Origin of the sequence: Acinetobacter sp. YH12218, from assembly GCF_013417925.1 — a bacterium.
GTDB lineage: Bacteria > Pseudomonadota > Gammaproteobacteria > Pseudomonadales > Moraxellaceae > Acinetobacter > Acinetobacter amyesii.
Window position 1 is genome coordinate 1 of sequence record NZ_VPDB01000021.1, and the last position, 49257, is coordinate 49257.

A 49257-nucleotide genomic window follows, 5' to 3' on the forward strand; every position below is an offset into this window, starting at 1 on the left:
TTTAGGCCTTTGGATTGGAATTTCTGTGGCATCCACGATCACAACATTCCAATCGATGCCTTCGCCCTCGGGTAAATCTTTGGGTAAATTAAAGAGATTGGACCGAATCAGGCAGTCTTCAACATGACGGACAATTCTTGAGGCTGTGGGCTCTGAAACCCCGTAGCTCGTCGCAACGTGAAATAAGGTTCGGTATTCCCGCCAATAGCTTAGACAGAGCAGAACCTGGTCTTCCAGGCTTAACTTGGGCGGTCTGCCTTTGGCAGGGACATGTTTCTTCAATTGCTCAACCATCAAATAGAAAGTTGACCATGAGATGCCTGTGTATCGCTTGAACTGAGGATCAGAAAGCTTGTTTGAATCGATGTATTTCATCCGCAGATTATGCACGAATGCTAAGAAATCCGGAGTGCAAATATTAACCAAAAAGAAGATCGTTTTTTGATTTATGAAAGAGATCTAATATTCAAACTATAATTAACTATACATCCATAAAAAATTAAAATCATTTTCAGGACTTTACAATGAAAACATACTTTTCGATGCTTTTTCTAAGCTTGGCCTTAGCCGCATGTAGCCAAACACCTGCGCCTGATTTTTCAGGGGAATGGAAACAAACACCTGACACGGAGAGCCTACGCAAACTTTCCATTAGCAAACAAGGCGATGACTACCAAATTAAAGACGAATTTTGGCTCGATAAAAATAATACTGAGCGCACTTCTAGTGCTTCATCCAGTATGGCCGAAGTGAATAATGATGTTTTGAAATATAAAGAGAGCAATAGCATTGAAATGAAACTCAGTGATGCAACTCACCTCACTCTGACAGATAAAGCATACGATGCTGTTATTCATTTTGAAAAGATTAACTAAAGCAAAGCCCCGAGTCCTTGCACAGGCTTCGGGGCTTTTTTTATAATTCACACCGACTATTCAGACGCTTCATTGGTTACACGTAAAACCTCTTCTATCGTGGTTTTACCTGCCAAAACTTTACGCAATCCATCATCACGAATTGAACCCGCATTTGCACGTACATGATTTTCTAACTCAAACTCAGCAGCATTTCCATGAATCAGACGACGTGTTTGCTCATCAATTGGAACGATTTCATAAATTGCGGTACGCCCTGTAAATCCAGTATGCGAGCATTGTTCACAGCCTTTAGGTTGTGGCAATTTTAATTCGGTCGATGTATCGAGATGCTTAAATAAGTCTTTTTCAAAATCATCGGCATCATGCCAAGTCGCACAGTGACGGCACAAGGTTCGAACCAAACGCTGTGCCACCACACCGATCAGTGAGCTTGAAAGTAGAAAAGGTTCAATCCCCATGTCTTTAAGACGGGTCACTGCACCGATTGCTGTATTGGTATGCAGCGTTGAAAGTACTAAATGGCCTGTTAATGATGCCTGTACTGCAATTTCAGCAGTTTCTAAATCACGAATCTCACCGACCATCACCACATCTGGGTCTTGGCGAAGCATAGCTTTTAATGCACGAGCAAAGGTCATATCCACTTTGGTATTGACCTGCGTCTGCCCGATCCCTTCAAGTTGATACTCAATTGGATCTTCCGCAGTCAAAATATTTTTTGAACCATCATTTAGATCAGACAATGCCGCATATAAGGTTGTGGTTTTACCCGAACCCGTTGGTCCCGTAACTAAAATAATGCCATGCGGACGATGTACCAGTTGTTTCAATCGATCATAGTCATGCTGCATCAAGCCCAAATGGGTCATGTTTAAACGCCCAGCTTGTTTATCGAGTAAACGCATCACCACACGTTCACCATAGGAAGATGGTAAGGTTGATACACGAACATCAACTTCTCGGCCCGCCAAACGTAGTGAAATACGACCATCTTGTGGAATTCGCTTTTCTGCAATATCGAGTTTGGCCATGACTTTGATACGTGACACCAACAGTGGTGCTAGTTCACGACGTGGCTGCACAATTTCACGTAACTGACCATCGACACGTAAGCGGACAGACAGCTTTTTTTCAAAAGATTCGATATGAATATCTGAAGCCCCGACACGGATCGCTTCAGACAATAAGGCATTGATTAACCGTACAATCGGCGCATCATCCTCCTGATCCATCAAATCTTCAGCTTCTGGTACAGAGTCCGCAAGGCTAAGTAAATCAGGATGATCTTCCAGACCCGCTGCCACTTGTTGAGACTCACCGGTGTCTCCGGCAAAGCTTGCACTGAGTAATTGATTAAATTCTTGCTCGCTACATAATTGATATTGTGCAGGATGCCCTAAATAGCGACGTGCTTCCTGTAAAGCCAACAGTGGCGTGCTGTCACGACGTACAATAAAAGCTTGATCACCCTCATATCGAAGCAATACGCCATGACGTTTGGCAAAACTATATGGTATTTGTAATTGTTTAAGTACTTGCATCACGCATTATAATGATGAAAAAAGTTGTTTTGAGTGTACTCTAAGCATCTGACAGCGTGAAGTCTGTTTTTAGGATTTATCAGGACAAGGGATATACGCATTGCCATTAGAAAATGATTTAACTGAAAAGGAATCCCCAAAACGTAAATGGTGGGGGGAATATCAATTTGAACTGAATCACCCGCGCAGTTGGCAGTTTGGGTCTTTATTGTTTCGTGTGACGCGCGGCATGCAAGAGTGGCGTATGGAATATCATCGCCCGACCTTTCAGTTTGACTATGAGCAACAATGGCATCCGATACAAGACCCTGAATTTGGTTTTCCACAACCCATTAAAATGGAACGTTATATGTTCCGCCAAACGCATGACAAAATTCAAATCATGCCACGTTTGGCCGATCGTTCTGTGGTGATTAAACCGGTCGATCCGATTTATATTCCTGCGGGACAGCGCGGAACACTGTATATAAGCACACCGCTGTGGATTGCTGGCTTTGTCGAAGGTCTTAGAGAACCCTTGTTTGATATACCTGTTATTCTACCAAAAGATACCTGGTTTGGTCCGAATCATCGAATGGGTGAAATTTGCTATGCCACAGCAGTTGATGGTCGTACAGAACTTAAACAACTCAAACCTCGTGCTTTTCGTGCTGTAACCCCTATTGAGTTTCATAACGTGAGTAATCAACAGATTCGCTTTGACCGTATGAATGTCCCTGTACCGGCTTTGCCATTATTTTATAGTGAAAGTACAGGACGTTTATGGACTTCACAAATTCGGGTCGTGCATGAGGGTCATGACAAACCGCCGCGGGTCAAAATTGAAAACCGTACACCGCCACAAGCCGGTGACGTGACTTATCTGCATCCGCCACGCGAGTCAGCCAATGTACTATTCAATATGTTTGATTCATTTTTCTAACGGTGAGCCATGGCAGATTTAAATATTTCGACAGAAATTACCAGCAGCCTAAAAGGAATGGTCGCCAATCTCAATACCGATCGGCTGACAGAATTATTGGTGGCTGTTTTACTGGCAGTCATCGGCTTTCTGATTGCACGTTTTATCTCAAACACCTTTATCCGCACTGTAGGTATGCGTTTCAATGCCCATCAGCAGTTGGTTTGGCGTCGCGGGATTTTCTATTTCATCTTTTTAATCTTTGTGATGGCAAGTTTAAAAGAAGCCGGCTTTAAACTCAGCGTCTTCTTGGGTGCAGCAGGTATTTTAACGGTCGCACTGGGTTTTGCCTCGCAAACGTCCGCATCTAACCTGATCAGCGGGATGTTCTTGATCGGTGAAGGGTCTTTTGAGGTTGGTGATACCATTCAATTGACACTGATTCGCGGGCATACCATTGAAGGTGAAGTGATCTCGATTGATTTACTGTCGGTCAAATTACTCACGCAAGACAATGTCTATGTCCGTTTGCCGAATGAACAACTGATTCGGGCACCTGTACATAACCTGTCTAAGTTTCCAATACGGCGTATTCCAATTACCCTTGCAATTAACTTTCATGAAGACATCATCAAAGTCCGTGAAGTTCTATTAGATGCCGTTAGTAAATATCCATTGGTCTTGGCCGATCCTAAACCTGCCGTGACCGTCACTGCCTTTCGTGAATCTTCCATTGAGCTGCTTTTTGCTATTTGGTGTCAAAGAGAGAATTTCCTGAAAGTCCGTGATGAAATGCAGGAACGGATTCGTAATGCCTTTGTCGAAAATAAAATTGAAATCCCAGTCCCGAAAATGGGTTTTGTTGACCACCCGCTTTCTACACAAGCAAGCGATGCTAACGTCGATCAATATGCCAATGCGCAAGAGATTCAACGAGAGCCTCAACTCAAATAATGGTCTATCGACTTGATATGAAAGGCTCTGCATATCTTCAAATGTGCAGGGTTTTTTTATCATGTACTTTTATAGCCATCGACCTGTACAGCTTAGTGATCTCGTACCTTTAAGAATTTCATCATGGTTCAACCTTGTCATTCGGCATGGGTGCAATATAGGCAATCAAAAGCATGGCAAAACCTGCCGCCATAAATGAAATCACTCGCATGAGAGTGCCGACATGAGATAAATCCAGCAAGACCAATTTCAAAGTAACCAAGACCAAAATACTGCCACCAAGTAGCCAAACTGAACGTAATTGGCGCTGAGTGGCAAAGCGCATACTCACCAAAGCCAATAACACCCACAGCACGGTAAAACTTAGTTGAATGGTCTCATCGCTCCAAATGTCTAAACTGTTATAAGGCGTATCCAGATACCTATGTAAGGCACGAAGCACGACATAGCTACTTAACCAAAGTAGCCCAAGGACACTCAACACGGCAGCCAAGCTACGATCTAAACCAGCTTTTAACTGTTGATTCAACATCCATAAAAAAGCCGCTAACAACAGCAAACTCACAGCATCAAAAGGATTTAATATGGGCAAGATATATCCCACAAAGGCCTGCTGACTAAATAATTGCGAACTAATGATCCAACTCAAAGCCAAAAACAAACTGCTACGCGCTTGCCAAAACATTTTCCAGACCGGTTGCTGCGCTTGCCAATAACACCATGCACAAAATATCAGCGGCAAAATTACCACACTGATATACGGCATACTGGGTATCAGCGTCAGACTGGTCCACGCCAAGCTACTCAAAATTCCGAGACTGACCCATTCTTTTTCTTCACGCACACCGAGTAATGGTCGTAGCCAAAGCAGCGTCAAGCTCAGCCCAGCGAATGCAAAATAAATCTGCTCCATCGCTGAATGCCAAAGTAACTGACCGTTCTCACTCACTGAAATAACTTGGTACAGCCCCATCACATAAACAGGCACTAGACCCGTCCACTTAATGATGGACCAACTCCACGAAGCTTTTCGTTTTAACAAGCCTTCATTCACCAACAGATAGGCCACACTGACAATCAATAGACTCAAAGCCAATTGATGACTACTCTGCAGCCGATCTAAGAGCAACATGATGAACATAGTAGTTGCTGAGAGCATTTGCACACATTGAAAGGCAATACTCGAACTTGAAAGCTGTTTATGAAATGCAGGAACAGCGTGCGTCACGATAATGGCCGCCAAATAGCTCAAACACACGCCCCAATACATCTGTGCAGGGAAATGTGGCAGTTGAACCAAATAATACAGACTTGAACAACCCGCCATCACCAAGAGCGCCATGCCTAAATAACGGCTGATATTGGACTGCTTGTATAAAGCATATATAAATATCAATGCACCTTCAACTGCCCAACCGACCACACTCCACTGCTCTTTCAATACTATTGGTGGAATCAATGCCAAGAAAATTAAGGTCAAACTCAAATAACTTTGTGCAATCAGTGGGATCACAGCACTACGTTTACTGATGCTATACAGCGCGGCAAATAGCGCCGCAAATAGCAAGCTATACCCCGCCTGCCATACCGTTTCCTCAAAATACATCAAATACAATGCCAGATAAGCAAGCACTGGTGCAGCAAAAATCAGTGCAATATCCAAGGCAGGTTTAAGCTGAAAATGCGCAAGATCCTGTTTCGCCAATAACTGGCTAAAACGAAAACCTAGCCAGATAAAAATCGCAGCGTGGGCTAAAACCAGCACGCTCATCATCTGACGTTCGGTGGTGTATCCGTGGTAAAAAGCATATCCACCACCCATGATTACCGTCATCAAAAATGCTATTTGATTTAGATATTTCCACGGTCTTAAAGTACTCATGACTGCAACAGCCAGATTAATTACAAGATAATAGGCAATAAATTCCGTTGCAGTTGCATCACGAACAGGCAAGGTAAATGGCGCAAGATAGGCGATCAGCATTGCCATAATTGCCAGTTCTACCGACTGTTGTTTCAGACTGAGCCAAATCGTCAATGCCATAAGTGCAGCATATAATAGACAAGCTATGCCAAAGCCCGGAATGACGGCATTGTAATAGGCAAAAAATAAAGTCAAAAACAGCGCTGCAAGACCTAGACCTTCTAGAGCCAAGGCAAAACTGCGATTTTTGGTTTGCAGCCAAAAACCCAGTCCGACAACACCTGCACTGCTCAAACTCACGATCAGCAGTTTCATGGCCAAGCTTAGTTGCCAATGCTCTGTGGCAAATCTAAGTAAGAGCACCACGCCGATCACCAAGACCAATACCGCCACTTTTAACACGGGATTGCCTTGGAAAAGCCATTGCTGAATTTGACTAGATAGATTTGGCGCAGACTTGGATGGTGTATTAGAAGGCATTGAATTGAATGATGCCTGATGTCTAGCTTTACCAACTGCCGTCGCGGGATGTACAGATGGTGTATCGTTAGAATCAAAATTTTCAGGACGGTCTATTGTCGACGCTGATATTGAAGTAGCCGTTTGGCTGGATTGCGAATGAAGCACCTGTCCTTGCAATAGATGCAGTTGACGTTCTAATCGTTTCAGCCAACGCAGAAAAAAATAGACCCACAGGCTAATCCCAATCGCAACCAAGTATCCCAGTTCTGTTAACACTCCAACGACCGTTAATAACGATGCAATATATAACGGAACCTTTGATGCCACTTGAAATGATTGTTTTGATGAGCTCAGTGCATCAGCGCCGTGCTGTAAATCATCGACATAATTCATCACACTGAGCATAAAACCAATGCCGCTGATATAACTCAGGATACGGAGGTCTAAGTACCATGCCCCGATCCCCACCATAATCAGCGACATCAACCAAATCATCTTGATTTCATTATTCTGTTTCAGCATACCTGCTTCGTCATTTTCCTGAATGTTTTGATGATACATGAGCCCGACGGATGGATTAAAACTATTCATCAGTGATTCGGTAAGTTACATATACAATCTAGACTCAGCGTACGGGCAAAAAATCACGTACAATAAAACCGTTTTTAGGATTAGGAAATTATCAATGCCACCATTTGTCTTGGTCGATGGCTCATACTTTTTATTTCGTGCCTACCATGCACTGCCACCATTAACCACTTCAACCGGTTTGCATACCAATGCAATCCGAGGTGCCATTTCTGCCATCCAAAAATTAATGCGTCGTATTCAACCGACGCATATGGCCGTTATTTTCGACACACCTGAACCAACCTTCCGTCATGAATTATCCCCGATTTATAAGGGTGACCGTCCAAGTATGCCTGAAGAATTATCACAACAAATTCCATATCTTCATGCATTAATTCGTGCTCTTGGAATTCCGCTGCATATGTTGCCGGGCGCTGAAGCCGATGACATTATCGGAACTTTGGCCAAACGCGCTGAAGCAGCCGGCCATCAAGTTTTGATCTCCACCGGTGACAAAGACATGGCGCAGCTCGTTACTGAGCGTGTCACTTTAGAAGACAGCTTCAAAGACAAACCGATGGACGTTCAAGGCGTTTTTGAAAAATTTGGGGTGTGGCCGAATCAAATCATTGACTACCTCACGCTGATGGGCGATGCCTCTGACGGCATCCGTGGTGTACCCGGTGTTGGCGCAAAAACAGCAGCGAAACTTTTAACCGAGTACGGCTCGATTGGCGGCATTTTAGAAAATGTCGACAGCATTAAAGGTAAAGTCGGTCAAAACATTAAAGACAATGTTGAAGGAATTGCTCTTGACCATCAACTGGCGAGCATCGTTTGTGACCTCGACATGGGCCTTAAATACGAAGATTTGAAACTTGCCGACCCAAATATTCCAGCACTGCGTGATTTATATACGGAACTAGAATTCCGTAACCAACTGCAGTCTTTAGATCATCCGAACAACCCCAATGGCGCAACCTACAAACAAGCAGCCAAAGCCATCAACACCACGGCGACTGTAGCCAATGCACCTGAAGTTGAAGATCAAGCGAACAAAACCAGTGTTGATGACTTACTTGGTGAAGCACGTTATCACACGGTATTGACTCAAGAAGATTGGGATGTGTTATTTAAACGTCTAAGTACTGAAAAGCGTTTTGCCTTTGATACTGAAACCACCAGCCTCGACTACCGCGTGGCGCAGATTGTAGGTTTCTCGGTGGCTTTAGATGCACATGATGCCTATTACGTGCCGCTTGCGCATGATTATGAAGGTGCGCCGAAACAACTTGATCGCGACACGATCCTGAATCAACTCAAACCTTTACTTGAAGATTATGACGTACAAAAAATTGGTCATCATCTCAAATATGATGCACATGTCTTAGAAAATCATGGCATTCATTTGGCAGGTTGGTATTTCGATACCATGTTGGCCTCTTATGTCCTTAACTCTGTGGCTACACGTCATGGGATGGATGACGTCGCACGTTTGTATTTAAGTCATCTCACTACGACGTTCGAACAAGTGGCGGGCAAAGGTGCAAAACAAAAGACCTTTAACCAAATTGAGCTTGAAACGGCAGCCCATTATGCCGCAGAAGATGCCCATGTGACCTATCGTCTGTATGAAGTACTCGATAAAAAGTTACAAGCCCATCCGGAACTGATCAATATTTTGCACAATATTGAAATGCCTGTTGCCCGTGTTCTAACCTCTATGGAAGAAAACGGCATTGAGCTAGATATGGACTTCCTCGACCAACTCGGTGTGGAATTTGCCAATACCATTCAAAATTTAGAAACAGAAATTACCGATCTTGCGGGTCAAAGCTTCAATGTCAGCTCACCAAAACAAGTCGGCGAGATTCTGTTTGATAAATTAGGTTTAAAAGGCGGTAAGAAAACTTCTACAGGTCAGTACAGTACCAGTGAAAGTGTGTTAGAAAAAATCGATCATCCGATTACTGATTTAATTTTGGAATATCGTGGTCTCTCTAAACTGAAAAGCACCTATACCGATGGTCTGTTAAAGCAAGTGAATAATGACACACATCGTGTGCATACCAGTTACCACCAAGCTTTAACGGCTACAGGTCGTTTGTCATCTACCGATCCAAACTTACAAAACATTCCTGTCCGTGAAGATATTGGACGTCAAATCCGTAAAGCCTTTATTGCACCTGAAGGTCGCATTTTATTGGCAGCCGATTACTCGCAAATCGAATTACGTTTAATGGCGCATTTCTCGCAAGATCATGCCTTGGTCGATGCCTTCAATCATGGGCAAGACGTACATAAACGTACTGCGGCAGAAGTTTTGGGCATTCCACTCGATGAAGTGACCAGCAACCAACGTCGTCAAGCCAAAGCGGTGAACTTCGGTCTGCTCTATGGTATGTCAGAATTCGGTTTGACCCGTCAACTGGGTTTCACTCGAGAAGAGTCGCGTAACTATATTGGTAAATACTTCCAACGCTACCCTGGTGTTTTGGAATATATGGAACGTACTCGCCAAGTCGCACGTGAACAAGGTTTTGTGGAAACCATTTTAGGTCGTCGTCTGTATACACCGGACATTATGGCGAGCAACAAAATGGTGAAACAAGGCGCTGAACGTGCAGCGATCAATGCACCACTACAAGGTTCTGCAGCGGATATTATTAAATTGGCCATGATCGCCGTCGATAAAATCTTACCGAAAGATCAAGCCAAAATGTTACTGCAAGTACACGATGAATTGGTGTTTGAAGTTGATGCTGCAATTGCCGATGAACTCTCTGCCCAACTGGCTGAAGTCATGCAGTCTGTGTTGAAAATTTCCGTTCCACTGATTGTGGAAGTCGGTCAAGGTAATAACTGGGACGAAGCACACTAATTCATTCACGTTCATTCACGCCTTTCTCCCTCTAGGAGGAAGGTTGGATGGAGGTGAGATATTGCTACTAAATAAGAAATTTCTTGTTTTAGACCTCAATTTAAATCCACAAAAAAGGACGCCTCGGCGTCCTTTTTTATTCAACTCGTCTTAGCTCAGATTAAAGACCAGTCAATAATGCAATTGCGACTTGCTTCATAATGGTTTCCGCAACCAACAATGCCAAAATCGCAAAAATTGGCGACAAGTCAATCATCCCCATATTTGGAAGAATACGACGGAATGGCGCAAGTAGCGGTTCTGCCAATTCTTGAACCACTTCAATATAAGGCGAACGTGACTGACTAAACATCACGACCCAACTCAAAATAATCGATGCAAAAATTAAGTAACGACAGAAACGGATTAAATCCTGAATCATGGTCACAAAGGTCATAATGATCAGATGGAATGGACTATTCACCGCCACGCCTGACAAATACATCAAACCAAACATTTTTAACAAATACAGAATCACCACCAACACCAATGCTGCGGTATTCACTCGACCTTTGGCCAAAGTTGGGAAAATTCGGCTAAAGATGTCGACAATTTTTGTTGCTTTTGCTGTTGCCAAAACCACAGGGTTATATGGACTCACGGCAGCAAGCTGCATTAAAAAACGGAAAAATACGAGCAAAATTGCAACGTTAATAATGATTCCAAAAATTTGAGCAGAGCCCATACTTGAACTTTCCTAAATCAAATCGAATTATTTGGTGCTTTCGCTTAACTCTTGTGCCAACTCTTGGCTACGCTTTTGCGCTGCGGCTAAAGCAGCCTGAATATTTTGTGAAATCTGAGCACGATCAAATACTTCAATCGCGGCTTGTGTTGTACCGTTTGGAGAAGTGACATTTTTACGTAACTCCGCAGGACTGTTGGCACTGGTAATCGCCATTTGTGCGGCACCTAATGCAGTTTGCAAGGTTAATGCTGTAGCCACTTTTTCATCCAAGCCCATGTTTTTACCTGCACGGATCATACTTTCCATCATATAGAAAAAGTATGCAGGGCCTGAGCCAGAAACAGCTGTTACTGCGTCAATCTGCGCTTCTGAGTTTACCCAAAGTGTTAAACCCGTTGAAGCCAAAACTTGACTTGCAAGATCACGATCTTCAGCTGAAACCGCTTCACCTGCATACAAACCATGCGCACCGGTTTGAACTAAAGCCGGTGTATTTGGCATGACACGAACAATACGCTCTGTGCCTAATAATTTTGAAATCGTTGTAATTTCTGCACCTGCAACAATTGAAATCACCAACTTCCCTTCTAGCAAACCTTGTAATGGTGCCAAAACTTTTGCCAACACCTGAGGTTTAACTGCAAAAAGAACAATGTCAGCATCTCGAATTGCTGCAACATTATCATCCGTCACATGCAAATCTTTTTCTGCCAAAAGCTCACGTACTTTTTCTACGGGATCTGAAACTGTAATACGTGTAGTCGGGACACCACGTGCAATCAGGCCACCAATTAAAGCCTGTGCCATGTTGCCGCCACCAATGAAACTGATATTACAATTTAGAATTGCGCTCATGATTGAAGATCCGATATTGCAGATTTAGCGTTAAGAGATAATGTTGGTTGCCAGCCAGCTTGAGTACAAAATTCAGACTGCGCCAACCAAAAGCCCTGAGGCGTAAAGACGCCTAGCATAACATTATCTCGGCTTAATATTTGAATAGTATGACGCTGCCATGGAAAAATTTGCGCCTGCTGAATGGCTTTTTTCAACGGCCAACTTCCGACTCGTCCATATAAATGAATTTTTTCACCGCCAAGGCGTGGGCGAATCTGCAGTTGCTGCCCCAATAATTCTGGTGATAAGCCAACCTCTGAGGGTTGAATCACAAAATGTCCTGCAGGCAACTTGAGGGACTGACCTGCAACACAAGTTACAACCTCAACCTCTTGAATGGGTTCAGTTGGCAGATATTCCGCTTTGGCAATCCGATGAAGTTGCTGTTGAAAGCGCAAATAATAAAACCCATTCCAGTGTAATGCCGCTTGCGAGTCTTCGCGTGAGCCAATCACTTCTGAAAATAAACGCTGTACCATTTCAAAACTTGGACGATATTGCCCCTCACCTTTCATCCAGTGCGATAACAACTGACGCTGACGTGCCTGACTGAGCTGTTGTAAAGCCGCCAAAGATAACGCTTGCGATGAACCACAGGCCGCTAAATCTTGTTGCAACACCTCAAGTAAAATTTCATCAGCATCTTGCATCAAGCAACTGGTTCTACTCAAGGCTTGCTGCATTTTAGGAAAACGCTCACTGAGTAGTGGCCACAAAATTTCACGACTCCACGCACGGTCATAGTCGGTATCAAAATTGGTGAGGTCTTGAATATTTTGCACATGCAGCTTTGCTGCCCATTGGCAAATTTGCTCACGTGAAAGATTTAATAGCGGACGCCATAATGTAAAATCTTCACGTACATCGAATTTTTTCATCGCAGCAAGGCCATGGACACCCGCACCTGAAAGTAGTCGCAACATCAGTGTCTCGGCTTGATCTTGCTGATGATGCGCGAGTACCAATATTTCATCTGCTTGTAAATGTTGGGCAAAGGCTTGATAGCGGGCTGAGCGGGCTTGGTTTTCAAGATTACCTTGCGCAACCTGGACTTTCTGTATGATGAAAGGAAGATTCAGCGCTGCACACTGAGCACGTACAAACTCGCCCCAAGCATGGCTACACGCTTGTAGTTGGTGATCAATATAAATCACCCGTATTTTTTCAGGGCACAAAAACGACATAAGATGCAGCAGCAACATGGAATCCATGCCACCACTACATCCTATTAAAAATCGGCTTTGTTCAGGCAGCGCCTGAATTTGACTTAAGCAGTCAGCCCTAAATTGTCGCTGCCAAACTTCATTAAACGCTGATAACGCGCTTCGCATCGTTCGTTTGCATCCATTGGTTGCAGTTCTTCTAAAGCTTGCTTCAAGACCACTTTCAAATCCTGCATGACTTTTTCAGGGTTTAAATGTGCGCCTTCCGCTTCGTCCACCACGTATTCCACAATGCCCATCTTCTGCAATTTATCTGCCGTCAATGCCAATGCTTCACTTGCTTGTTCTGCTTTCTCTGCAGTTTTCCACAAAATAGATGCACAGCCTTCAGGTGAAATCACTGAATAAATACTGTGAGATAGCATAATCACACGGTCAGCCACGCCAATACCGAGCGCACCACCCGAACCACCTTCACCCAATACCGTTGCCACTACAGGCACTTTGAGTGAAGAAAGCTGAGCTAAGCTGGTTGCAATCGCTTCGGCCTGACCACGTTCTTCTGCACCCACACCTGGGTACGCACCCATGGTATCAATAAAGGTAAAGACTGGCAGATTAAAACGCTCGGCCATATCCAATAAACGCTGTGCTTTACGGTAACCTTCGGGGTTACTCATACCAAAATTATGTTGTAATTTTTCACGTGTACTACGACCACGGTGCTGACCTACAATCATCACAGGCTGACCATCTAAACGAGCCAAACCACCAATCATCGCGCCGTCATCACCAAATAGGCGGTCACCATGCAAAGCATCGAACTCTGTAAAAATTTCGCCAACATAATCCAAAAACTGCGGACGTTCAGGATGACGTGCGATCTGAACCGTAGTCCAGGCTTTAGATTGAGCTGCTTTATTTTTCATAGGTCGATCATTATCCCTAACTTAACTGGTCTGTTAATTGATAAATTGTTCCGACTGGATATTCAGTTCAATATCCCAATGCTTAAATTGCACCTGCTCATCATGCAAGTCTGCAACCAACAAAGGCCACTGTTTGGCATCACCAGAAACACTAAGTTGCCATTGTTGCGCATTGTCCACGCTTAATTCAATGGCAGGAAGCATCTCATCGCTGCGACTATGATTTAATAAAACTGCTAAACGAAGCAATAGACATAAGTAAACAAGTTTGTTACCACCGACTTTCATCACATCGACACGTGCATCACTGCGTAACTTACGACGATGATGCGCCACTAAATGCGACAAATGATTTTGATCAATTTGCGAGAAACCCGGAATATCCGAATGTTGCAGTAAATAAGCACCATGACGATGGTATCCACTATGACTGATCGCTAAGCCAATTTCATGCAAATACGCGGCACGACGCAGTAAATCACTGTCATCACTGGTCAAATTCAGTGCGGTCGCCACACCATTAAACAGTTGTTGAGCGGTATTTACCACACGTTCAGCTTGTTTCATATCTGCGTTGTAGCGCCCCATCAACGCATGTACAGAACGGTCACGAACATCTTCATGTTGGAAACGTCCCAATAGGTCGTACATCACGCCTTCACGTAACGCGCCATCAGAATAAACCAATTTATCGATATTCAGCACATCAAAGACTGCATACAAAATGGCAATGCCGGCTGGCAAAACTGCTCGACGGTCTTCTTTTAGACCATCAAATTCCATTTCATTGACATGCTTATATTTAAGCAATTTATCTTTGAGTTTAAATAAACCGTCACGTGTCAGTTCTTCCTGATCGTTGCTCCAGCCCATATTGACACAAATCTGACGACACGCTTTGATCGTGCCACTTGAACCGACAACAGTATCCCAGCCCGCAGCTTTATAAGTGTTGGCAATGCCTGCGATTTCCTTGCGAGCAGCATTTACCGCTTTATCAAAACTTTTCAGGTTAATTTCACCATCAGCAAAAAACGCTTTGGTAAAAGCGACACAGCCCATTTGCACAGATTCTGTATGAATAGGTTCAAACTCTTCACCAATAATCAACTCTGTTGAACCCCCACCGATATCAATCACAAGGCGGCGACCACTATTTGCCATGGTATGTGAAACTCCCAAATAAATGAGACGGGCTTCTTCACGACCAGCAATGATTTCAATGGGTTTCGGTAAAATTTCAGCGGCTTTTTGAATAAATTCATGACCATTTTTTGCTTGGCGCAAGGCATTGGTCGCCACAATACGTAAACGGTTGGCTTGGACAGGATTTAAACGCCCTACAAAACGTGCTAGGCAGGCTAATCCTCGTTGCTGTGCGGCTTCGGTCAAATTTTTATTTTCGTCTAGACCTGCGGCAAGCTGTACTTTTTCTGACATTGATGCAACTTTTTTCACTTCACCATGGTCTACACGTGCGATAGCCAAGTGGAAGCTGTTCGATCCCATATCGATAGCAGCAAGTAATTCTTCATCAATCAAAAAATCAGACATTATTCAAAAAAACCTGTTCAGAATTGTGCTTAGATTAATTCACATACATGCAATTTAAAAGCCATTTATGAGTAGTTCGGGCGGAACTTATCGATTTTTTATCTGAAGCAATGATAGTCATACACGATCATCGGCATCGTGATCATCCATTAGACAAACTGACCATTCAGGTCGAAAATTTACATAACCCCCTACATTGTTATAGTTGGCTATGTAATACTTATAAACATAGAGTCAACTTAAAAATTAATTCCGGAGCAAAATCCATGTCTGGCAATATCGTAAATACAACTGATGAAAACTTCCAAGCCGATGTACTAGAGTCTGATACTCCTGTACTTGTAGATTTTTGGGCAGGTTGGTGTGCTCCTTGTAAAGCCATTGCACCTGTACTTGAAGTACTTTCAACTGAGTTTGAAGGCAAAGTTAAAATCGTTAAAGTAGACGTAACTTCTTGCGAACAAACAGCTGTAAACTACAACATCCGTAACATTCCTGCATTATTAATGTTTAAAAATGGCGAAGTTGTAGCAACCCAAGTCGGCGCAGCACCAAAATCTAAATTGACAGCTTTCATCGAAGAAAACATCTAATATTTTTCCGATAAAAACACTCGAAAATACGCTGTTTTACACAGCGTATTTTTTTGGTTGATAAATTGACAAATGCTGTGTTCTCTCTTATATTGTTTACTCAAGAAATTAAGGATCTCAAATCCTGTCATTTTCTTACAACACAACACATAAAATGCCGCTCGGCAACAGAATTGTTTTTCACATCTCTCTTCATATAACGAATCAGATCTCTGAATTGTTTTGTGCAAACCAATTGCTATCGTTTCTTGCATGATCGCGGCACATTTGTTGCTCCCTTTTCCAACCTGTACCTCAGAATTTTAGATTCTATCTGACCACCTATGAACTTAACCGAACTCAAGAAAAAACCGATTGGCGAACTCATCAAGATTGCCGAGTTTATGGGCCTCGAAGGAATGGCTCGTAACCGTAAGCAAGATATTATTTTTGCCATCTTAAAGCGCCACGCAATGAACGGCGAAGAGATTTTTGGTGATGGCGTTCTAGAAATTCTGTCGGACGGCTTTGGTTTCTTACGCTCTGCAGCGGGTTCTTACCTAGCCGGCCCTGACGATATCTATGTGAGCCCATCACAAATCCGTCGCTTCAACCTTCGTACTGGTGACACTATTACAGGTACGATTCGTCCACCTAAAGAAGGCGAACGTTACTTTGCATTATTAAAAGTTAATCAAATTAACTACGACACACCCGAAAACTCACGTAATAAGATTCTTTTCGAAAACTTAACACCTTTATTTCCAACCGAACAATTGGTAATGGAATTAGGTAATGGTACAACAGAAGACTTAACTGCGCGTGTGGTTGACTTGGTTGCTCCGATTGGTAAAGGTCAACGTTCAATTATCGTTGCACCGCCAAAAGCCGGTAAAACCATGTTGTTACAAAACATCGCACAGTCGATTGTTCGTAACAATCCTGAATGTTTCTTGATTGTCCTTCTGATTGACGAACGTCCTGAAGAAGTAACAGAAATGGAACGTACTGTTCGTGGTGAAGTAGTTGCTTCAACATTCGATGAATCACCAGCTCGTCACGTACAAGTTGCAGAGATGGTGATTGAAAAAGCTAAACGTCTTGTAGAACACAAAAAAGATGTAGTGATTTTACTTGACTCAATTACTCGTTTAGCACGTGCTTACAACACTGTAATCCCTTCATCTGGTAAAGTTCTTACTGGTGGTGTGGATGCCCATGCTTTAGAACGTCCAAAACGTTTCTTCGGTGCAGCACGTAATATCGAAGAAGGTGGTTCACTGACAATTATCTCAACTGCGTTGATTGAAACTGGCAGTAAGATGGATGAAGTGATCTACGAAGAATTCAAAGGTACAGGTAACCAAGAAATTACCCTAGACCGTCGTATTGCTGAAAAACGCGTGTTCCCTGCGATGAACATCAAAAAATCAGGTACACGTCGTGAAGAGCGTTTGATGTCTGAAGATAACCTACGTAAAGTTTGGATTTTACGTAAATTGCTTCATACACAAGACGAACTTGCAGCGATGGAATTCTTGCTTGATCGTATGAAAGAAACCAAAACCAATGATGATTTCTTCGATCAAATGAAACGTAAAGCATCCAACTAAGTTGAATGTTTGACTGAAAAGGCCATCTATAACGATGGCCTTTTTATTTGGTTGACTTTAGTTACACAAAGAAACATTTGATGGATTTCCATGTAAACTTATTTTCAAGCTTCTGATTATAAAAAATATATTTTAAAAAACCCTATTCTTTTTAGTAGTTTATTTGCTATTTCGCCAATATAAAACTTTCTCTTAATTGTTATTTTCTGTTAAAAAATGGTCGTTTTTCACCTATTTTTCACGGTTTTTTCAAAGTCGCTAGTAGCATTTCAAAATACTCAGTGATAGCATACACGCAGACCAGTTAGACTGCTCTATGCATTTTTAATACCTATTCAAATTAGGCATAATAAAAGCACACAACAGACTAACGCAGGTTATTTTTTAATCTCATATTTTAGAGAGTGATGCCATGTTATTCAAAAAAATCGCTATTGCTGCTGCAGTTGCTACTACTTTAGCTTTCGTTGGTTGTGCTAAAAAAACTGAAGAAGCTGCTCCTGCTGCTGCATCTGAAGCTGCTGCTTCTGAAGTAGTTGCTGCGTCTGACGCTGCTGCTGTTGAAGCTGCTGCTTCTGAAGCTACTGCTGCTGCTTCTGAAGCTACTGCTGCTGCATCTGAAGCTACTGCTGCTGCTTCTGAAGCTCAATAATCTAACCGATTATTCAGCACAAAAAGAGAGCCCTTTGGCTCTCTTTTTTATTGCCTGAAACTTTAAACCCTAGTTAATAAAAAATAGCTAATATTCAAAATACTAAACCCATGCTTATTGAAAAATAAAAACTGAAGATTTAGCTCAAAGAAAGCCACAATCAATCTTTACGACAACTCAACTCAACTCAACTCAACTCAACTCAACTCAACTCAACTCAACTCAACTCAACTCAAGTATATCGTCTCATTTTAAAACGAATATTCTTCAACATGACTTGTGCGATAGATGATGAACACTGCGCCTACTAAATCAAAGGCAAAAAAAAAGCAGATCAATCGATCTGCTCATTTCCAACACGTTGACGGAATTTTTGTCCCGCACGGAAGGTCACTACACGACGGGCAGAAATCGGAATTTCTTCACCCGTTTTCGGGTTACGGCCTGGGCGTTGACGTTTATCACGCAACTCGAAGTTACCGAAACCAGAGAGTTTAACTTGTTCCCCAGAGATTAGCGCTTGGCTAATCTCATCGAAGAATAACTCGACCATTTGTTTTGCTTCACGACGGTTTAAACTCGTGAGCTCACTTAAATGATCAGCCATTTCTGCTTTTGTTAATGCTGTCATGAAGCCCTCAATGTCGCCTGGTAAGTGTTTTCCAACACCTGAAGTATGTTATCCATACCGGTTTTGATTTCAGCATCTTCTAATGTACGTGTTGGATGTTGCCATTGAATTGCAAATGCCAATGAGCGCTTGCCTTCTTCGACACCTTGACCAGTGTACACATCGAACAACCAAACTGCGTCTAAAAGTTCACCGCCTGTTTTTTCGATAAGTTGCTGAATTTCACTAACATTAATCTTATCACTAATTAAAAGCGCAATATCACGTCGAACCGACGGAAAACGTGATAATTCTGTAAAATTAGATACATAAGTTTGCAAAACAGCCAATTGATCCAATTCAGCTACCCAAGTAGTCGCCAAATCCAACTCATCTTCTAAAGATGGGTGTAAACGACCGAAGTAACCAATTGATTGACCATTGACTAAGATTTCAGCAGATTGGCCTGGATGCAACCACGTACGTTCTGAACGTACATATTCAACATTTAAACGTGCAGAATTTAAAATCTCTTCTACATCGCCTTTAAAGTCAAAGAAATCCATAGGCTGTGCTTTACCATGCCAAGATTCAGTCGTACGCGAACCTGTTGCAACTAGTGCAAAGGTTGGGATCTGTTTGAGATCATGAATGCTGTTCGCACCTTGATAATCAAAACGTAGACCAAGCTCATAGAAACGCACACGGTTTTGCTGACGGTTCACGTTGTATTGCACACATGGGATCAAACTTGATAATAAGGTTGAACGCATCACTGCAAGGTCGCTAGAAATCGGGTTTGCAAGCGCTAGTGGTTGAACCTGTGGATTCAATTGTTTCTCTAGTTTCGCATCTGCAAAGCTAAAGCTAATCGCTTCTTGATAACCCAAAGCCACTGCAGTTTGACGTAACTGAACCAATTCAAATTGGTCTTGGTATTTCGCTAGTTTGACATCAATCACCGGCAAGCTGATTTGAATATTGTCGTAACCGTGAATACGTGCAACTTCTTCGATGAGGTCTTGATAAATTGCCATGTCAAAACGGTGTGATGGTGGTACAACTGTCCACTCACCTTCTGCTTTCACAGTGACATTACAACCCAAACGCGTTAAAGCATCGGTAATAAATGCAGATTCAACTTTATAACCGAGCAGTTGATCGACTTGCGCTTGGTTCAGTTCAATGGCTTCACGTTTTGGTAATAACTCTACTTTTTCAGCAACAGTAATTGGACCAAACTCACCACCAGCTAAATCAGCAATAAGCTGTGAAGCACGGTGCATTGCCGTCATCGGCAATTCAAAGTCTACGCCACGTTCATAACGCTGAGATGCATCGGTATGCAAACCAAAACTACGCGCACGACCTGCGATATAGAGTTGATCAAAGAACGCCGACTCAAGGAAAATTTCAATGGTGTCATCAGAAACCGCTGAACTTAGGCCACCCATGATTCCTGCAATCGCCAAAGCTTTTTGATCATCCGCAATCACCATCACGTTTTCAGATAATTCAACTTCTTGTTCATTCAACAACGTTAATTTTTCTGCTGCTGTTGCTTGGCGTACACGAACAGAACCTTCAACTTTACCGCCATCGAATGCATGTAGAGGTTGACCCAGCTCCATTAAAACGTAGTTGGTAATATCGACCAAAATACTGTGCTGACGGATGCCCGCACGAGCCAATGCACGCTCCATCCACTCAGGAGTTGGTGCTTTGGTATTGACGTTTTTGATTACACGGCCTAAGTAACGTGGGCAACCATCAGTTTCAACAACAACGTTCTTCTCATCAGTAATTGTTGCAGCAACTTCTTTAATTTCAGGGGCAGTTACAGGAAGTTGATTGATCACACCAATTTCACGTGCAATACCACGAATACTGAAGCAGTCACCACGGTTTGGCGTGATGCTGATATCAATCACATTGTCATCAAGATCTAAATATTCACGCACATTTACACCAACAGGTGCATCGGCAGGAAGCTCTAATAGACCGTCGATTTTATCTTCAAGATCAATTTCAGACGCACCGCACAGCATGCCTTGTGATTCAACACCACGAAGCTTGCCTTTTTTAATTTTGAAATCGCCCGGAAGTACTGCACCAATGGTTGCTACAGGAGCTTTCATGCCTACACGTACGTTTGGAGCACCACAAACGATTTGTAACGGCTCGCCTGAACCGATGTTTACAGTAGTGACACGTAAACGGTCAGCATCGGGATGTTGAACCACTGTTAAAACTTCACCGACTACTACACCAGTAAATGGTTTTGCAGCAGGAGATAAATCATCAACTTCTAAACCTAACATGGTCAGTTGGTCAGAAAGTGTATCGCTATCAATGGCTGGGTTAACCCATGTACGCAACCAATTTTCGCTAATTTTCATTGTATAAAAACCTATTAATTCTAAATTTCTAATCCCCTCTAGCGCCCCTTTAAAGAAAGAGGACGAACCCTAAGTCATGATGGACACCCCCTCTCCTTTTAGGAGAGGTTAGGGAGAGGTATAAAACTGTTTAAGCAAATTGGCGTAAGAAACGCACATCATTTTGGTAGAACATACGCAGGTCATTAATGCCATAACGCAACATTGCAAAACGTTCTACACCTAAACCAAAGGCAAAGCCTTTGTATTTTTCTGGGTCAATGCCAGCGGCTTGTAAAACGTTTGGATGCACCATACCGCAGCCTAAAACTTCCAACCATTTACCACGTTCATCCATGATATCCACTTCCGCACTTGGCTCTGTAAATGGGAAATAAGATGGACGGAAACGTACTTTCAAATCTTTTTCAAAGAATTCATTTAACAAGTTCACCAACAAACCTTTAAGTTCTGCAAAGCTGGTGTTTTCAGCCACATACAGACCTTCGATTTGATGGAACATTGGAGAATGCGTTTGGTCCGAGTCACAGCGATAAACACGACCAGGACACACAATACGGATTGGTGGCTGGCTAGTTTCCATGGTACGAATTTGCACGCCTGAGGTATGCGTACGAAGTAAATGATTCGCATCAAAATAGAAAGTGTCGTGCATCGCACGTGCAGGGTGATGCCCCGGAATGTTCAATGCTTCAAAGTTGTGATAATCATCTTCAACTTCTGGACCGGTCGCAACAGTAAAGCCAGCTTTGGTAAAGAATTGGCAAATACGTTCTTGAACTTGAGTCACAGGGTGAATACTACCCACCGTTTGACCACGGCCGGGTAAAGTAATATCAATCGTTTCGCTAGCAAGCTTTTGTTCTAATGCAGCTTTTTGTAATTCAGCTTGACGAGCAGTCAGTGCGCCAGTAATCGATTCACGAACGGCATGAATTTGAGCACCAAAAACTTTACGTTCTTCTGGGTCCATTTTACCGAGCGACTTCGATTGTTCCGCGAGCTGGCTTTTCTTCCCTGTAAATTGCACTCGCACTTGGTCGAGTGTAGCAAGGTCCTCTGCTGCTGCAATCGCAGCGAGCGCTTCAGTGGTCAGGGCTTCCAGTGACATAGTAACTCTCAAAGCAACAATTTAAAAAAATAATATAAACCCCTTATTCTAACAGTTTTTAGCCGTTATGATGAAGCGCATTCACAAGTTAAAATTGCATTAGCATCAAGTTTTAAAAAAAGTATAAGATAAACACAATATCAATGGGATCCAATCTTTATGGCACTCGATCCAATCTGGAAACAACAGCTCACACTCGTCACTTATGGCAATGAATTTCTCAACCAAGGTTTGAGTTTTCAACGTTGGTTGAATCACCACATTTTTGATCAGCACAGTTTCCATTTTCGTGATTTGCTATCACAGCATTTATTGGCTCAACATTTCCAAATTTGGCTAGAAGGCTTAAAAAAACACGGGGTACAACGCTTAAGCTTACATAGCTCTAGCTTGCTAAATGATGAACAAAATCCGAATGCTAACGTTGAACTTCTTCCCTTTGCCCATTTTATTGTGAGCCACGAACAAAATAAAAAGCAGGCATGGATTTTTGGTAAAGAACTTGCCGAGTGGTATAACGCAGAAAATGACTATGAAGCACCTGTATCCCAACAACTACAAATACGTCGCGAAACTTTTTGGCGCTATGAGCTGAACCATAAACTCATTAAACGCATTGAAGCGGATATGCAGTTACCAAAATGGGATGATATTCATAACTTCACTGAAGCAGAATTATTTTTACAAAAACCTGCGGAAGGTTTTATTGAGCCGGAGGTGTTAGGCACACCTTATTATGGTACGCAGCCCGATCTAAGCAGCGAATCAAATGAATCCGCAAAACTCGCACTCTTGCCAACGGATGCACAAGCAGATTTCGCACATGACAGCTTACATCGCTTAGATGCATTAAACCGCCATATACAGTCTAAAATTCAGCATCCCTATCATGCAGATGGCAGCATCTATACACCTGAAGAACAGTTAAATTTACGCCATTTTGCTCAAAAAACTGAAGATTTAACGGCTAAATTTATTGTAAAAGTCGCCAATCACTATAAAACTGCACGTTTAACTCCTGTGGTCGAAAGCTCTCCTCTGGATGGATTTAAAACTGAGCAAAGAAAATCAAATCCTCAGCATGCACACACGCCAAATCCAACCCATAAACCCGGTGCAGGTGGAGTGATTACCTTAATTATTATTACGGTAGTGATTTGCTTATTGGCTTATTACTTCGGACTTTAACTGTATAAATGTGATCAACACTAAAAAGCCCTTCTCATGGAAGGGCTTTTTTATGAACATGCTTATGTATGAAAGACCTCAAAATTATGAGGTCGTTAAATAATTAAACGGACGAATTTCTAATCGAACGCGATGCTGATCGGCATGTTGATTAATATAATGACTGACAGAGACTACTTCCCCCTCAAGCTCTGCGTCTGCACCATACATGATTTTGACTGCCTCACCTTTGCGGGGAATCATTTCGAGCTCTACAGTAATGCTACCTTGACCCATACCAACTATTTCAGCCAACATTTTATTTTCCTTTTGTTCTTTTCTATCCATACATTAGGCATGTCGCAAAGCGCGGTATAAAGATTATTTCTGTAACTTAACTGCACTTTTTATTGATAAAACATCAAAACTTAAACATCAAAAACATAAGAGTCCAATTGTTCTAAAAATGCATCAACTGCATTTGCAGACTTTAAACGAATCCATTGAATATGTTGATATTCAGGTGCATTCATCATCTGTAGATATTTTTCACGATTCTTTTTATGGGTCTTAATCATCCACCAGACAATGGAATCTCGACCAAACATCCGCCATAAACTTTCCTGATTATTTGAATCTGGCCAAAGATCTTGTTTGGACTTAGCCCGAGAAAATGCGCGCTTTACAGAGCGGTATAAATTGACTGGAAACGGAAGGTCTAACCATATCACCGTATCTATTTCCGACCATTTCACCGGAATCGCCCGAGTATAGTTGCCATCAATAACATAACCATTTTTTGCTTTGGCAATTTCAGCTTCGATACGTGCAAAAAAGATTTCGTCAGGACACTCCTGCCAATCATCCAGCCAAAATAGGTTATCCAGTTCAATATAATGTAACCTTAATTTTTCCGCCAAAGCTCTGGAAAAGGTTGATTTTCCAGTGGCTGATGTACCGACTACGTTTATTCTTTTCATTGTCATGATGATCTACTTGAGTCTGGTGAATCTACTCCAAGATAACAGCATTGGATCTGTAGGTTAACTTTTATTCTTTACGATAATCCAAAAGATCTGCATCGATATTGATAAAATCAGGCTTTGGGGTTTGTTCAAATTGAACGGCTAATATATCTGACTGATTAGAAATGCAGGCTTTCGCGACTCGATGCATCCCATCCATCACTCGACCACTGGCACATAAAATAATGGGATAACTTAAGTCTGCATCATTTACCAATTGCAGATGTTCAATAATTTGCTGTGTGGTCGGTACAGATTTTGGAAACCAATATGCTTCATTTAACTCTTGAATGTCATTTACAGGGATTTGCTGAATCTTAAAATTTTGACTGAGTTTTACTAAACGATGTACATCCCAAATATACGTATCATCACCTACTTGGCGGAAGTGATACTGTTTGCGCACCAGGCCGTTACCTTTTGAATCAAATTCAAGCTAAGATAACTTACAATTGAAAAATAAAAAAATGATTCATTATGCTAGATCATTACGAGCAATTTATTCTTGGTTTGCAATATAACGCTCAACGCTTTTTTAACCAGAAAATTTACTATGACGAGATTTTGCACCCATGGTGCGGCCAAGCTTGCGACATTTTCTTAATTCGCGATTTTAAAACCAATGCATTACTACATGACTCAGTTGATCATTTGATTATGTATATGGCTGAAAAGCGGATTAGAACATGCTCACTTTATCCATTTGATCTTCTTTTTGAGCATGCAAAACTTAATCAACATCCTCATTTTGACTTTGTAAAAACCAACTACCCTCTTGCTGTTTTCCACAACAATTTAAATCAAGCCTTTGCACTGGTTCAAATCCAATCTGAAACGAAAATTTTAGATATCAGCCCTATTGGTGATCCTCGGGAGTTTTGGGGTGCAAGTTCCACACAATTTCATGACGCATTCGGACTGTTTACATTAATTGAGCTCAATCAACAACAGCGGAACGATTGCTTTTGCTTTGATAAAAAATCGAGTTGGAGCAGTTTAGTAAATAGCATTCAACTGGATTTATTTGAACATCCGTTTTCTACCCACATTCAGCCTCAATTTAAACTAATCCATAATTTGTATTATTATGGCCTTCTGGATGACTCACTCCCTCTTTTGGAGAATCCTCAAGCTTCACCTCAAGTTGGATTAAGTCTGCTTGAAATGCTCAATTCAATCGAAGCTGCTATCCAAAATTTAAAACATGTAAAAAACGAAAGCTCACCGATCCATTTATTTACAACCGAAGAATATGCACAACTATTGGATTATGAGTACAAACTGTCAGAACACCATGTAGATGTCACGTGCTATACAGCCAATCATTTCAACCGCGAAAATTTAGTCAATGATGAAGAGAAAGCTTTACTCAAACAACTACAGAAAAAATACCCCAAAGTTAATTATTTCAACGCAACATCCGATCAAGCTCTTTCCGCCACCAACACTTCAACAGATAAAGAGCCTGAAAAACCATGGGTTGCATTTTTTTCTTTAGTTTTAATTTTTGCCATGCTATTCGCTTTACTTTATGGCTTTTATTTACTTTTTAAACAATTTGAGTTTATAAAATTTGCCGCAATCACAATTGGCATCATTGTGTTTTTAGCCATATGGTCGAAAAAATAAGATGTCTAATCAAATTCGTCCATAAAAAAAGACCGCTAAAAGCGGTCCCTTTTTAAGTCATAAAGACTTATGCAGCTAATGCATCTTTAGCTTTAGAAGCTAAAGCAGCAAACGCAACTGCGTCATGCATAGCGATGTCAGCAAGTACGCGACGGTCGATAATCACTTGAGCTTTTTTCAAGCCAGCGATCATACGGCTGTACGACAAACCATTTTGACGAGCACCGGCATTGATACGCGCAATCCATAGAGCACGGAATTGACGTTTCTTTTGACGACGGTCACGGTAAGCATATTGACCTGCTTTGATTACTGCTTGGAACGCTACGCGATATACGCGTGAACGAGCGCCGTAGTAACCTTTAGCACGAGCAAGAATTTTTTTATGACGGCGATGAGCCTGTACACCACGTTTAACACGAGCCATTTATAATCTCCTTAGATGTATGGGCACATACGGCGAACTGAAGCAACGTCACTTACGTGAACCATTACACAGCCGCGTAATTGACGGATACGCTTAGCAGATTTTTTGGTCAAAATGTGTCGTTTGAACGCTTGGTGACGTTTAAAACCGTTTGCAGTTGGCTTGAAGCGTTTAGCTGCACCACGGCGAGTTTTCATCTTAGGCATAAGAACCTCTTTTGAACACCTGTTCGGCACGTCTGCACCATTGCAAAGACGCCCTGCAGGTAAGGGAGCGAGTATTCTAAAGCATCTTTGCTCAAAACAAAAGCGAATCTTTCTACCGAATATCGAACTTAATTAATTTTCTGATATAGATTTTCCGATGATTTTATAAGCGATGCCCAATAAGGCTTATATAATGTCGGCACGCCAACTATTAATGTCCATTATGAAACCTGCACAGGATGCTTTTGCAGCCCTACGTTATCGGGATTTCTCGATTGTTACGCTTAATCAATTTTGTCTGACCTTAGCCATTTTGATTCAAGAAATTATTGTTGCTTACTCACTGTATCAAATCACTAAAGACCCGCTAACACTGGGCTTAATTGGTTTAGCCGAAGCAATTCCTTTTATTGCTCTCTCTTTGTGGGGAGGATACTTTGCAGATCGTTTCAATAAACAGACCATTATGAAAATTTGTCTGTTTTTTTCTGTACCGATGCCACTGATTCTTTGGGGGTTATTTCACCAATACGGTCTCGGCCAAATTGATGTCACCCAACTGTCTTGGGGTATTTATGCGGTCATTTTTGGGCTTGGAACGATCCGTGGTTTCTATAATCCCTCGGCAACGTCGCTTAAACCTTTTTTAATCCCGCGGGAGCTCTATGCCAATGGTGCAACATGGACAACGATTGGTTGGCAAAGTGGGGTGATTATTGGGCCAATGCTTGGCGGTTTTATGTTGGCATTTTTAGGCCGTGAAACCAGTTTGCTCAGTGTTGCAGCACTACTAACGGTCTGCTTCGTCCTCATTAATCTGCTCAGTAAACGCAGTTTCCCTAAAATTGAATCTGACAATTTAAAAGATAGTTTAAGTGAAGGCTTCCGCTTTATTTGGAAAACTAAAATTGTGTTGTGGGCAATTTCACTCGATTTGGTTTCTGTCCTATTTGGTGGTGTGATTGCCCTGCTGCCTATTTTCGCTGAAGATATTTTAAAAGTCGGGCCTGAAGGTTTAGGCTATTTACGTGCAGCGCCGTCGATTGGCGCCCTGATCACCATGATTGCATTGACCAAATTCCCTCCAACTCATCATGCATGGCGTAATATGTTATTGGCTGTAGCAGGTTTTGGTGTATTTACCATTATATTCGCATTTTCAAGCCATCTTTGGTTATCACTCTTTGCACTAGCAATGACCGGGGCATGTGACAGCGTGTCAGTGGTGGTTCGTCAGACCATTTTACAGCTCTACCCGCCGGAAAATATGCGGGGTCGTGTTGCTGCGGTGAATGGCATGTTTGTCTCCAGTAGTAATGAACTTGGTGCATTTGAATCTGGATTGGCTGCAAAATATATGGGCACGATCATGGCGACACTGTTTGGTGGCTGTATGACCATGGCTGTAGTTGCGATCAGTTGGGCAAAAACACATGATTTATTTAAAGTAGATATCACCCAAAGTAATGAAAATTTAAAAAAATAAATTTACCGATCATATTAAGGGCAAATATTCATTTTGCCCTTTTTTTATGGATGATTTACACTCTATTTTTCTCCTTTATTTTAATAATTTAAGATTTATTTTATGAAAATTAAAACATTGATTTTACTGAGCAGTATTTTATGTGGCTATTCCTATGCTGATACTAACCTAAACACCATGCCCAAAGAAGTTAAATTAAAATCTAGTGATGTTAGTTGGCTTAGAACACCAAGAATTGACTTTAATGCAAATGATCTAAAAGGTAAGTCTCGTGAATTTCTTGTACGTTTATATGTAAATGAGACTGGTAAAGTGACTCAAGTCGAAACTCTCAAAAGTACAGGCTTAGATTCTTTGGATCGAAAAATCAGCGTATCCTTAAGATATGCAAGATTTAAGCCTTATATAGAGCATGGTCAAGCCACTTCATTTGTTGCTGACCTACCTATTAAACTAGAAACTATTGAAGAAAATACTGATTCCCCAAGTCGTATTTCACCTCAATGCAAAATAGAACTTCATTCAAATGTTTATGAAGCTCAAGACAAAGGCGCAAAAACCGCATTTAAATATCAACGAACTTTGCAATCTATCTATTTAGATCGAAGTCTGTTCACTAAAACTAGTCCGTCTATCTCCATAACATTCACAATGAAAAAAAATACAGCAACCACTCCAGACATTACACTGATAGAAAGTTCTGGTAATCAATATATCGATGAACAAATCAAACAAATCATTTCCCATACAGCAGTTCAATCTAAAAAATCATGGTTTCCATTTTTTAAAATGACAGCTACAGATCAAATTCGTCTCGATAGCAGTGATTGTGAAAATAATTAAATCATTAAAATTAGCCTATAAAATGTAGCTTGATAAAAATATATCTACCTGCATTTGCTAGAGTGACCATGAATAAAAGTCGCCATTTTTTTCATTTACTATGCCTGCTATAAACCTCATGGGATCGCGAATCATGAGCATCCAGCTCATCGGCAAAGACCAATCTTCCTATGTGGTGGCTGTATGACAATGGCTGTAGTAGCAATCAGTTGGGCGAAAACACGTGATTTATTTGGCGTGGACATTACTCACCAGTCGAAAAAATAAGAGAATATTTTTCATTTACACCTTGCCAGTATTTTCAATACAGGAAATACTGCGCAGCAATATCGACTCAATATCACTCTACGACGTGATGCAAGAATAGACTTATGAAACAATATCTGTGCTTAACCCTTTTGGCCTGCGCTCCATTTTCTACAGCGTTTAGTGCTTCAACCAAAACCCATCAACTTCCGGCACAGAATATTGAAGTTGCTCCTGCGCATTTAACCACGCGTTTAAATTGGTCGGTTTTCCCAAAACCATTATATGCCAATGAAGACCTCAAGCAACGTGACCGCGCGGCCATTATTCGTGTTACAGCAAATGCAAAAGGCACCATTACCGATGCAAGTATTGAAGAAAGTACAGGGGTCGATCAACTCGACCGAATCTTAATTTCTGCTGTCAAAAAAGCTAAAGTCAAGCCACATTTAGAAAATGGTGAATCCAAAGCCATTATTGGCTATCAAGCGTTTAATTTGAGAGTTAAAGGCAATACGCCTGAATGTGATTTCAACTTTGATTCAAAAGTTTGGAATGCACAAAGTGCAAATAAGAAAACGCCATTCCAATATGTATCTCAACCAAAATTAGATCTCACTAGTCATGAGTTGAAACAGCACGATCGTAAAGTCAAATTTAACTTTAAAGTGGACAAACACGGACAAGTGAAAAAGGTCAAGATCAAGCAAGGCTCTGGCATTTATGCACTCGATCAGAAAGTCGTTGAAGCACTAAGAAATAGTCAGATCTCGGTTAAACGTACTGCGAGCACCCTTTGGATCTACAAAAAGTCGAACTTTAAAGATGAAATTCAGTTTCAAGTAAATGGCTGTAAATAAGTAATAGATTCAACATTTCAAGCAGGGATTGAATGTTTCAATGCCCTGTTTTATCTCAGAAGAAACCTAAAAATATAAGATAAATACAGAGATAACGCCCGGTTTTCGCTACGGTCACCATGAACACAAAGCGCCAGAAGTTTTCTTTCATTAAACCCGCAATTAAAGTAATAGGGTCTCCAATCATCGGCAGCCAACTCAGTAGCAAAGACCAATAACCATATTTGTGATAAATACCCTGTGCCTGCTGCATTTTCAGCTCTGACACGGGAAACCATGTTTTATTTTTATAATGTTCTACTTTTAAACCGAGCCACCAATTCACACAAGAACCGAGAATATTACCAATACTGGCCACCACAATCAGCAGCCATGGATTATGTTGACCATAGCTCAACAAGCCGAGCAATACGGCTTCGGACTGTAAAGGAAGTAAGGTCGCAGCCCCAAATGCCGCGAAGAATAAAACTAAAAATGACCACATCGAAACGAATGCTTAAAGACCTAATTTTTTCTTCGACTTCAAATATTCAAAATTTGACCAAAGCACTGCTGCAACAATTACAACGATTCTCGACCATTTATATTGTGAAGAAATCGGTTCAATTGCAGCCCGCATGAAGTTTTGATCTTTGGTATGTAAATCTGCAAGAATATTTTGAACATGCACAATTTCAGCGACAAATAGCACTAAGCAGCCTGCAATACCGAAAATAATACTCCAATAGATTCTTGGGTTATTTTCAACAATACGGGTAAAATTTAAGAAAAAGTCTTTCATCGCAAAATCGTCCAACTAAGCCGTCAACAACGCGTTCTTTTCGGCAGCGCCGCATTCTAACACAGCGTTAGAATTTTCTTCTGTCCTATCTAAAATCTTAAGGGGAGTCTTTCCGCACTTTACTTTTATACATGAGACTTCTAATCTGCCACGCAAATATTGAATAATTTTAACTCACTTTATGAAAAAAATTCTTTGCTTAAGTTTTATCGTGTTATTACAAATTTTGACCGCTTTATATGCACAAAGTCCTTCTGAAGTTGCCAAACAACACGTGATTACACAAGATCAAATGATTTGGCAAAAGCGACCTTTCTTTAACTTCAACAATGACGATCTGGGCAATCAAAATCGTGACCTTAGTTTTAAATTGTATGTTTTAGCCACCGGCGAAGTTCAAAAAGCTGAATTAATCAAAAGCTCTGGACTTACACACATTGATAAGCGGGTTGAGCAGTCACTTTTACGTGCCAAGTTCAAACCTTATATCGAAAATGGTGTAGCCTCCCCTTTGTTGCCTTACAGCCCTTCTCACTCAAGACCCTGAAAGAAAACCAAAGACCTTGGTGGAAAAAGCTTCTATTTATTTCGTAAAAAAAGAGCATGTTTCCATGCTCTTTTTTTAAACGTGTATTGCTAAGGCTTTTTGTACCGCTGGACGGGCCGTCAGTCGATCGATATAGTCTTTCACGTATGGATAATCTTCCAGCTGAATTTGCTGCCATTCATGACGCAGTGCCCAAGGCAGAATAGCCATATCTGCAATCGAATACTCTCCAGCCACAAATTTTTGACCAATCAACTGATGGTTCAAAACTTTATATAAGCGTTTAGATTCATTTACATAACGTTCAGTTGCATACGGAATACGTTCAGGTGCAAAACGACTAAAATGATGATTTTGTCCTAACATGGGCCCAAAACCACCCATTTGCCACATCAACCATTGTTCAACTTCAACGCGCTCAAACTCATCTTCTGGATAAAACAAACCTGTTTTACGTCCAAGATATTGCAGAATCGCACCAGACTCAAAAACTGAAATTGACTCTCCTCGTGGGCCATTCTGATCCACGATTGCAGGGATTTTATTGTTCGGAGAAATTCTCAAAAAGTCTGGCTGAAATTGATCATTTTCCAAGATATTAATCGGAAAAATTTGGTATTCCAAACCCATTTCTTCTAAAGCGATGGTAATTTTATGTCCATTGGGTGTACCCCAATAGTAGAGATCAATCATCTATATTCCTTTTTAATTTTCAGTAAGGCAATCTCATTTTGCTTTATGTATAACATGTTTAACCCAGTGAAAGCTTGTCAGTTTTTCTGAAAAGTAACGTTAAAATGTGAATTATCACTTTGCTTTTAAAATCACTTAAGGTACAAAAATTCAAAAAATATAATTTTTTTATAAAAATCCCTTGAAAAAAATCAGCACAGACCGATATTGATACATGTACAAGGATCAAACGATCTTGTTAGTGAACAGTGGATGCCTAGCATCACTGAACATTTCTTATTGTTACAACTTTGCTTATTAAAGAGAGTTCTAATTATGAGTAGTTTAAATCTTAACCCACTTTTCCGTCGTAGCATTGGTTTTGATCGTTTCAACGATTTATTTGATTATGCCATGCAAAGCGACACACCAAATTACCCGCCATACAATATTGAAAAAACGGCTGAAAATAGCTATCGCATTGTGGTGGCAACCGCAGGTTTTACAGAAGATGAACTTTCGCTAAACTTAGAAAATCAAGTGCTAAGCATTTCAGGTAAACCAACTGAAGCGCAAGATACAACTGTGGAATTCCTGCATAAAGGCATTGCTCGTCGTACATTTAAACTGTCTTTACGCTTAGATGAACATATAGAAGTGCAACAAGCCCTATATGAAAATGGTTTATTGACAGTGGACTTACAGCGTATTATTCCTGAAGAAAAACTACCACGCCAAATTCCAATTGGCAAAAAGGCATTGATAGAAAGTCCTGTCCAAGAAAATAGCGCTGAATAAGCCCTCATCTAAAAAGACCCTTCGGGGTCTTTTTTATATTAAGAAAATTAGTTAGATTCAAAACATGACAAACAAGAATAAAAAATCATGCCATCTCAAGAATATAGTGTCTCGATTGCAAATTTTATGTTCTGATTTTCTATTCCAAACTAAATACTCCCTATAGGTGTTTTTAATGAATCTTTGGTGGGTCTGGCTTACAAGCTGTTCATCCACTCTTTTTCATTTTTGGCGTATCTTGCAAAAAATAATCCTACTCTGTATTACTATCTATTTATATGAAATGTACTTTGTTCTGATTGCTTTTATGACATGGAATATACGACCTAATATTACCAAGATGAAACTCTATTGGAGGGTACTGAAAATTCCTATTTCACAGCCTGTTTTATGTAAATAGATCTCACATAGTTAGCTCAATAAAAAGCTTTGCTCACTTTATACCTACATTAAAACTAAATTAAAGCATTTCAAAACGTCTGAATCGAAACAACGATTGAATATCAATTAAAATATAATCAAATTTGTCTTTCTTAAAGAAACTTACTTAATACCCTCAGACATAAGTTCGCATTCATGAATTTTGCTCTATTTTCCAATCAATACGCAGCAAAAATTATTGGTGCCCTTGAACATCATTGAGATTAAAAAACCAAAATATAGGCAAAAAAAAGCACTGCAAATGCAGTGCTTTTTTAATGGATACTTACTTTTTCTTTTTAGGACCAAGCAGCATACCCATTTGACGGCCTTCCATTTTTGGTGTTTGTTCAACAACACCATAGTCAACCACGTCAGCTTCAATTTTTTGCAATTGAGCCAAACCTAACTGTTGGTGTGCCATTTCACGACCACGGAAACGAAGCGTGATTTTTACCTTATTGCCTTCTTCAAGGAACTTGATAATGGCACGTAGTTTAACGTTGTAGTCACCAACATCAGTACCAGGGCGTAGCTTGATTTCTTTCACCTGTACTTGATGTTGTTTTTTCTTCGCTTCTTTTTGCTTTTGTTTTAGATCAAACAAATGCTTGTTAAAATCCATGATTTTGCAGACTGGTGGCTCAGCATTAGCAACAATCTCAACAAGGTCAAGATCTACTGCTTCTGCAGCACGCAAAGCGTCAGCAAGAGATACAATCCCTTTTTGCTCGCCATTTTCGTCTACTAGACGGACTTCTTTTGCACGAATTTCATCATTCAAGGCAGGACGGTTTGATTTTCCGCCCTGTTGATTACGGTCAGGCTGTTTAATCGCTTTTACTCCACAATGTACCGGCCGCGTTCGGCTACGGCTGCTTTTACTAGGTCAACGAATGCATCAATTGACATAGTACCCAAATTTTTTCCAGAGCGAGTACGGACGTTTACAGTACCTTCCTCAACTTCACGGTCTCCAAGAACCAATAAGTAAGGAATACGCTCTAAAGTACGTTCACGAATCTTAAAGCCGATTTTCTCATTTCTCAAGTCTGAAATCGCGCGGATACCGCTTTCTTTAAGTTTAGCGACGACTGACTCACATGCTTCAGCTTGTGAATCGGTAATGTTCATCACACATGCTTGAATTGGAGACAACCAAGGTGGCATGAAACCAGCATAGTGTTCAATAAGTATACCAATAAAACGCTCGAAACTGCCAAGAATTGCACGGTGCAACATTACAGGCTGATCACGGTCGTTATCTTCAGTCACATAAGATGCGTCAAGACGTTCTGGTAAGTTAAAGTCACATTGAATTGTACCGCACTGCCATACACGACCTAAGCAGTCTTTCAATGAGAATTCAATTTTCGGACCGTAGAATGCACCTTCACCCGGTTGAAGTTCCCACTCTAGGCCTGCAGCATCTAAAGCATCTGCTAAAGATTTTTCTGCCATGTCCCAAAGTTTGTCATCACCTACACGTTTTTCTGGACGTGTCGACAACTTCATTTGTACTTCTTCAAAGCCAAAGTCTTTATAAACATCTAAAGTCAATTTAATGAAGTCTGCAACTTCAGTACCGATTTGTTCTTTGGTACAGAAGATATGCGCATCATCTTGTGTAAAGCCACGTACACGCATAATGCCGTGTAATGAACCCGATGGTTCGTTACGGTGACATGAACCAAACTCAGCTAAACGGATTGGCAGGTCACGGTAAGATTTTAAACCTTGGTTGAACACTTGCACGTGACATGGGCAGTTCATTGGTTTTACTGCATAATTACGGTTCTCTGAGTGAGTCGTAAACATGTTTTCAGCATAGTTAGCTGCGTGCCCTGATTTTTCCCAAAGCGTGAAATCAACCACTTGCGGTGTACGAATTTCTTGGTAACCATTAGCTTGTTGAACTTTACGCATGTATTGTTCAAGCACTTGGTAAATCGTCCAGCCGTTCGGATGCCAGAACACCATACCTGGTGCTTCTTCTTGCATATGGAACAAGTCTAACGCTTTACCAATTTTACGGTGATCGCGTTTTTCAGCTTCTTCAATACGTTTGATATACGCAGCTAACTGTTTTTTGTCAGCCCAAGCTGTACCGTAAATACGTTGCAGCTGTTCGTTTTTCGCATCACCGCGCCAGTAAGCACCAGAGATTTTAGTCAGTTTGAACGATTTTAGGAATTTAGTATTTGGAACGTGCGGACCACGACACATATCCAAGTAGTCTTGATGATAGTACAAGCCCATTTGTGTCTCGTTAGGCATGTCTTCAATCAAGCGTAATTTGTAGTCTTCGCCACGTTTGGTGAATTCTGCAATCACTTCGTCACGTGGTGTCATTTTTTTGATGACATCGTAATCTTGATCGATGAGCTTTTTCATGCGCTCTTCGATTGCTGCCATGTCGTCTAAAGTAAAGGGACGTGGCATCCAGATGTCATAGTAGAAACCTTCTTCAATGACAGGACCAATGACCATCTTTGCTTCTGGGAACAATTGCTTAACTGCATGACCCACCAAGTGCGCACAAGAGTGACGAATGATGTGAATACCATCTTCATCTTTAGGCGTGATAATTTGTAGGCTAGCATCTTCTGTAATTAAATCAGACGCATCAACTAAACGATCGTTTACACGACCCGCAACTGTATTTTTTGCTAGACCAGGACCGATGCTTTGAGCAACTTCCATCACAGACACGGCATGATCAAATTGTTTTTGATCGCCATTTGGCAAAGTGATAATTGGCATATAAAAATCCTTAAGGAGTGATGCCCCGTACAATGGAGCATGTCACCGCGAGATTATGATCGAGGGAGACCCTCAAAAGATAAAAACGGTGGATAAATAAAATTCGACCTAAATTTTACACGCCCTGCCAACTTTAATAAACCTCTAATCCCATGGAAGTTGATTTTTCTACCGCCTTTTACAAGACTCCTGATAATTCAAGCAGATTTCAACTGAAATGCGCTTTATGCTGTCAACATAATAATCACGTTCTCATTTATAACTGATGTTACGCACGTAAAAAAAAATTGCGAAACAATTGAACCAAAGAACGTAAGGACGCTTTTTTATTCTCTGAATGTCTCTAAGGCGATCAATTGATCTGATTGATACAACCAAAGCTGTGCAAATTGAGGGATGATCATTTCACTTTGCGCAGGGCGTAAAAAAATATAATCATCTATGTCTATGCTACTTGTCTGCGGAATTTGCACAAGTTCCTGATTACTACTTCGACCATATAATGCATGGGGCTGACTGCCTTGAGGATAAACATAGTCCCCTCGCCAATAGCCTCCATAAATAAACACAGCCTGAGATTTTGCCCAACGACTGAGCCATTCTAACTGTGGTAATTCAGTCCGCGGCAACACTTTTAACACTGGTGTGGCGAGCCACAAGGCACTTTGGAAAGCTTGTAAATTTTTCAGTTCAAAATCTGCGGGTTTTAATAACATCGAGCCAAACGAGACTTCGTTACAGACGCTCTGCTGATAATGAAAACTAAAACTAGGACTACCACCACCATTCCAACAGGTGTGTTCATCACATAAAGTTGGATAGCGCTGTTGTACATAAGCTTTGAATTGTTGATAACTTTTCTGGGACTGTTGATAAGTCTGTTCAGCAGATTGGATCAGCCGTGGAATCTTCGCCACATGTGCGTCATAGCCCATTAATCCTGAAAATTTTAAATGTTGGGGATGTTGAACGATTACATCCAAAACAGCCTTTAGCTCATCGATCGTTTTCAGACCACCGCGGTGTAAACCCACATCGATTTCAATATTGATGCGTAGACACAGTTGATGCTGCTCAGCAAATTTGAGGTATTGGGCTAAACGCTGTTCACTATCAATCAGCCATTGCACTTGCGATTGCGTGGCCTGCAAAACTGCCTTGTCTGCATGCTTCAAGGCCTGAATTGGCATCGGTTTTCCAAACAACACATCGGCTTGTGGCATCGACTCGAAAAGTGTTTTCAGATGTGCAAAATGAAATAGCATGAAACGCTGTGTCTTGAGCTGTGTAGCACAGTGTTGAAGCAATGCCATGCACGCCAAGGATTTCACTACCAAGCGCGGATGCAGACTATGTGGTATTTGCTGCTGAGTGATCACCAAGTTGTGATTTAATGCATCAACATCCACGATTAACTGGGGCATCCCCGTCCCGTTTTGCTTTAACAGCGTATTCAACTGTTGAAAATATGCATCCATGCCATCCCCTTTTTCATATCGTTCAATTGGTCTTCAGTGTTTAACCTTCCACGACGCTTATTCAATCAGTAATTGCTGTAGCTCTGGACTGAGCCACTTTTGCTGAGGATCTAATTCTTGTCGAATATTCAAAAAATCTTGCCACTTGGGGTACACATTTTGAAGCTGCCGCGCATTTAGGCTATGCAATTTCCCCCAATGCGGACGCCCGCCATATTTTAAAAAAATCGGCTCCACGAGCTTAAAGATGACTTGATAATCTTGCTTATAGAACTGATGCACCGAAATTGAGGCCGAATCTTGCTGATAAAACGGACTGAGCCAAATATCATCCCCACGTACAAGTCGATATTCTAGCGGGAAAAACATCGGAACCTTATGTCGTCGAAGGGTATGCAAAATTTCTTCTAAACAATTCATCCCGTGTTGCAGCGGAATCTGGTATTCCATCTCATTAAATTTGGTACTTCGAGCAGAAGGAAAAATTCGACTTGACCAGTCTACGTTGATCGAAGGTTTGACAAAAACACCTAATAATTTTTGTAGCCATGGATTCAGTGGTGGAAAAATTCGCGTCAATTCTGCACAAAGTTTGAGTAATACGTCGTCATCTAAGCACTGTTCTTTTCGAGGTTGAAGGTTATCTTCCGTCTCATCTAAGGTTTTTAAAATAACCTGATCGGCATGACTAAATGCCCAGAACTCAATATGTCGATGTTCATATTGCCATTGCTGCATATTCTGCATGACATCGTTCAGTGGACATAATCGCGTCTGTTCTTTGAGTTTATACATCGGTCGATTTTGCAGCTGTACATGCGTCAGCACGCCTAAACTCCCGAGTGAAACACGCCCTGCTTGGAAAATTTCGCTGTTCTGTTCAGCACTGCATTGTAGTAACTCGCCCTGCGCGGTTAATAACTCAAACCCCTTAACCAGTGCCGATAAACACGGCAATTCGAGTCCTGTGCCATGTGTCCCTGTTGCGATAGCTCCAGCCAAACTTTGACGATCAATATCTCCTTGATTGATCAGTGCCTGATCAAAAGACGCGAGCTTCTCGCCCAAATCAAATAATCGTGTGCCAGCTTGGACGGTACTTTGGCAGCGTTCAGCATCGATATCTAGAATACCTTTGAGATGATCTAAACTTACTAAGGTATCTGTAGTTTTTGCCAAAGGGCTAAAAGAGTGCCCTGCGCCAACCATACGAATCTTAGGTTGGGATTGAACCACCTCCATTAACTGCTCAAGATTTTTCGGTTGTATAAATGACTTCGGGATCGACTTCTGAGCACCTGACCAATTTTCCCATGCAATGTCGTGTTGAATTGTCATATTCATCCTTATCGCCATACTTTTTATTGTATTCAGCCGTATTGTTTTATTTTTGATTTCCGCTTTTGCAATGTTGATGCACAAGCCATCTTGATTTTTTACTTAGATTATACGAAGTTCAGCATCTACTCAAATTTAAGTTTATTGTTATAAAACAGTAAATAAGCCACGATTGATTAAAGAAAAAACCATTCGTTTATATGCACATACAGACTGTTCAAAGTGCTCTATATTATTCGACAAGCATCATTCAAACCAGATCAATAAAAAGGATCACGCATGAAAACATCGGTAAAATCAGCATAAAAAACCAACAACACTTGTATATTTTTCAGCTAAATTATTTATGCTAAAAAATCAATTTTGAGAACCACAGGGTTCATTTTCGTCACTTTATTGTTTTTATTTTATTCATTTTCAATCACTTAAAAATTTAGTGTAAATACTCGACTAAAGCATAAATGCAGAGAAGCTACGGACTGAATTATTGTTAAGTCAGATTTAAAACAAATATACATGGACTTGGAGTACCACGATGGTTAGCGCATACGATGAATTGCCACGGACCCCGGCAAATTTTGTGGCACTTTCGCCTCTACGTTATTTAGAGCGTGCAGCCTATATTTATCCTGATCAGGATGCCATTATCCACGGCAATCGTCATATTTCATGGCGCCAAACGTATAACCGCTGTCGTCAATTTGCGCATCAGTTGCAACAATTAGGCATTGGCAAAAACGACACCGTGTCTGTGTTATTACCAAACGTTCCTGCTATGGTTGAAGCACACTTTGCCGTACCAATGGCGGGTGCGGTACTGAATACGCTAAATACACGCCTTGATGCGAAAACTATTGCCTTCATGCTGGAACATGCAGAAACCAAAGTCCTGTTGGTTGATCCTGAATTCACTCAAGTAGCCACAGAAGCTTTAGCTTTGATCGATCAAGAGATTTATGTCATTGATGTTGCAGATGCAGAGTTTGAAGGCACAGCACAACCGATTGGACAAATCGAATTTGAAGACTGGTTGGCGCAAGGCGATGCGAACTTTGAATGGCACTTACCTCAAGATGAATGGGATGCGATTAGTTTAAGCTATACCTCGGGTACCACAGGGAATCCAAAAGGCGTGGTGTATCATCACCGCGGCGCATATATCAATGCAGCGAGTAACATCATTGCTTGCGGCATGACGCCACGTGCAACGTATCTGTGGACGCTTCCTCTATTCCACTGTAATGGCTGGTGCTTTGCTTGGACAATGGCAGCCAATGGCGGAACCAATATTTGTCTACGTAAAATTGACCCTGAACTGATTTTCAAATTGATTGCAGAACACAAAGTAGATTATTTCTGCGGTGCGCCAATCGTACTTTCAATGTTGATCAATACGCCTGAAGAGAAAAAAGTGCAATTTGACCATCGCGTTGAAGTGATGGTTGCTGGTGCAGCGCCACCTGCAGCGATTATTGAAGGGATGCGTAATATTGGTATTAATGTCACACATGTCTATGGTTTGACTGAAACATATGGTCCATCGGCACTTTGCGCATCGCAAGCAGGTTGGTCTGATCTTTCCATTCAAGAACAAGCACAGTTGCATTCTCGCCAAGGTGTGCCATACCCGCTTCAAGATGGTATGAAAGTCATTGATCCTGAAACCATGTTACCTGTTCCGCATGATGGCCAGACCATGGGTGAAATCATGTTCCGTGGCAACATCGTAATGAAAGGTTATTTGAAAAACCCAGAAGCAACGGCTGAAGCCTTTGCCGGTGGCTGGTTCCATACAGGTGACTTAGCGGTCTGCCAACCCGACGGTTATGCCAAAATTACTGACCGCTCTAAAGATGTAATCATTTCAGGGGGTGAGAACATTTCATCGCTCGAAGTGGAAGAAATTCTGTATCAACACCCTGCTGTACTGACCGCTGCAGTGGTTGCAAAGCCTGACCCTCGTTGGCAAGAAGTGCCTTGTGCCTTCATTGAATTGAAAACAGGCAAAGAGGCAACACCTGAAGAACTGATCGAATTCTGTAAACAACATCTTGCACGTTTCAAAGTGCCAAAAGATGTGGTGATTACCGAAATTCCAAAAACCTCGACAGGTAAACTTCAAAAGTTTGTTTTACGTGAATGGGCTAAAGAGCGCGCTGTTGGTGAATTTGGTTAATATTAAAACTCAAAAGCCAAGCTTGAATTTTTCACCATTCAAGCAAAAAAAAAGCGACCTGATCAGGTCGCTTTTTAATGTAAAGTCTACATCTTCACGCTTTGCTTTAATGATCAGATCATGTTGAATTATCTGATCATTGAGCTATCTAAGCACTTGGCTATCTAATAATGCATTAGTTATCAGATAATAAAGCCACTTGTTGAATGTAGTTAAACAATTTCAACTTCGATGCAGTCAGTTCTTCTTCGCTTACATTTTTGGCTATATCACGTTGAATACGCAAAATATGCTGACGAATAGGATGATGTTCAGCAGCATTATGTGCTTTCATGAACTCTTTAATGACTGGATCACCTTGGGCAATCATACGTTCAGTCCAGCGTTGAAGCTGCGCTGTTTTTTTCGCACCTTGCTGTGGGGTTAAATAAGATAAAATCATGGTTTCATCTTCATTACGCAGCAATTTACCTACACGTTGAAACTGACGGCGTCGTGCTTCATGTGAAGTAATTGTTTGTGCATCTAGTAGTGCTTCGATCAGACGCTCTTCAACAGGAAGATTTTTAATCTGTTTAGGATTCAGTTTTGCAAGTTCCTCGCCCAAAGCAGCCATACGTTGTACAGCTTTCTTTTGCTCAGTTTTACTTGCACGTCCTTCTAAGGATTCAAAGTCTTCTTCGGTATAGCGGTTCGGTCGACGTGCCACGTTTAATCTGCCTCGTAAAATTTTGCTGCAAACAGTGCTTGAATTTCAGACAAAGCTTTTTCTTCATCTGCACCTTCAATCACTAAGCGTAAAGTTGTGCCCTTGCCTGCGCCAAGCATCAGCAAAGACATAATATTTTTGGCATCTACTAATTTTCCACCCTTACCAATTTGAATCGACGAGCGAAATTTGGTCGTGACTTCGATTAGCTTGCCAGATGCACGCGCATGTAAACCCAGTTTATTAATTACGTCAACAGTTGTGTCGATCATGACCAGTGCTTCATTTCTCTATGTAGAACCTGAATAGACCATTTTGCCTCAAGTGCTTTTTTTAGTCTATCTACGATATATACCGAACGGTGTTGCCCACCTGTACAACCGATCGACACCGTCATGTAATGACGATGCCCTTCGGCAAATGCCGGCAGCCATTTATCCAAGAAATGATAAATATCTTGGAACATTTCATTGGTTTGTTCACTTTGCTGTAAAAATTGACGAACTGGCTCATCTAATCCTGAATACTTACGTAATTCCATATCCCAGTGCGGATTGGGCAAATGACGGACGTCAAAAACATAATCTGCATCGAGTGGAATACCATGCTTATAGCCAAAAGACTGTAAGATCAAAATTAAATTATCTGCCTGTCCAAGTTTAGACAGCAAGGTATGTTTTAAATCATGTACACTCTTATCTGTAGTATCAATATGTACTGTCGAGCGTAATTGAATCGGCAACAGTAAAGATTTTTCTTCCTGTATGCACTCATTTAAACTTTTGAAACGACTTGCCAACGGATGGGGACGTCGAGATGAACTGAATCGCGCAATCAATTCCTGATCACGCGTGGTCAAATAAATAATATCGACTGAGCCATGGCGTTGTAGCTGTTGAAAAACCAAATCGAACTCTTGTAAATCTGCACGTGTACTGCGGACATCCACACCCAGTGCCAATTGTTCAAGATTATTTTCTGAATCGAGTTTTTCAACAATTTCGGGGAGTAAGGCCAATGGCAAATTATCGATACAGTAATAGCCCAAATCCTCAAGTATCTGTAATGCAGATGACTTTCCAGATCCAGATTGTCCTGTAACAATTAAAATGCGCTTCATCGCTTGCTACCCCATAGCCGTTTTAAACTGCAGTATATTTAACCTGCATATTATCAATAAGACGTGTTGCGCCTAATTTAGCCGCAATAAACAACACCACGTCTTGATCAAATTCTTCAATTTTCTGTAATTCAGGTGTACGTGCTTCAACATAGTCCACAACAAAACCCGCTGCTGTCAATATTGCTTTAATATTCGCTAACACATCTGCCAGTTGAGTTCCAGCATGTAATTCTGCCTCAGCCGTTTTCAAGCTTTGGTAAATCGTTGGTGCAATCGCACGATTTTCCGCACTTAAATAACCATTACGTGAGCTCAATGCTAAACCATCTTCGGCACGAGTAATCGGCACACCAATCACTTCTAGTGGAATATTTAAGTCACGTACAAACTGACGAATCACTGCAAGTTGCTGGTAATCTTTTTGCCCAAAGAATGCAAAATTCGGTTGAACAATATTAAAGAGTTTTGTCACAACAACAGCAACACCGTCAAAATGACCCGGACGCTGTTCGCCACACAAATCATTGGTAATGCCGCCCACGCTAATATTAGTTAAGCGCGGTTTGTTGCCATACATTTGTTCAACAGTCGGCGCAAACACGATGTCACAACCCACTTCAGCCAATAAGTGCTGATCTTGTTCCAAAGTACGTGGATAGTTGTCAAAGTCTTCATTTGGACCAAACTGAATTGGGTTAACGAAAATACTCACCACCACGACATCACACAGTTTACGTGCTTCACGAACTAAATTAAGGTGACCTTCATGCAAGTTCCCCATCGTTGGTACAAAACCAATGATTTTGCGCGCAGCACGTGCTGGATTTAGCGATGCACTTAAACCTTGAATCGTTGTTTCAGTTTTCATGTCTTACAGCTCAATTTGGAATGTATGTTCTTTGGCAGGGAAGCTACCATGTAATACGGCAGCATGATACGCCTTAAACGCATCCACAATTGCCGTTTCCCCTGCTTGCTCTTTCATAAAGTTGCGAACAAATTTCGCCACGTGACTAAACGTCAGTCCCAACATATCTTGTTGAACCAAGACTTGAGCATCCGTTTCTGCACCGGCACCGATCCCAATCACAGGTGTATTTGGGAATAATTCACTAATTTCTTTACCCACTTGGGCAGGAACACATTCCAAAAGTAAAATTGCTGCACCTGCATCAACCACAGCTTTACAATCTGCAATGAGTTGATCCGCGGTTTCGCGTGTACGTGCTTGCACTTTATAACCGCCAAACACATGAACCGATTGCGGAGTTAACCCTAAATGCACACACACTGGAATACCATTACGGGTCAATACTTCAACTGTTTCTGACAACCATGCGCCACCTTCCAATTTGACCATCTGCGCGCCTGCTTGCATCACGATCTTTGAGTTCACTAAAGCGTCATTCAAAGTGGCATAGGTCATAAATGGCAAATCAGTCAAAATAAACGCATGTTTATTGCCACGACGCACTGCAGCAGTGTGATATACCATATCTTCAACAGTGACAGGCAAAGTTGAGTCATTCCCTTGAATGGTCATCCCCAATGAATCACCAATCAGAATACTATCGACTTCAGCAACTTCCATTGCTTTTGCCATGCTCGCATCATAGCAAGTCAGGCAGGAGAATTTGCGGCCTTCCGCTTTAAATTTTTTCAAGTCACTTAGACTAATCATTTCAATATTCCTCAGATGACGGCTTTCTCAAGTGGTCATACAAAAATTAAAGATGGGCCCAGTTTCCTGCATCCAATACAGTTAAATTTGGATTATTCAAAATAGGTAAATCTTTTAATGTTTGTCCTTTAATCTGTAGATTCTCATCTAAATCCAACAAAGGTTTCAACACAAAATCACGTTCTAAAACACCAACATGAGGCACCGTCAAACGTTCATTTTGAATGTGCTGTTCACCATAAATCAGTAAATCTAAATCCAGTGTACGCTCCCCCCAATGACGTAGGCGTACACGCCCCGACTCTTGTTCAAAGCGTTGCAATTCATCCAACAAGGCCAAAGGCGCTAGATCCGTTTCTAATGCAACCGCTGCATTTAAATAATTCGGCTGATCTTGTGGCCCCATTGGCGGGCTTTGATACAGTTTTGAGACTTTCACTTTTCCGAGTGTTGCAAGTTTATGCACCGCTTCACTAAGGATCTGTAGAGAATCACCTAAATTACTGCCTAAACCAATATATGTCAGCGTCATTGTGTTGGCCCAAAAATAACCTGAGTCAAATCTCGTTTCACACGTTTACGTTTTAAAATCGGATGATCTGCACCGATTTCACCACTGGCTGACGCTGCAACGATTGACACTGTCTCTAGACTATTGGCATGTGATTTAGGCTTACGTTGACGGCGACTTCTGCTTTCTGGTTCATTCACCAGCGGTTCAATTTCAACTTGCTGATGAGTAGAAGTTTTGGCTTCCACATCTTCATGCGCCGCTTTACGACGACTCTTGGCACGCTGACGATTGTATTGGCTAATTGCTCGTTCTTTTTCGTCAGTGCTCATCTGCTGATAAGCATCCCACCACTGGCCCATACCTTGCGTGCTTGTATCGCCCGATTTTTCACGCAGAAGCAAGAAGTCAAAGCCTGCACGGAAACGCGCATGACCTGATAGTGCTTCAATTTGCTGTGGTTTTGGATTCAGCAAACGGGTTTGCATTTCCCAAACTTCACGAATAAATGTTTCGGCAAAGCGTGGAATAATGGTTCGTGTAGCCTGACGTTTCAATACATCTAAACCAGCTTGAGCACGTGCTTCAGCAGGAACTACACCTTTGTTTAGATAGAACGTACAACGTTCTTGGAACGGAATCCACAATAACACGGCATAGAAAAATGCAGGGTTAATGGTTTTCCCAATCGAAATACGTTGATCGGTATTTTTTGCAGCCAACTCAATAAATGGCGTTACAACCGGTTTGATATCTGCAAATAATTGATACCAAATACCAAAATCGATCAGCATCGGTAAGACGCGATTGAGATGCCCCATGGTAAAAAGCTTTTGTGACTCATCGTATAAACGATGTGGAGACACATCACGCAGCAATTGAGTAAGTTCTGGAGTAAAGACATCCAGAATTTTTTGATCAATATTAAAGTTTAATTTGGCTGCAAAACGTAAAGTCCGAAGCATCCGCACAGGATCTTCTTCAAAACGGAGTTGTGGATCACCCAATAAACGCAACGTTTTATGTTTTATGTCATCTACTGCATGACAAAAATCTAACACTTCGCCTTTGCGTGGTTGGTAATACATCGCATTGATCGAGAAGTCACGGCGTGCAAAGTCTTGCTCAATCGTACCCCAATTATTATCACGTAAAATCATGCCCGCAGCAGAAGTCACGGCTTTTTTAGGCGGCGCACGGAAGGTCGCAACTTCGATCAGTTCACGTCCTGAGTAGACATGCGCCAGCTCAAAACGACGACCAATAATTCGGCAACGTCGCCCGAAGACCTCTTTCACCTGAGCTGGTGTCGCATTAGTTACGGCATCAAAATCTTTAGGTGCATGACCCAACATTAGGTCGCGGACACTGCCACCCACGATATAAGCTTCATAGCCTGCCTTAGTTAAGGCATCAATCACATCTAAAATGGAAGAAGGTAATTGTGCGGTTGATAAACCACATTTGGACGCGCGCAAAGTTTGCAAAAGACGCTGTCTCCTACGTCTGAACGTAAAATTCTTAAGATGTCGCTAATGATATCTCTAACACAATCAAAGGGCAATTTGATTATCTCGATGCTCAAGCTGAGCTTAACCTAATTCTTTTTTTTACACTTCACTTAAAGTGCCAATTTTGCTTTATTTTTAGCAAACAGCGCAGGACCGATTCCCTTAACTTGTTGAATATCATCAATGCTTTTAAATAAGCCATTACTTTTGCGATATTGCACAATTGCTTCTGCTTTTTTCTGACCAATTCCATGCAATGTCTGCAGTTCATCGACTGAGGCTGTATTTAAACGTACCTGATCTGTTCGACTATTTTGTTGGGTGCTGGGTCGTGACAAATAATAGTTGGCATTGCTCGGTGCAGTTGCCACTTTGGACTTCGAGGCCTCAGATTGCTTTTTTAATTGCTGATCTTGAGCTTGCTGCATGGCTTTCCATTCCGCGTAGCCCGAAGGGCTTTGAGCAAAAGTTAAATCTGCCATTAAACCCAAAACCAAGACAAGTAGTTGCGTAAAGTATTTATTCTTTAGGATGTGGTACATATTTAGCCTGTTGTTTTAATTGTTGTTTTGCCTGTTCCCACAACTGATCCATTTCAGTCAGAGACAGGTCTTCTACATGTTTTTGTTGTAATGTGGCCTGTGCTTCAATATAAGCAAAGCGGCTTCTAAATTTATGAATGGTACTTAACAGTGCCATCTCACTTGAGATGCCAATCTTACGTCCAACATTCACAAGAGAAAATATGCAATCACCAAATTCATCAAATATTTCGTCGGATTTTTTGCCTGCTAAGGCCTCTTTTAATTCCCCCAGCTCTTCCTCAAGCTTGCCATAAGCCCCTTCAATATCTGGAAAATCAAAGCCAATTTTCGCCACATTTTTTTGAATTTCATCTGCTTGGCTTAATGCAGGTGCATGTTTAACTTCATCTAATCTTGATGCTGATTTCCCTGCTTTTTCTTGTTGTTTAATCTGTTTCCATAGTGTTGCCACATCATTCGCATTAAGTGCTGAGAATTGCTCTGCCTGAAACACATGGGGATGACGGCGAATTAATTTATCTGTAATCGCTTGCACCACATCTTGAAAATCAAATGCGCCTTGTTCGCTATACATCTGCGACTGAAAAACCACTTGCAGCAACAAATCCCCCAGTTCATCTCGCACATCGTCAATCTGACCTGAACGAACCGCCGCTTCAACTTCATAGGCCTCTTCTATAGCATAACGAGTCAGACTTTCTGGGGTTTGCTTTTGATCCCATGGACATTTTTCACGTAATTCTTTCATCACTGCTAATAATTGTTCCATGTGAACTCCAGCTATTTACTCATCAGTACATTGTTTCGCTTACAGAATTTGATATGCTCAAAATTCACTCAGGGAATGAGCAACTCAATTCAGGGAAGCATAACATGCAAAGTATTTTTATTAGCGGTGCAGGACAAGGGATTGGCGCAGCAATTGCACGACTGTTCATACAACAAGGCTATAAAGTTGGGCTCTACGACATTAACCAATCTCAAGTCACCTCATTAGCTGCTGAACTCGGTAGCCATGCCAAAGCTGGGCTTTTAGATGTGACACAACCAGAGCAATGGCAAAGCGCTTTAGCTGAATTTGTTGCTTGGGCAGGTCAGCTGAATATCTTAGTCAATAATGCCGGAATTCTGTATTCAGGCAGCTTTGAACATACGGAACTGTCTGCACACCACCGAACGATTGATATCAATGTCAAAGGGGTGATAAACGGTTGCTATGCGGCATTCCCCTATTTACAACAAAGCAATTTTGCTCGTGTGATTAACCTCTCTTCGGCTTCAGCTATTTATGGACAAGCAGATTTAGCCAGCTATGCCACATCTAAATTTGCTGTACGTGGGCTCACTGAAAGCTTAGATATTGAATGGCAAAAATACAATATTCGCGTTTTAGATGTGATGCCTTTATTTGTTCAAACCGCGATGGTGCAAGACATGGATGCCCAAAGCATTAAGAAAATGGGCGTCAATCTTCAACCGAGCGATGTCGCTCAGCAAATTTATACCTTGGTACAAAAAAAGGATACGGTCTTAATGGCCACACATACACCTGTGGGGATGAAAGCTAAATTTTTATTTAATTTATCGAAGTTTAGCCCGCAATTTGTCAACCGCTTAAGTAATATTTGGATTGCACAAAAACCCAAATAGTAACGTGTTACTAATCATTTAATTTTGCAATCATATTTGTACGAAAATTACACAAAGTTACACAATTGTCACATTTTAACAGGACAAAATTCCTTTTTTTGAATAATATTCACCCGCCCATTACTTTCGGGTGTTTATTCTCTAACAATAAAAGTGAATTATTTCATGAAAAAATTACTTGTTCTTGCAACTGTTACTTCTATAGGACTTACGCATTGACTGATTCAAAAAAGTATTAAAATACTTTATAAAGTATCTGTGATCAGACGAATTAAACATGCTTCTACAGCAACTTGTACATTACCCATTTATATGGGCTTTCTCATG

Annotated in this window: 48 protein-coding genes; 16 read left to right on the top strand and 32 right to left on the bottom strand. The window is 41.3% G+C overall.

Features of this window, described 5'->3' with window-relative positions:
- On the bottom strand, positions 1-375 hold a 375-nt coding region (locus FTV03_RS07855), incomplete at its 3' end, for a transposase family protein (RefSeq protein WP_180040884.1).
- A 149-nt stretch (positions 376-524) separates the two neighbouring features.
- On the opposite strand from FTV03_RS07855, the gene FTV03_RS07860 reads away from it, so the two are divergent.
- The gene (locus FTV03_RS07860) at positions 525-875 is read left to right on the top strand and encodes a hypothetical protein (protein WP_180040887.1); all 351 of its coding nucleotides are present in this window, start codon (positions 525-527) and stop codon (positions 873-875) included.
- 56 nt (positions 876-931) lie between these two features.
- Here FTV03_RS07860 and gspE read toward each other — a convergent pair whose 3' ends face one another.
- Positions 932-2419 (bottom strand): type II secretion system ATPase GspE, encoded by a 1488-nt coding sequence (gene gspE / locus FTV03_RS07865; protein ID WP_180040889.1) that lies wholly within the window; start codon positions 2417-2419, stop codon positions 932-934.
- A gap of 100 nt (positions 2420-2519) precedes the next feature.
- Between gspE and FTV03_RS07870 the strand changes: the two genes are divergently transcribed.
- Complete coding sequence (locus tag FTV03_RS07870) at positions 2520-3341, top strand: hypothetical protein (RefSeq protein ID WP_180005043.1); 822 nt, start codon at positions 2520-2522, stop codon at positions 3339-3341.
- A gap of 9 nt (positions 3342-3350) precedes the next feature.
- Complete coding sequence (locus FTV03_RS07875) at positions 3351-4274, top strand: mechanosensitive ion channel family protein (protein ID WP_180007243.1); 924 nt, start codon at positions 3351-3353, stop codon at positions 4272-4274.
- A 121-nt stretch (positions 4275-4395) separates the two neighbouring features.
- Here the strand turns inward: FTV03_RS07875 and FTV03_RS07880 are convergent, their stop codons facing one another.
- Positions 4396-7182 (bottom strand): DUF2339 domain-containing protein, encoded by a 2787-nt coding sequence (locus FTV03_RS07880; protein WP_180040926.1) that lies wholly within the window; start codon positions 7180-7182, stop codon positions 4396-4398.
- Between the two features lie 163 nt (positions 7183-7345).
- Here FTV03_RS07880 and polA point away from each other — a divergent pair, with 163 nt between their 5' ends.
- Positions 7346-10111: a DNA polymerase I gene (polA, locus tag FTV03_RS07885; RefSeq protein WP_180040891.1), complete on the top strand. Its 2766-nt coding sequence runs from the start codon at positions 7346-7348 to the stop codon at positions 10109-10111.
- A gap of 160 nt (positions 10112-10271) precedes the next feature.
- On the opposite strand, the gene FTV03_RS07890 is transcribed toward polA, so the two are convergent.
- From FTV03_RS07890 to ppx, 5 genes are read right to left on the bottom strand one after another with little or no spacing between them, the layout of a single operon-like run.
- Positions 10272-10835 carry a YggT family protein gene (locus FTV03_RS07890; RefSeq protein ID WP_078189567.1) on the bottom strand — a complete coding sequence of 188 codons (564 nt, stop codon included), beginning with the start codon at positions 10833-10835 and terminating at the stop codon, positions 10272-10274.
- A gap of 27 nt (positions 10836-10862) precedes the next feature.
- On the bottom strand, positions 10863-11693 hold the full coding sequence (gene proC, locus FTV03_RS07895) for a pyrroline-5-carboxylate reductase (RefSeq protein WP_180040893.1): 831 nt from the start codon (positions 11691-11693) through the stop codon (positions 10863-10865).
- A complete protein-coding gene (gene tilS, locus FTV03_RS07900) occupies positions 11690-13066 on the bottom strand; it encodes a tRNA lysidine(34) synthetase TilS (RefSeq protein ID WP_180040895.1) in 1377 nt (458 codons plus the stop codon). Before tilS ends, proC begins: the two co-directional genes overlap by 4 nt.
- On the bottom strand, positions 13003-13827 hold the full coding sequence (locus tag FTV03_RS07905; protein ID WP_078189570.1) for an acetyl-CoA carboxylase carboxyltransferase subunit alpha: 825 nt from the start codon (positions 13825-13827) through the stop codon (positions 13003-13005). The genes tilS and FTV03_RS07905 overlap by 64 nt, the downstream gene beginning before the upstream one ends.
- A gap of 33 nt (positions 13828-13860) precedes the next feature.
- Positions 13861-15381: an exopolyphosphatase gene (gene ppx / locus FTV03_RS07910; protein ID WP_168378483.1), complete on the bottom strand. Its 1521-nt coding sequence runs from the start codon at positions 15379-15381 to the stop codon at positions 13861-13863.
- Between the two features lie 266 nt (positions 15382-15647).
- On the opposite strand from ppx, the gene trxA reads away from it, so the two are divergent.
- The 3 genes from trxA to FTV03_RS07925 all read left to right on the top strand — a co-directional run bounded on the left by trxA (position 15648) and on the right by FTV03_RS07925 (position 18218).
- On the top strand, positions 15648-15974 hold the full coding sequence (gene trxA / locus FTV03_RS07915; protein ID WP_078192629.1) for a thioredoxin: 327 nt from the start codon (positions 15648-15650) through the stop codon (positions 15972-15974).
- Positions 15975-16297: 323 nt separating this feature from the next.
- The gene (rho, locus tag FTV03_RS07920; protein ID WP_067731074.1) at positions 16298-17566 is read left to right on the top strand and encodes a transcription termination factor Rho; all 1269 of its coding nucleotides are present in this window, start codon (positions 16298-16300) and stop codon (positions 17564-17566) included.
- Positions 17567-17978: 412 nt separating this feature from the next.
- A complete protein-coding gene (locus tag FTV03_RS07925) occupies positions 17979-18218 on the top strand; it encodes a hypothetical protein (RefSeq protein WP_168378482.1) in 240 nt (79 codons plus the stop codon).
- Positions 18219-18552: 334 nt separating this feature from the next.
- Here the strand turns inward: FTV03_RS07925 and FTV03_RS07930 are convergent, their stop codons facing one another.
- The 3 genes from FTV03_RS07930 to pheS form a co-directional block, all read right to left on the bottom strand.
- Positions 18553-18849: an integration host factor subunit alpha gene (locus tag FTV03_RS07930; RefSeq protein WP_004649746.1), complete on the bottom strand. Its 297-nt coding sequence runs from the start codon at positions 18847-18849 to the stop codon at positions 18553-18555.
- A complete protein-coding gene (gene pheT, locus FTV03_RS07935) occupies positions 18846-21227 on the bottom strand; it encodes a phenylalanine--tRNA ligase subunit beta (protein WP_180040897.1) in 2382 nt (793 codons plus the stop codon). Before pheT ends, FTV03_RS07930 begins: the two co-directional genes overlap by 4 nt.
- A 130-nt stretch (positions 21228-21357) precedes the next feature.
- Positions 21358-22338 carry a phenylalanine--tRNA ligase subunit alpha gene (pheS, locus tag FTV03_RS07940; RefSeq protein ID WP_078189575.1) on the bottom strand — a complete coding sequence of 327 codons (981 nt, stop codon included), beginning with the start codon at positions 22336-22338 and terminating at the stop codon, positions 21358-21360.
- Positions 22339-22497: 159 nt separating this feature from the next.
- Here pheS and FTV03_RS07945 point away from each other — a divergent pair, with 159 nt between their 5' ends.
- Entirely contained in the window at positions 22498-23526 is a 1029-nt protein-coding gene (locus FTV03_RS07945; protein WP_180040899.1) for a hypothetical protein, read from the top strand.
- A gap of 84 nt (positions 23527-23610) precedes the next feature.
- Here the strand turns inward: FTV03_RS07945 and FTV03_RS07950 are convergent, their stop codons facing one another.
- The 3 genes from FTV03_RS07950 to FTV03_RS07960 form a co-directional block, all read right to left on the bottom strand.
- Entirely contained in the window at positions 23611-23823 is a 213-nt protein-coding gene (locus FTV03_RS07950) for a hypothetical protein (protein ID WP_111884721.1), read from the bottom strand.
- Positions 23824-23933: 110 nt separating this feature from the next.
- A complete protein-coding gene (locus FTV03_RS07955) occupies positions 23934-24485 on the bottom strand; it encodes an adenylate kinase (protein ID WP_180020965.1) in 552 nt (183 codons plus the stop codon).
- A gap of 70 nt (positions 24486-24555) precedes the next feature.
- Positions 24556-24936, bottom strand: a complete 381-nt coding sequence (locus FTV03_RS07960; RefSeq protein ID WP_180020967.1) for a hypothetical protein — start codon at positions 24934-24936, stop codon at positions 24556-24558.
- A gap of 251 nt (positions 24937-25187) precedes the next feature.
- Between FTV03_RS07960 and FTV03_RS07965 the strand changes: the two genes are divergently transcribed.
- Positions 25188-26159 (top strand): hypothetical protein, encoded by a 972-nt coding sequence (locus FTV03_RS07965; RefSeq protein ID WP_180040901.1) that lies wholly within the window; start codon positions 25188-25190, stop codon positions 26157-26159.
- Between the two features lie 67 nt (positions 26160-26226).
- Here the strand turns inward: FTV03_RS07965 and rplT are convergent, their stop codons facing one another.
- Both rplT and rpmI read right to left on the bottom strand, forming a co-directional pair.
- Positions 26227-26586 carry a 50S ribosomal protein L20 gene (gene rplT, locus FTV03_RS07970; protein WP_004647525.1) on the bottom strand — a complete coding sequence of 120 codons (360 nt, stop codon included), beginning with the start codon at positions 26584-26586 and terminating at the stop codon, positions 26227-26229.
- An 11-nt stretch (positions 26587-26597) separates the two neighbouring features.
- Positions 26598-26792 carry a 50S ribosomal protein L35 gene (rpmI, locus tag FTV03_RS07975; RefSeq protein ID WP_065994397.1) on the bottom strand — a complete coding sequence of 65 codons (195 nt, stop codon included), beginning with the start codon at positions 26790-26792 and terminating at the stop codon, positions 26598-26600.
- A 223-nt stretch (positions 26793-27015) separates the two neighbouring features.
- Here rpmI and FTV03_RS07980 point away from each other — a divergent pair, with 223 nt between their 5' ends.
- The 3 genes from FTV03_RS07980 to FTV03_RS07990 all read left to right on the top strand — a co-directional run bounded on the left by FTV03_RS07980 (position 27016) and on the right by FTV03_RS07990 (position 30227).
- On the top strand, positions 27016-28278 hold the full coding sequence (locus FTV03_RS07980) for an MFS transporter (protein WP_180040928.1): 1263 nt from the start codon (positions 27016-27018) through the stop codon (positions 28276-28278).
- A 102-nt stretch (positions 28279-28380) separates the two neighbouring features.
- Positions 28381-29121 carry an energy transducer TonB gene (locus FTV03_RS07985; RefSeq protein WP_180040902.1) on the top strand — a complete coding sequence of 247 codons (741 nt, stop codon included), beginning with the start codon at positions 28381-28383 and terminating at the stop codon, positions 29119-29121.
- A gap of 371 nt (positions 29122-29492) precedes the next feature.
- A complete protein-coding gene (locus FTV03_RS07990) occupies positions 29493-30227 on the top strand; it encodes an energy transducer TonB (RefSeq protein WP_180040904.1) in 735 nt (244 codons plus the stop codon).
- A 55-nt stretch (positions 30228-30282) separates the two neighbouring features.
- Here FTV03_RS07990 and FTV03_RS07995 read toward each other — a convergent pair whose 3' ends face one another.
- Both FTV03_RS07995 and FTV03_RS08000 read right to left on the bottom strand, forming a co-directional pair.
- Positions 30283-30711 (bottom strand): YqaA family protein, encoded by a 429-nt coding sequence (locus FTV03_RS07995; RefSeq protein ID WP_078192638.1) that lies wholly within the window; start codon positions 30709-30711, stop codon positions 30283-30285.
- A 12-nt stretch (positions 30712-30723) separates the two neighbouring features.
- A complete protein-coding gene (locus FTV03_RS08000) occupies positions 30724-31008 on the bottom strand; it encodes a hypothetical protein (protein WP_180040906.1) in 285 nt (94 codons plus the stop codon).
- Positions 31009-31189: 181 nt separating this feature from the next.
- On the opposite strand from FTV03_RS08000, the gene FTV03_RS08005 reads away from it, so the two are divergent.
- The gene (locus FTV03_RS08005; protein ID WP_180040908.1) at positions 31190-31555 is read left to right on the top strand and encodes an energy transducer TonB; all 366 of its coding nucleotides are present in this window, start codon (positions 31190-31192) and stop codon (positions 31553-31555) included.
- A 75-nt stretch (positions 31556-31630) separates the two neighbouring features.
- On the opposite strand, the gene FTV03_RS08010 is transcribed toward FTV03_RS08005, so the two are convergent.
- Positions 31631-32248: a glutathione S-transferase N-terminal domain-containing protein gene (locus FTV03_RS08010; protein WP_168378472.1), complete on the bottom strand. Its 618-nt coding sequence runs from the start codon at positions 32246-32248 to the stop codon at positions 31631-31633.
- Between the two features lie 315 nt (positions 32249-32563).
- Between FTV03_RS08010 and FTV03_RS08015 the strand changes: the two genes are divergently transcribed.
- Complete coding sequence (locus FTV03_RS08015; RefSeq protein WP_168378471.1) at positions 32564-33025, top strand: Hsp20 family protein; 462 nt, start codon at positions 32564-32566, stop codon at positions 33023-33025.
- 706 nt (positions 33026-33731) lie between these two features.
- On the opposite strand, the gene infC is transcribed toward FTV03_RS08015, so the two are convergent.
- From infC to FTV03_RS08035, 4 genes are all read right to left on the bottom strand, one after another.
- Positions 33732-34280 (bottom strand): translation initiation factor IF-3, encoded by a 549-nt coding sequence (infC, locus tag FTV03_RS08020; protein ID WP_078192643.1) that lies wholly within the window; start codon positions 34278-34280, stop codon positions 33732-33734.
- A 5-nt stretch (positions 34281-34285) separates the two neighbouring features.
- Positions 34286-36208 (bottom strand): threonine--tRNA ligase, encoded by a 1923-nt coding sequence (thrS, locus tag FTV03_RS08025; RefSeq protein WP_180040910.1) that lies wholly within the window; start codon positions 36206-36208, stop codon positions 34286-34288.
- Positions 36209-36534: 326 nt separating this feature from the next.
- Positions 36535-37686 (bottom strand): alanine racemase, encoded by a 1152-nt coding sequence (locus FTV03_RS08030; RefSeq protein ID WP_180040912.1) that lies wholly within the window; start codon positions 37684-37686, stop codon positions 36535-36537.
- A gap of 57 nt (positions 37687-37743) precedes the next feature.
- Positions 37744-39024 (bottom strand): D-arabinono-1,4-lactone oxidase, encoded by a 1281-nt coding sequence (locus tag FTV03_RS08035; RefSeq protein WP_180040930.1) that lies wholly within the window; start codon positions 39022-39024, stop codon positions 37744-37746.
- A 535-nt stretch (positions 39025-39559) separates the two neighbouring features.
- On the opposite strand from FTV03_RS08035, the gene FTV03_RS08040 reads away from it, so the two are divergent.
- Positions 39560-41200 (top strand): acyl-CoA synthetase, encoded by a 1641-nt coding sequence (locus FTV03_RS08040; protein WP_180040914.1) that lies wholly within the window; start codon positions 39560-39562, stop codon positions 41198-41200.
- Between the two features lie 175 nt (positions 41201-41375).
- Here the strand turns inward: FTV03_RS08040 and yjgA are convergent, their stop codons facing one another.
- From yjgA to mazG, 9 genes are all read right to left on the bottom strand, one after another.
- Entirely contained in the window at positions 41376-41909 is a 534-nt protein-coding gene (gene yjgA / locus FTV03_RS08045) for a ribosome biogenesis factor YjgA (protein WP_078189593.1), read from the bottom strand.
- A 2-nt stretch (positions 41910-41911) separates the two neighbouring features.
- The gene (locus tag FTV03_RS08050; protein WP_067763492.1) at positions 41912-42181 is read right to left on the bottom strand and encodes an HPr family phosphocarrier protein; all 270 of its coding nucleotides are present in this window, start codon (positions 42179-42181) and stop codon (positions 41912-41914) included.
- Positions 42178-43029, bottom strand: a complete 852-nt coding sequence (gene rapZ / locus FTV03_RS08055; RefSeq protein ID WP_180011688.1) for an RNase adapter RapZ — start codon at positions 43027-43029, stop codon at positions 42178-42180. The genes FTV03_RS08050 and rapZ overlap by 4 nt, the downstream gene beginning before the upstream one ends.
- Positions 43030-43051: 22 nt before the next feature.
- Positions 43052-43900: a pantoate--beta-alanine ligase gene (gene panC, locus FTV03_RS08060; RefSeq protein WP_180040916.1), complete on the bottom strand. Its 849-nt coding sequence runs from the start codon at positions 43898-43900 to the stop codon at positions 43052-43054.
- Between the two features lie 3 nt (positions 43901-43903).
- Complete coding sequence (gene panB / locus FTV03_RS08065) at positions 43904-44713, bottom strand: 3-methyl-2-oxobutanoate hydroxymethyltransferase (RefSeq protein WP_180040918.1); 810 nt, start codon at positions 44711-44713, stop codon at positions 43904-43906.
- 46 nt (positions 44714-44759) lie between these two features.
- Positions 44760-45245 (bottom strand): 2-amino-4-hydroxy-6-hydroxymethyldihydropteridine diphosphokinase, encoded by a 486-nt coding sequence (gene folK / locus FTV03_RS08070; RefSeq protein ID WP_180040920.1) that lies wholly within the window; start codon positions 45243-45245, stop codon positions 44760-44762.
- A complete protein-coding gene (gene pcnB / locus FTV03_RS08075) occupies positions 45242-46711 on the bottom strand; it encodes a polynucleotide adenylyltransferase PcnB (protein WP_180040922.1) in 1470 nt (489 codons plus the stop codon). The genes folK and pcnB overlap by 4 nt, the downstream gene beginning before the upstream one ends.
- A gap of 134 nt (positions 46712-46845) precedes the next feature.
- Positions 46846-47277 carry a ComEA family DNA-binding protein gene (locus tag FTV03_RS08080; protein WP_180034878.1) on the bottom strand — a complete coding sequence of 144 codons (432 nt, stop codon included), beginning with the start codon at positions 47275-47277 and terminating at the stop codon, positions 46846-46848.
- Positions 47255-48049 (bottom strand): nucleoside triphosphate pyrophosphohydrolase, encoded by a 795-nt coding sequence (gene mazG / locus FTV03_RS08085; protein WP_180040924.1) that lies wholly within the window; start codon positions 48047-48049, stop codon positions 47255-47257. The genes FTV03_RS08080 and mazG overlap by 23 nt, the downstream gene beginning before the upstream one ends.
- A 104-nt stretch (positions 48050-48153) precedes the next feature.
- Between mazG and FTV03_RS08090 the strand changes: the two genes are divergently transcribed.
- Positions 48154-48930: an SDR family oxidoreductase gene (locus tag FTV03_RS08090; protein WP_180005383.1), complete on the top strand. Its 777-nt coding sequence runs from the start codon at positions 48154-48156 to the stop codon at positions 48928-48930.
- The last annotated feature ends 327 nt before the right edge of the window (positions 48931-49257 follow it).

What these genes read in the sequence shown, in the direction of transcription:
- FTV03_RS07860 (WP_180040887.1), top strand. Translation starts at nt 525, where the DNA reads ATGAAAACATACTTTTCGATGCTTTTTCTAAGCTTGGCCTTAGCCGCA.
- gspE (WP_180040889.1), bottom strand. Translation starts at nt 2,419, where the DNA reads ATGCAAGTACTTAAACAATTACAAATACCATATAGTTTTGCCAAACGT.
- FTV03_RS07875 (WP_180007243.1), top strand. Translation starts at nt 3,351, where the DNA reads ATGGCAGATTTAAATATTTCGACAGAAATTACCAGCAGCCTAAAAGGA.
- FTV03_RS07880 (WP_180040926.1), bottom strand. Translation starts at nt 7,182, where the DNA reads ATGCTGAAACAGAATAATGAAATCAAGATGATTTGGTTGATGTCGCTG.
- polA (WP_180040891.1), top strand. Translation starts at nt 7,346, where the DNA reads ATGCCACCATTTGTCTTGGTCGATGGCTCATACTTTTTATTTCGTGCC.
- FTV03_RS07890 (WP_078189567.1), bottom strand. Translation starts at nt 10,835, where the DNA reads ATGGGCTCTGCTCAAATTTTTGGAATCATTATTAACGTTGCAATTTTG.
- proC (WP_180040893.1), bottom strand. Translation starts at nt 11,693, where the DNA reads ATGAGCGCAATTCTAAATTGTAATATCAGTTTCATTGGTGGCGGCAAC.
- tilS (WP_180040895.1), bottom strand. Translation starts at nt 13,066, where the DNA reads ATGCGAAGCGCGTTATCAGCGTTTAATGAAGTTTGGCAGCGACAATTT.
- FTV03_RS07905 (WP_078189570.1), bottom strand. Translation starts at nt 13,827, where the DNA reads ATGAAAAATAAAGCAGCTCAATCTAAAGCCTGGACTACGGTTCAGATC.
- ppx (WP_168378483.1), bottom strand. Translation starts at nt 15,381, where the DNA reads ATGTCTGATTTTTTGATTGATGAAGAATTACTTGCTGCTATCGATATG.
- trxA (WP_078192629.1), top strand. Translation starts at nt 15,648, where the DNA reads ATGTCTGGCAATATCGTAAATACAACTGATGAAAACTTCCAAGCCGAT.
- rho (WP_067731074.1), top strand. Translation starts at nt 16,298, where the DNA reads ATGAACTTAACCGAACTCAAGAAAAAACCGATTGGCGAACTCATCAAG.
- FTV03_RS07925 (WP_168378482.1), top strand. Translation starts at nt 17,979, where the DNA reads ATGTTATTCAAAAAAATCGCTATTGCTGCTGCAGTTGCTACTACTTTA.
- FTV03_RS07930 (WP_004649746.1), bottom strand. Translation starts at nt 18,849, where the DNA reads ATGACAGCATTAACAAAAGCAGAAATGGCTGATCATTTAAGTGAGCTC.
- pheT (WP_180040897.1), bottom strand. Translation starts at nt 21,227, where the DNA reads ATGAAAATTAGCGAAAATTGGTTGCGTACATGGGTTAACCCAGCCATT.
- pheS (WP_078189575.1), bottom strand. Translation starts at nt 22,338, where the DNA reads ATGTCACTGGAAGCCCTGACCACTGAAGCGCTCGCTGCGATTGCAGCA.
- FTV03_RS07945 (WP_180040899.1), top strand. Translation starts at nt 22,498, where the DNA reads ATGGCACTCGATCCAATCTGGAAACAACAGCTCACACTCGTCACTTAT.
- FTV03_RS07950 (WP_111884721.1), bottom strand. Translation starts at nt 23,823, where the DNA reads ATGTTGGCTGAAATAGTTGGTATGGGTCAAGGTAGCATTACTGTAGAG.
- FTV03_RS07955 (WP_180020965.1), bottom strand. Translation starts at nt 24,485, where the DNA reads ATGAAAAGAATAAACGTAGTCGGTACATCAGCCACTGGAAAATCAACC.
- FTV03_RS07965 (WP_180040901.1), top strand. Translation starts at nt 25,188, where the DNA reads ATGTATATGGCTGAAAAGCGGATTAGAACATGCTCACTTTATCCATTT.
- rplT (WP_004647525.1), bottom strand. Translation starts at nt 26,586, where the DNA reads ATGGCTCGTGTTAAACGTGGTGTACAGGCTCATCGCCGTCATAAAAAA.
- rpmI (WP_065994397.1), bottom strand. Translation starts at nt 26,792, where the DNA reads ATGCCTAAGATGAAAACTCGCCGTGGTGCAGCTAAACGCTTCAAGCCA.
- FTV03_RS07980 (WP_180040928.1), top strand. Translation starts at nt 27,016, where the DNA reads ATGAAACCTGCACAGGATGCTTTTGCAGCCCTACGTTATCGGGATTTC.
- FTV03_RS07985 (WP_180040902.1), top strand. Translation starts at nt 28,381, where the DNA reads ATGAAAATTAAAACATTGATTTTACTGAGCAGTATTTTATGTGGCTAT.
- FTV03_RS07990 (WP_180040904.1), top strand. Translation starts at nt 29,493, where the DNA reads ATGAAACAATATCTGTGCTTAACCCTTTTGGCCTGCGCTCCATTTTCT.
- FTV03_RS07995 (WP_078192638.1), bottom strand. Translation starts at nt 30,711, where the DNA reads ATGTGGTCATTTTTAGTTTTATTCTTCGCGGCATTTGGGGCTGCGACC.
- FTV03_RS08000 (WP_180040906.1), bottom strand. Translation starts at nt 31,008, where the DNA reads ATGAAAGACTTTTTCTTAAATTTTACCCGTATTGTTGAAAATAACCCA.
- FTV03_RS08005 (WP_180040908.1), top strand. Translation starts at nt 31,190, where the DNA reads ATGAAAAAAATTCTTTGCTTAAGTTTTATCGTGTTATTACAAATTTTG.
- FTV03_RS08010 (WP_168378472.1), bottom strand. Translation starts at nt 32,248, where the DNA reads ATGATTGATCTCTACTATTGGGGTACACCCAATGGACATAAAATTACC.
- FTV03_RS08015 (WP_168378471.1), top strand. Translation starts at nt 32,564, where the DNA reads ATGAGTAGTTTAAATCTTAACCCACTTTTCCGTCGTAGCATTGGTTTT.
- thrS (WP_180040910.1), bottom strand. Translation starts at nt 36,208, where the DNA reads ATGCCAATTATCACTTTGCCAAATGGCGATCAAAAACAATTTGATCAT.
- FTV03_RS08030 (WP_180040912.1), bottom strand. Translation starts at nt 37,686, where the DNA reads ATGGATGCATATTTTCAACAGTTGAATACGCTGTTAAAGCAAAACGGG.
- FTV03_RS08035 (WP_180040930.1), bottom strand. Translation starts at nt 39,024, where the DNA reads ATGACAATTCAACACGACATTGCATGGGAAAATTGGTCAGGTGCTCAG.
- FTV03_RS08040 (WP_180040914.1), top strand. Translation starts at nt 39,560, where the DNA reads ATGGTTAGCGCATACGATGAATTGCCACGGACCCCGGCAAATTTTGTG.
- FTV03_RS08050 (WP_067763492.1), bottom strand. Translation starts at nt 42,181, where the DNA reads ATGATCGACACAACTGTTGACGTAATTAATAAACTGGGTTTACATGCG.
- rapZ (WP_180011688.1), bottom strand. Translation starts at nt 43,029, where the DNA reads ATGAAGCGCATTTTAATTGTTACAGGACAATCTGGATCTGGAAAGTCA.
- panC (WP_180040916.1), bottom strand. Translation starts at nt 43,900, where the DNA reads ATGAAAACTGAAACAACGATTCAAGGTTTAAGTGCATCGCTAAATCCA.
- panB (WP_180040918.1), bottom strand. Translation starts at nt 44,713, where the DNA reads ATGATTAGTCTAAGTGACTTGAAAAAATTTAAAGCGGAAGGCCGCAAA.
- folK (WP_180040920.1), bottom strand. Translation starts at nt 45,245, where the DNA reads ATGACGCTGACATATATTGGTTTAGGCAGTAATTTAGGTGATTCTCTA.
- FTV03_RS08080 (WP_180034878.1), bottom strand. Translation starts at nt 47,277, where the DNA reads ATGTACCACATCCTAAAGAATAAATACTTTACGCAACTACTTGTCTTG.
- mazG (WP_180040924.1), bottom strand. Translation starts at nt 48,049, where the DNA reads ATGGAACAATTATTAGCAGTGATGAAAGAATTACGTGAAAAATGTCCA.
- FTV03_RS08090 (WP_180005383.1), top strand. Translation starts at nt 48,154, where the DNA reads ATGCAAAGTATTTTTATTAGCGGTGCAGGACAAGGGATTGGCGCAGCA.